Origin of the sequence: Meridianimarinicoccus aquatilis (genome assembly GCF_004358675.1) — a bacterium.
In the GTDB taxonomy this organism is placed as follows: Bacteria; Pseudomonadota; Alphaproteobacteria; order Rhodobacterales; family Rhodobacteraceae; genus Meridianimarinicoccus; species Meridianimarinicoccus aquatilis.
In genome coordinates, this window is the sequence record NZ_SMZO01000002.1 from 1 (window position 1) to 55,924 (window position 55,924).

Sequence of the window (55,924 nt, forward strand, 5' to 3'; positions counted from 1 at the left end):
GCGCCGCGCCGCGCGCTGGATGACGAGATGCTCGAGCAGATCGAAGAGTTGCTCATCGCCTCTGACATGGGTGTGGACACAGCCATGCGCGTGACCGCCGCAATGGCGCAGGGCCGGATGGGCACACGCGTGTCCGCGCAAGACCTGCGCGCCCTCATGGCGCAAGAGATTGCCGCCATCATGGAAAACGTTGCCAAGCCATTGCCGATCTACAACAAGCGCCCGCAGGTGGTGCTGGTTGTGGGCGTCAACGGGTCTGGCAAGACAACGACCATCGGTAAATTGGCCAGCCAGTTCAAAGCCGCTGGCAAGTCGGTTGTGATTGCGGCCGGTGACACTTTCCGCGCGGCTGCGGTGGAGCAACTTCAGGTCTGGGGCGACCGCGCCGGTGTTCCGGTTCTGACCGCGCCCGAAGGGTCTGACCCGGCCAGTCTTGCCTTTGACGCAATGACCCGCGCCGAAGCGGATGGCGCGGACCTCTTGATGATCGACACTGCCGGCCGCCTGCAAAACCGCGCCGATCTTATGGAAGAGCTGTCCAAGATCGTTCGCGTGATCCGCAAGAAAGACCCCGAAGCGCCGCACAACACGCTGCTGGTTCTGGATGCAACCACAGGTCAGAACGCCCTGAATCAGGTAGAAATTTTCCAGAAGCTGTCCGATGTCTCCGGCCTCGTGATGACCAAACTCGATGGCACCGCCAAGGGCGGCGTGCTGGTGGCGCTGGCTGATAAATTCGGGCTTCCCATCCATGCCATCGGCGTGGGCGAACAGATCGACGACCTGCAACCCTTCGACCCCGAAGACTTCGCCGCCGCCCTGACCGGAGTCGAAACCTGACCGGCCTTCGCACTTTGCGCCAGCCCCTGACCTCCGCTCTGACGCGGCAAACCCACCCTATCGCAGGCGCGCGCCATGAATGACCTCGGCAGTTGGCTGACCACCCTCGATGGCTCGGCCACCGGCGCGCGGCTCGCCCTGTGGCTCGCCCTGTTCGCCGCTTTCCTGCATGCCGTCTTCGGCGCAATCCAGAAGGGGCGGCACGACCCGTGGCTCTCGCGCGGGGCGATTGATGTCAGTTATGGGCTCATGGCCGCCCCCTTCGCGCTTGTCCTCACCCCGTGGCCCGAACCGCATATGTGGCCGGTCTTCGCTGGCATGGTGGCTATCCACGCAGGGTACAAACTGCTGCAAGCGCAAGCCTACAGCCGGGGCGCCTTCACGGTGGTCTACCCGGTGGTGCGCGGCACCGGCCCCGTCTTCACTGTCATCGGCGCGTATCTCATCTTTGGCGAGGTGTTCGGCCCCCTCCAGTGGCTCGGCCTTGCAGTGCTGGTCGCCGGGATATTCGGGCTGGCGGCCTACAACCTGATCCACGTCACACTGGACAGGGAAACACTGGTGCCCGCCCTGCTGCTCGCCTTCGCCACGGGCGCGTTCGTGGCCGCCTATACCACCTATGACGCGTGGGGCATCCGACAAACCGCGAACCCGTTCACCTTCCTTGCGTGGTTCTTCTTTCTGGATGCGCTGGTGATGCCGCCCATCGCCCTGCGCCGGTACATGCGTATGGAGCAGCCCCCCGCCCTCGGCCCGCTCGCCCTGCGCGGCGTCATCGGGTCCGTCGTGGCGGTGCTGTCCTTCGGCTCAATCATGCTGGCCACACGCGTGGACAGCGTCGGCGAAGCCGCCGTGCTGCGCGAAACCTCCACGGTGTTTGCGGCGCTGATCGGCTGGGTGTTCCTGAAAGAAACCGTAGGGCCCCGCCGCATCGCCCTCATGTCCCTGATCGCCATCGGAGCCGTGATCGTTGAACTGGGCCGGTAAGCGCACAGCACGCCCCAAAAGCGCCCAAATGGGTTTACCACAAATTCGTCGCCCCGCCCTGCCGCCCCGTGTGGGCCTCAACAGAAAGGGGGGGTGGACTGACTGAGACGACTCGCCAGTTCCGGACCTCTGAAGGCTGTATTTTGGTTCAATCCCGACTTCGGGCAGCCGTTCATTTTTCTGCGGTGCGGCCCGTCAAAGTCGCCTTTTGCTGCATGCGCAAAATTCGGGTCGGGTCGAACGCACAGATCGCGGGCTCTGCGGTCATTGCATTTGTACCAATGAATGCCACGTTCGGCGAACTATTCGGTGGATCCGGCATCCACGGTCTTTTGCAGTTTTCTATAGGCAGTTGGCGTCATGCTGTTTGCGCGCCGAAAGGCTCGGGTGAAGTTGGCAACGTCCGAGAAGCCCAACGCGGCGGCGATATCGGAGATTGATCGGTTGGTCTCGGTGAGGGCCGCGCGCGCATATTCCTGCCGAACAAAGTCGATCTCGTTGCTGATGCCGGTTCCTTCGAAAGCGAGGCGTCGCTTGAGCTTCTGTTGGCTCATTGATGCACGGTCTGCACATTCCGCTGCGCTCAGCCCGCCTTGCCCAATATGGGCGCGCACCATTTGCCGAAAGGAATGCACGAACTCGCCGACATCGGCGTCAAGCCTCTCCTTCGGCGCCACATCGGCAGACATCTTGTCAAACGACGAGGAGAGCCAAGCGGAGGGAAAGCGGATACTGAACCCCATCCGGTCGCCTTTCACCGGGTGCATCAAGTCGAATTCCGGTGGCAGAACCGAAGGGTCGCTGACAACAACAGTCACTCTCGATGGGTCGACCTCGTCCCGCAGTGCCCGCTGGAGGATGGCCCAGCCGAGAGCCACCATGAAGGCGTCGTTCTGAGCCGGTGGGATCGTCGGCTCGAAGGTTCGCGTTTCGCCGAAGACCGCATTCTGGCCGGTGATGTTGAGGTACTCGTTGGCCGAACTTGCAATCTCGTTGGCCCGCGCGATGAAGATCGACAGGTAATCTCCGACGGTGGTCGCCCGAGCTTCCGCGTCCGCCAACACCGGCCAACCGCCGAGGTCAAGCTTGCTTCCTACGCGCGCACCAAGGAACTTGTCATTGGCCACGTCAGCCGCATTCTCGACAAACTGAGTTGCAACCATGACGTGAATCGACAGGTCTGGGTCAAGAGTCGCTTCTTCCGTCAGGCCAACGCTGTCGAAGACCGGTCCCGGGTCGATACCACGCTCACGAAATTCGCTCACAAACGGGCGAAGAAGGCTCAGCTTGATGAGTGGCAACCTGTTTGTCATTGATTCGATATCAGTTGTTCCAATGCCATGCAGCGTAGCGTCTGTTCGCAGATGGAATAGGAAAAATTCTCAAAAACAGTCCTGATGGGTAAAAAAATATCATTCGGTGATCTGCGGGGACAAAAGCGGTTCTTTTTTTCCGCTATGCTGTTTGCCAGCCAAACGCCCCGCAAAGGGGTCTGATCCAATGGGAGATGGATATGAAGAGTTTTCTTGCCTCGGTCGCCGGCCTTGCGCTGGTCACTGGGATAGCGACGACAGCCTCAGCACAGGACGACGCACCACGTCAGGTGCTTTTCACCAACGTCAATATATTCGACGGGGTTTCGGAGACTCTGATCGAGAACGGATCTGTTCTGGTCGAAGGCAACCTGATCCAGACGGTGTCGACGGAGACGATCGAAGTGCCGAACGCGGAGGTCATCGACGGCGGAGGCCGGACGCTGACGCCGGGCTTCATCGAGACGCACGCGCATCTGATGCTGATGGGCCCCAGCCTTCCCGCCATGGAAGCCAACGTCACGTGGGAAGACTTCGGCATCCACGGTGCGCGGATGGCCGAAATGTACCTGATGCAGGGCTTCACGACCGTGCGCGATGCCGGAGGCGGCAATGGTGGTCTCCGCCGCGCTATTGATGCCGGCCAGATCGATGGGCCGCGCTATTACCCCTCTGGCGCATTTCTCAGCACGCGCGGTGGACATGCGGACTTCGCCAACTTCTCGGCTCCGCCGGGTACCGAGACAAACTTCAGTCGCCTGAACATGGCGCAAGAGGTCAGCGGGGTTGATGACGTCTACCGCTTTGGGCGCAACAACTTCCGCATGGGCGCGACGCAGCTCAAATTCATGCAGTCGGGTGGCGTCGTCTCGGCGTTCGATCCCTGGCAACTGATTGCCGGATCACCAGAAGAAATCGAGGCGGCAGTGCAGGTGGCCAACGAATATGGCTCCTACGTGATGGCCCATTCCTACCGCAAGGAGGCGATCCTGAATGCCTTGGACGCCGGTGTCATGTCCATTGAGCACGGGTTTTCATTCGATTGCGAGATCGCACAGATCATGAACGAGAAGGGCGCCTACATCACGACAAACCTGACCGCGTTCGACCCGGGCCTGTTGTCAATCCCGGCCGTCGCGAATGTTCCGGCAAGCCTCGCCAAGGCAAAGACAGCCTCTGCCACGTTCGAGAATTACATACCCAATATGAAGGAATGCCCGGTCAACCGCGGCTTTCAGACAGACTGTGTCGGCTCGGTCGAGGCCTGCAACATCCAGGTCGCCTATGAAAAGCACCTGAATAACGAGTTTTTCGGACCCCATCAGTCGATGGTAACGCTGACCTCGATCGGTGGGGAGATTGTTGCCCTCTCCGGGGATTTCACGAACCCGTACACCGAAGGAAAACTCGGGGTGATCGAGGAAGGCGCCTATGCGGATATCCTTCTGGTCGACGGCAATCCTCTGGAGGACTTCTCGGTCACCGGCACAGGCGACAAGTGGTTTGATGCGGAACCGCGGCCTGAAAGCCCAGAGACGATCCGGCTGATCATGAAGGACGGCGAAATCTACAAGAACACGCTGAACTAATTGCCTGCGGGGCGGTTCTCTCTCGGGCCGCCCTGCCTCTTTCTCAGGACGGGAACCACCGATGTTTAACCGCCTTCGCGAAATCACCCGATCAACTTCAGCGTTTCTGATGGTTGTCGGGCTTTCCATCCCTGTTGCTGCCGACGCTACCACGCCGGTCGAATGGCAGGACCTTCCGGACCCGGCGAGTCAGGAGTTTGAGGACCCGTATAGGGATCTTGGCCAGGAAACACTTGAAGGCGTGATTGAGGTCGCCCGGCTACGAGCAATGCAGGAACAGACCGGGTCACTCCAGGGGGATGACGCGGCACGGCTGGAGGCGAGCTTGACCAGCCTCGAAGAACAGGGGATCGACGCGGACGTGCTGATCTCACAACGCTGGATTGTTGCCGAGCGCCGCGAGGCGGCTGCCACGTTGGGCAACGCCGCGTTCGATGGCGCGGAAGTGACGATTTCGGGGTTTGCCATTCCCGCCCCGCCCGAGACCGATGGCACATCCGTCGCTTATCTGGTCGAGCAACGCGGTATGTGCAGCCACATGCCTCCGCCCATGCCGAACCAGATGATCCGTGTGCGGCTTACATCGGACTGGACACCCGACTACATGCACCAACCCGTCAGCCTGACCGGTCGGCTCCGTATCAATCCCACGCAAGAGGTCTTTCGGGTGGTCGATGGCGAAGTGCCGATGTCGGCGACCTGGCAACTGGATGCCGTCGCGGTACAAACCTACTCTGCGGCACCACTTGCGGCAGAGGCCAGCTCGGAATGGGTCGACCAACTCCGTGCCAAGCTGAAGGCGAACAAGGCCGAGACCGGCGAGTAGGAAACCCAATGTCGAGATCCAGATACGTGGCGGTTGTGCTGCTCGCTTTGTCGCCTTTACCAAATGCCGCAATGGCGCAACAGGGCCTCTCTGGCCCGTCATCCGTCGAAGCGGACCTGACGCAAGGCGACGGGCTGACCGATCCGCAGCCGCGCACCGGCTTTCCACGCAACGTGCTACCGGGGTATTTCGGCTGGAAGGACGGGCTGGCCGAGAAAGGCTTCCGGTTCAACCTCGACTATTTCTCTCTTGGCCAGTGGAGCGACAGCGATCTGGGGGAAGGAGAGGCGGGCGGTGGCGTGCTGCGGTTCTATGGAAGCTGGCAGGCCATTGAAAACGGGTCGCTGACATTCAAGATCGAGGACCGGCAGGCCTATGGTGCTGTCGCGCCTCAGGGCTTCGGTTTCGATGCCGGCGCGTTGTCGATCACCGGCACCGCCTTCAACGACAACGGCACGATGCTGACGAACCTGTTTTGGACCCAGCGTGATCCCGAAGGCCGATGGACATTGCAGGCGGGTCAACTTGACCTGACCGACTTCGTGGACGTCTATGGTCTTGTCAGCCCTTGGACCTCGTTCCAGAACCTCGCTTTCAACACCAATCCAACGATAAACGCGCCCAATCCCGGCCTCGGGATCGCGGGCGGTGTGAAGCTGGGAAAGAACTTCTATGTCGTGGGCGCGGTGGCCGATGCGAACGGGGATCCGACCGAACCGAGTTTCGATGTGTTCGAAACCGGCGAGACGTTCAAATCCATCGAGATCGGTTATACAAGCGGCTCTGACCGGATCTATTTCGACAACATCCACTTGACCGTCTGGCAGTCGGATGCAGCCAAGGATGGCAGCCGGGCCGAGGACAAGGGTGCGGCCTTCTCCGCCGCTTGGTTCATCGACAATGCATGGATGCCGTTCCTTCGCGCCGGTGTTGCGGAAGGCACGGCCGCGCTCTACGAACGGTCCCTCTCCACGGGCCTCGGCTGGTATCGGCGCAACACCGATCTTGCGGGTATCGGCTTCAACTGGGCCGAGGCGAAGGATATCAACGAAACCCAGTTCACCACCGAAGCCTTCTACCGCTTCAACATCTCTCGGGACTTTCAGATCACTCCCTCGATCCAGTATATCAGCGACCCGTTGCTCAACCCCGGCCAGAAAGACCTGACCATCCTCGGCCTGCGGGCACGGATCGTGTTTTAAGGTCATCCCTGTGAACCACTGAATGGCTCAGCTCATTCTGCTTCGCCCCGAATTCGTGATCACTGTCGGCGACCTGATCGAAGGCGGCGACGTGGACCGAGGCCAGCTTCTCCGTGAATGGGACGAATACGACCGCAAGGTGAAGACGCTGAAAGCACCTATATCCCACGGGGGCGGCAATTCTGATCTTTCGACGCTGCTGTCACAGAAAATCTGGCAGGAGCGTCTCGGGCCCAGCTTCTCCCACTTCCGCTGCAAGAACGTCCTGTTCTCGGTCCTCCACACGAAGGACCACCCCATCCCGGATAGACGAGATCGCAGCCGCACGTGCTCAGGCGGTCTATACCTACAAGGCCGAAGGACCCAAGGCTTCCGCTGCGACCGAATACAACCAGATCCCGGAACGCGCCTCAGGTACAATCAGCACCGAACAGGCAGAGTGTGTTCGGGCAGCCATCACAGACAATCAAGATGTCCGATGGACCTTCCTGTTCGGTCGTAAACCGGCTTGGACACGGGAAGCAGATGTGGCTTTTTCATCCATCGAAACCGCTTTGTCAGACCGGCCTTTCACTGTCTTCAACGGCCATGAGCATGTCTACAATTTTCGCCAACCACACGGGCAGGAGTACACCCGCCTCGCCACAAGAAGTGGCGAGCAATTTCCGGATCTCGGCATGTCCGAAGATCATGTAACCTTGGTGACCGTATCCTGTGAGGAGATCGACATCGCCACGCTCATGCGCCTCGGCATCCGAGACAGGATTGGGTCCGTTCCGTTGTGTGGAGACGACGTGTGCTTTGCCGCAGTTGAGTGCGCAACACAGGAGTAGATCATATCACCGGACACAGCGGCCCACCGTTGCGCCCCCGGTGCGTTCGAGACTGACCATGAATTGGTTCCGCCCCGGGCGCCGGGGGCATTTGTTCCGCCATTTTCCCTCCTACGGGACTCCTACAAGACTCCTACGTTTCTCCTACACCCATGCAGCACCTCTGGAAGCGCCCGCCGGGATGGGCTAAGCGGGGCGAAAGTTTCGGGAGCCGTGATGACTGACAAGAAAAGCAACGCAGTGATGAAACAGGTGTTGGAGCTGGGCCCCGTGCTTTTGTTCCTCGCCGGCTACATCTATTTGCGCGAGGAAACGCTCACCATTGGCGGGCGCGATTATGACGGCTTCATCGTCATCACGGGCCTTTTTGTCCCGCTGCTGATCGCCTCGAACGCGGCGCTGTGGAAGCTCACCGGCAAGGTGTCCCGCATCCAGATCATGACGCTGGTGATGGTGGTTGTGTTTGGCGGACTGACGGTCTGGCTCAATGATGAGCGCTTCTTCAAGATGAAAAGCACTATTGTTTTCGGTATCTTCGCGGCGCTTTTGGGGATCGGCCTTGCGCGCGGCCAGTCATGGCTGGAGTTTGTCTTGGACGGCGCGATCCCGTTGACTCACGCCGGGTGGATGGCGTTGACCAAGCGGCTGACCCTGTTTCTGGTGGGCATGTCCGTGGCCAACGAAATCATCTGGCGCAGCTTCTCGACCGATGTCTATGTCGCGTGGGACACGTTCGGCCAGATGGCCGCGATGTTCGCCTTCTTCATCTCGCAGTCGGGCTTGATGAACCGCCATTGGGAAGAAGAAGGCGACGATAAAACGGACGCCTGATTTCAGCCCGGTTTGCGGAACATTGCCGACGCCGCAGCGGTCCTAACATCCCCGCTGCGTTTCTCTGCCAGAACCGCTCGTCCCCGCTGCACCCCCGGCCGCGCCGCGCACACGTCGAGCCAGCGGGCCAAATGCGGTTTGTCATCAAGGGTTTGCTGCTGCCCTTCCCACAAGGATGCCCAGCCCCAAGTGGCCATATCAGCGATGCTGTAAAAGTCGCCCGCGATCCATTCGTTCTCGGCCAGTCGGCGGTCCAGCACACCGTAAAGCCGCGCGACCTCATTGCGGTAGCGGTCTTTGGCGTAGGGAAGGTCGTTAGGTGGTTCCATCGCGGGCGCGTATTTCAAAAAGTGATGCGCTTGGCCTGCCATTGGGCCGACGCCGCCCATCTGCCACATCAACCATTCCTCAACAGATATCCTGTCGCGTTCGGTGCTGCCGTAAAACTGGCCAGTCTTGCGCGCGAGGTACATCAAGATCGCGCCGCTTTCGAACACGCTGATCGGGGCGCCGTCCGGTCCTTCTGGATCGACGATCGCAGGCATACGGTTGTTGGGCGCAATTTTCAGAAAGGCGGCATCAAACTGATCGCCCTTGCCGATGTCGATTGGCTGAACGGTATAGGGCAGGCCCATTTCTTCCAGTGCGATGGATACTTTCCATCCGTTCGGGGTGGGCCAAAAGAACAGTTCGATGGGTGCAGTCATGCCGCGGGCTCCTGTAAGGGTGATGCGTAACAGTCACATGTGACGCCGGGGGCGCAAGGGGGAGCACGTGACTGTGACCAGGGGTTCTGCTGCTTGACTGAGAGCGGGCACTGGTCTAGCGCGGGCAGGCCCGACAGACCGGAGTCATCCAATGCCAGACGATCAAAAACCGCTTTCGCCCAAGATTACCCGCAATGTGCGGACCAGACTGGTGCATGACGGCATTCGCCGCAGCCAGTACGGCGAGGTGTCCGAAGCGATGTTCCTGACGCAGGGTTTTGTCTATGATACGGCCGAGCAAGCCGAAGCGCGCTTTGTTGAACTTGGCGATGACGAGTTCATCTATGCACGTTATGGCAACCCGACCGTGCGGATGTTTGAAGAACGTATCGCCAGCCTTGAAGGTGCCGAGGATGCTTTTGCGACGGCTTCCGGCATGGCTGCGGTCAACGGTGCGCTTTGCTCCATGTTGCGGGCAGGGGACCACGTCGTGTCGGCGCGGGCGCTGTTTGGATCGTGCTTGTACATCCTAGAAGAGGTGCTGACCCGCTATGGTGTTGAAGTCACTTTTGTTGACGGGACCGATCTTGATCAATGGCGCGCAGCAGTTCGGCCCGGCACCAAAGCCGTCTTTCTGGAAGCGATTTCAAATCCGACGCTTGAGATAATCGACATCAAAGCGGTGTCGGAAATCGCCCATGCGCAGGGCGCTATGGTGCTGGTCGACAACGTGTTTGCCACGCCGATTCTGCAACGCTCGCTTGAGTTGGGCGCAGATGCGCTGATCTATTCGGCGACCAAACATATCGACGGGCAGGGCCGGGTTCTTGGCGGGGTCATCCTTGGCACCAAAGAGTTTATCCGCAAAACGGTTGAACCGTACATGAAGCATACCGGCGGTTCCATGAGCCCATTCAATGCGTGGGTGTTGCTGAAAGGTCTGGAAACGATGGACCTGCGGGTGCGGGCCCAAGCCGCGACTGCCCTACATTTGGCAAGTTCACTGGCGGGGCATGAAAAGCTGTCGCGGGTGGTTTTCCCCGGCCTGTCTGACCATCCGCAACATGATCTTGCGGCGCGGCAGATGGAACGCGGCGGCACCGTCTTGGCGATCGAGTTGAAAGGCGGGCAAGACGCCGCGTTCAAATTCCTCAACGCGCTTGAGATTTTCACCATCTCGAACAATCTTGGGGATGCCAAAAGCATCGTAACCCATCCTGCCACCACGACTCATCAACGGCTTCCCGCCGATCAGAAGGTGTCGCTGGGCATTACTCCGGGTCTGATCCGGGTGTCTTGCGGGCTCGAAGATGCGGATGATTTGCTAAGCGACATTTTTGCGGCGTTGGAAGTGATCTGAAGCGGGTTCTGTCGCGTATCTTTGTCGTAACTGGACATTGAGTCTGCGCAGCCCAAGTTTGGGGTGTCGCAGTTGAGGAGATCCGCAAGATGAACATCCACTCGCCCGTTTTGGACCGTGACCCAACACCGCAGGACGCCGCAGAGGCGCTTTTGCTTCTTAAAAAGTGGGTTGGCCAAGCCAGCGAAGCGGAACTTGACGGGCTGGACCCAGCCCTGCGCAAGCTCACTGTCGGGCGGGCGGCCGATGCCGCTTACCCCGATCTGTCCCGGCAGTATCCCGAGGACTTTTTGGTTACGCCGCAGTACAAAGACGCCCTTCCAGACCTTCAAAACGGCCCGGCGAGCTTGATCAAAGGGGCGCGACAGCAAATCCAGCATGTGGGCATTTCCAATTTTCGTCTGCCGATCCGGTTTCAGACCCGTGACAATGGTGATTTGACGCTTGAGACAAGCGTGACCGGCACCGTGAGCCTTGAGGCCGAGAAGAAGGGCATTAACATGTCCCGGATTATGCGGACGTTTTATGGCCACGCAGAAAAGACTTTCAGCTTTGGCGTTATCGAAGCCGCGCTGGACGACTATAAAACCGATCTTGAAAGCTTTGACGCGCGCATTCAGATGCGGTTTTCGTTCCCGGTCAAGATTGACAGCCTCCGCTCCGGCCTGTCGGGGTATCAGTATTACGACATCGCTTTGGAAGTTGTTGAGCATGGGGGCGTGCGGCGCCGGATGGTGCATCTGGACTATGTCTATTCTTCCACGTGCCCATGTTCTTTGGAACTGTCCGAGCATGCACGCCGTACACGCGGGCAGCTGGCGACGCCGCATTCGCAGCGTTCGGTTGCGCGGGTGTCGGTCGAATTGGCTGCAGACGCGGCGACCTTGTGGTTCGAGGATCTGATCGACATGTGCCGGAGCGCGGTTCCCACGGAAACGCAGGTCATGGTCAAGCGCGAAGATGAACAGGCATTCGCTGAACTGAACGCCGCAAACCCAATCTTTGTTGAAGATGCGGCCCGTTTGTTCTGCGCAGAGCTGCTTAAGGACCCGCGCGTGGGTGATTTCCGTGTAATGGCCAGCCATCAGGAGAGCCTGCACAGCCACGACGCTGTGAGTATCTTGACCGAAGGGGACACATTCGCGGCTGACAGCTTAGATCCGCGTACGTTTAGCACCCTTTTCCACGTGGGTTGAGCTGATCCCCGTACTTGGTGCCCGGTCAACTCACCAATTACGGGGATTGTTTATAGTTCGTTAAGTATTGCATCCTAAACAGCATGCTCGTACCAGAGCTTGCGGAATGGAGGGTGCTTTTTTCCATGGCAATTTCGTTTCAAGGTCTTCGTGCAAAAGAAGGTGCTTGTGCTGGAAGCTACACTTCGATGTATTCGTTGTGCGCGAAACCGGATTGTCGCGGTGCACTGACCGATGTTCTTGCCGAAATAACCGAACGGGCAGACAGCATTCCGGGGATAGAGCATTACAGTTGCGTGCAGTCCCGTAACCATCCGGATGTGTTTCAGGTTTTCTATCGGAGGAAGCGTTTTTTCCCCTATTTGCTGAATTCTGACAGCACCCTTACCCGGAGTTTGATAAGACGGCTCAAAAAATACGCGATCCGGCCCACCCGCGACCGGTTTTTGCCTATTGGCCTCGTGCAACTGCCGCATGACCCCAACCGGCCCCCGCCGAAAATCGTTGTTTCAGTCACCATGATAGCCAAACCTGACTGCATCTCGTCCATGCCAAGCGTTCTTCGCTCGGGCCGGGACATTGTTCACGCGATTTCGGGAACTTACCGGATTGAGCATAGCCAGAGTGTTGCGCGCCCCGAATTTTTCCATACCAATCTTGAGTGGGAGTCGTTGGAAGCCTTCAACGCCTATATGCAAAGCCCCGTGTTCGAGCAGGTCGTCGGTCCGATCGTTCCCAAGCTCTCAAGTCGAACTTTGGATATTCTGGATGTTATCGGGTACTCAGATAAGTCAGGGTCGCCTTTGTGACCTAGGGCTTTTTGTGAATGATCCGGTGGATGAACGCCAGTTTCCGTTCGACCGATTCAGATAAGACAAAGGGATACAGGTCAGGCTGTCCCATGGATCTGTTGATCGCGTTCATGGCCACGGTCAACGGTACCCAATCGGCGATTGTTGCCTTAAACGTTCCACGCTTGTACGGGTCTGTGTCCATTTCCACGTCGTCCCCGCCTGTTCCTGCAAGGGTCATCCCAAAGGCATGGGCGGTCTCGGAAGAGTCCACGATGTGAATGTAGTGGGCCCAGGTTTCAGCGAAATCTTCCCAAGGATGGGCGCTTGCATAGCTGCTTATGAACCGGTCTGGCCAATCAAGCGGTGGCCCTTCGGCATAATGACGCTGAAGCGATTTTCCGTAATCTGCGCGGTCATCGCCGAATACGGCACGGCATTCGTCCAGCAAGCCACGGTCGCGCACCAGGACTTGCCAATAGTAATGTCCCACCTCGTGCCGCATATGGCCGATCAGGGTTCTGTAAGGTTCACCCATGGCGGTACGGCGCGCTTCGCGTTCCGCGTCATCGCCTTCGGCAATGTTGAGTGTGATCAAACCGTCAGCATGCCCGGTGAGAAACGTCTCGCCATCGACTTCTGTGCTGTCGGCAAGAAAATCAAACGCTAACCCATCAGGAACTTCGTCGCGGGTGGGGTGGGGCAGTTTCCATTTCAAGATGGAATAGAACAGATACCGTTTCGCTTGTTCTATGGACCGCCAGTTGGTGATATTTTCATCGCTGGACATATCCGGGATGGTCCGATTGTGCAGACATGCCGTGCAAAACTGTTCCTTTGGTCGCGCAAGCCAGTTGCATCCAGCGACGGGACGATTCTCACAGATCCGCGTTGCTTTGCTGCCGGTCAGCGCAACAAACTTTGATGCGACGCTGTCATAGGCAAGGCCTGTGTCACAGTTCAGGCAGACGGAATTGTCGAAATGGACTTCTTCACGGCATACGGGGCAGGCAAAACGTTTCATCGCCGGGGATTCCTTGAGTCGGGCTATGCCTTGAATGCCATACCACTGGGGGAACGCAAGCAAAGCCCGCGCTTGACAGTCCCGCGCGCGCTGCCCATGCCTTGGCCATGATTGATTTCCGACCTGTGGGATATGTCATCGGTTTGCTGGTTATGGTGCTGGGTGTGACGATGGTTGCGCCCATTGCGCTTGACCTGCGCTTGGGCAATGGCAATTGGGTTGCTTTCGTCGAAAGTGCCGCGATCTGCATCGGAATTGGCGGAGCCATGGCTTTGTCTTGCGCCAACGGCACCCATGAAAAGCTGACGCTGCAACAGATATTCCTACTGACAACGGGTGTTTGGGTTGTGTTGCCGATGTTCGGCGCTTTGCCCTTGTGGATTGGCGAAACGGAAGCCGGGTTCACCGATGCCTTTTTTGAGGCCATGTCCGGGCTGACAACAACTGGATCCACTGTACTCAGCGGACTTGATGACATGTCCGAAGGCGTTCTCTTGTGGCGCGGCATGCTGCAATGGTTTGGCGGCGTCGGTATCATTGTTGTTGCGATGGTGTTCTTGCCCGAACTGGGCGTCGGCGGCATGCAGATATTCAAATCCGAAGGCTTTGAGACGGATGGTAAGATCCTGCCAAGGGCGCGGGCAATCGCTGCGCAGATTTCCGTCATCTACCTGACGCTGACCGTGGTGTGCGGGCTGCTTTACGCGGCTCTTGGGATGTCGGGGTTTGATGCCGTCGTGCACGCAATGACAACTGTATCCACAGGCGGTTTTTCCAATTATGACGGCTCTTTTGGCCGGTTTGATGCGGAACTGCACTATGTATGCACGGCGTTCATGATCCTCGCCGCGCTGCCGTTTGTTCGCTATGTTCAGATCGTCGGTGGTCATACCGGGCCGCTTCTGCGTGACAGCCAGATCCGCGTTTTTCTGGTGATCATTTGTGTTGTGACGGCGATGCTTACTTTGTTTCTATGGCAGCAAGATGGCGTCACCGAACTGTCGTTCAGAGAGTCGCTTTATAACTCTGTTTCCGTGATGACAGGGACCGGCTACGCAAGTGCCGACTATGGCCTGTGGGGGGCGTTCCCGGTTGCGGTGATCTTCTTTACCGGCTTGATCGGCGGCTGCGCTGGGTCAACGGCCTGTTCGGTCAAGGTGTTCCGCTATCAGCTTTTGTTCGCCTCTCTTCGGGCCCAGATCCGCCGGATTCACTCGCCAAACGCGATCTTTGTGCCGCGTTACGACGGGCGTCCCGTGTCTGATGTGGTGTTGTCCTCGGTGATGATCTTTTTCGTCACGTTCATCTTGCTGCTGGGCCTGTTTTCCGTCGCGCTTGGCCTGACTGGCCTTGATGTGCTGACCTCGGTATCGGGCGCCGCAACGGCGATTGCCAATATCGGGCCGGGACTTGGACCCATCATTGGCCCATCGGGCAATTTTTCCAGTTTGAATGACACTGCCAAATGGCTCTTGTGCGCGGCGATGCTGTTGGGACGCCTTGAAATTCTGTCGGTCCTTGTCATTCTCACACCTCAATTCTGGCGCGATTGAACCCTCAAACCGGTGCTGCGGCGTCTGCAAGGGCAGCCGCTTGATTGACCATACCCGCGCGCTTGCCTATGCAAGCCACGACCACCACGCCCGGAGAGCCCGATGCCAGCACCGACCCGTCCCGACAGCTTTCAGGAAATCATTCTGCGGCTGCAGACTTATTGGGCGGCCAAGGGCTGCGCGATTCTGCAACCCTATGACATGGAAGTCGGTGCCGGAACGTTTCACCCCGGAACGACGCTGCGCAGCCTTGGCAATCGTGCGTGGGCGGCAGCCTATGTGCAGCCATCGCGCCGCCCAACCGATGGCCGCTATGGTGAGAACCCAAACCGCCTGCAGCACTACTATCAGTATCAGGTTCTGATCAAACCTAGCCCGCCAAATCTTCAAGAGCTGTATTTGGGCAGCCTTGAAGCAATCGGTGTCGATATGAACCTGCACGATATCCGCTTCGTCGAAGACGACTGGGAAAGCCCGACACTTGGCGCGTGGGGTCTTGGTTGGGAGGTCTGGTGTGACGGCATGGAAGTGTCGCAATTCACCTATTTCCAACAGGTCGGCGGCCATGATTGCAAACCTGTTTCAGGCGAGCTGACTTATGGGTTGGAACGGTTGGCGATGTATGTGCTGGGCGTGGATCACGTCATGGATATGCCGTTCAACAGCCCGTCTGCGCCGATCCCGCTCAGCTATGGCGACGTGTTTCGCCAGACGGAACAGGAGTATTCGCGGTTTAACTTCGATACGGCGGACACAGACAAGCTGCTTCAGCATTTCAAGGATGCCGAAGCGGAGTGCCTGTCGATCCTTTCAGTCCCCGCTCAGGATCCGAAGACCGGCAAGACCATCATCATGGCGCACCCGGCCTATGACCAGTGCATCAAGGCGTCGCATTTGTTTAACCTGCTGGATGCCCGCGGCGTCATTTCCGTTACGGAACGCCAAGCCTATATCGGGCGGGTACGAGCCTTGGCAAAAGCATGTGCCGACGCGTTTGTGCAGACCGAAGCGGGTGGGGCGGCAGCCTGATGGGCAAGATACTTGCGGCCTTTATCATAGTCACCGCGCTCGTTGCGGGCGTGTCGATGTACTATTTGCAGGTGTATGCGTTTTACGACGATGTCAGCACCCAGCAGGCCGACATTCGCGTGACACCGCTTGGCGGCGGCGCGCCGACTCCGATCGGCGCAACAGACATTTGGGCGATTGATGCCGACAGTAGCCCGATCCGGTTTAGGGCCTGTTTCCAATCGACGATGGCACTGGACGACCTTGATGCCGCTTTCGAACGCTACGCCTCTGCCGAGCCACTGACAGCGCCGAGGTGGTTTGATTGTTTCGACGCCGAAGAGATTGGTGAAGCATTGGAACGCGGTGATGCGGCGGCCTTCCTCGGCACAGAAAACATTAGCTATGGCATCGACCGGATCGTGGCCATTTTACCGGACGGGCGCGGCTTCGTCTGGCACCAGATCAACAGCTGCGGCGAGGTTGTGTTCGACGGCCAGCCAACTCCTGACGGCTGCCCAACACCACCCGAAAGCGACTGAATCCCATGCCCGACCTTCTGATTGAACTCTTTTCCGAAGAAATCCCTGCGCGGATGCAGGCGCGTGCGGCCGCTGACCTGCAAAAACTGGTCACCGATGGCGTGGTCGAGGCGGGCCTGACATATTCCGGTGCGCGGTCCTTTGCGACGCCGCGGCGGCTTGCGTTGACAGTGCACGGGCTGACGGCAGAAAGCCCGACGACCCGCGAAGAGCGCAAGGGCCCACGCGTGGATGCGCCGGACAAGGCGATCGCCGGGTTTTGCAAGTCCGTTGGCGTTGCGCGCGAAGATCTGGAAATGCGTGATGACAAGAAGGGTCAGGTCTTTTTTGCTGTTATGACCCGCGAAGGACGGCCAGCGGCGCAGATCGTAGCAGACGTACTGGAGTCGGCGATCCGTAATTTTCCATGGCCAAAGTCCATGCGGTGGGGCGCGGGAGATTTGCGTTGGGTGCGGCCGCTGCACGGAATTTTGTGCATCCTGACCGATGAAGCGGGCGCCGAAGTTGTGCCCCTGGACGTTGCGGGCATCACCTCGGGTGATCGCACACAGGGTCATCGGTTTATGGCGCCAGATGCATTTTCTGTCGTGTCTTTCGAGGATTACGAGGCAAAGCTCAAGCGTGCTCATGTTGTTCTTGATGCCGAAGAACGGGCCGAGCAAATTTGGCACGACGCGACCAATGCGGCTTTTGCCCAAGGGTTGGACGTGGTCGAAGATCGCGGCTTGCTGACCGAAGTGGCTGGGCTCGTGGAGTGGCCTGTCGTTTTGATGGGGCAGATCGACGAGGCTTTCCGGGACCTGCCAGCCGAGGTTTTGAAGACCTCCATGAAAGAGCATCAAAAGTTTTTCTCTGTTCGGAACGCGGCGGAAGATGGGCAGATTACCCATTTCGTAACGGTTGCCAATCGCGCGACCGCCGATGATGGCGCGACCATTCTGGCGGGCAATCAAAAGGTTCTCTCGGCGCGTTTGTCAGATGCCAAATTCTTTTGGGAAAACGATCAGCGCGTCGCGCGTGCAGGCATGGCGGCGTGGCTTGAGTCGTTGGAGAACGTCACGTTTCACGCCAAACTGGGCAGCCAGGCCGAGCGGATCACACGGATTGCGGCGCTTGCAAAAGAACTCGCGCCGTTGGTCGGGGCGGACGCGGCTGAGGCAGAGCAGGCCGCAAAATTTGCCAAGGCGGACCTTGCGTCTGAGATGGTCTATGAGTTCCCTGAATTGCAGGGGGTGATGGGTCGGTATTACGTCGGTATGACGTCGGTGCCCACGTCGGTGGCGGCTGCGGCAGAAGAGCATTACGCACCGCTTGGCCCGTCGGACGCGGTGCCCACTGCACCGGTTTCGGTTGCTGTGGCTTTGGCCGACAAGATCGACATGCTGACCGGGTTCTGGGCCATCGACGAGAAGCCGACAGGAAGCAAAGATCCCTTCGCCCTGCGCAGGGCGGCCCTTGGTGTGATCCGATTGGTGTTGGAAAATGGGTTGCGGATATCACTTAACTCGCGGCCCGGTCCGTTTCATTTCAGTGCCGAAGCGGTTGGAGTGCAACAACGCGGAGACCAAAGTGCAGGTTATGCCGATCCTAACGACTTGCTCAGTTTCCTCCACGACCGACTCAAGGTCTACCTCCGAGACCGGGGCATCCCGCATGACGTGATTGACGCGTGCCTTGCGATGCCGAATGCGGATGATCTGACGCTGCTGGTCAAACGGGCCGAGGCGTTGGCGGCGTTCCTGAAAACCGATGACGGCGAGAACCTGATCCAAGGGTTCAAACGCGCCAACAATATTCTGACCCAGGCCGAAACGGCTGACGGTGTCGAGTATTCCTTTGGTCCGGATGCCAAGCTGGCAGAAACGGATGAGGAGCGCGCGCTGTTTGCGGCGCTGGATCGTGAGGGGGCTGCGATCTCTTCGGCCATCGAGGCCGAAGATTTCGCGTCTGCCATGCGCGGCATGGCTTCCCTTCGCCAGCCCATTGATGCGTTCTTTGAGGCGGTGCAGGTCAATGCTGATAGTCAGATTGTCCGGCGCAACCGGCTTAACCTGTTGCATCTGATCCGGGCGACCTGTCTTCGCGTGGCGGATCTGACCCGGCTCGGCGGGTGAACGGCACCAAGGTTTGGCTTTCCAGCGGCGCGGTGCGGGGCTAACGTCGCGCTATGCAAAAACTGGTCACGTTCAAGAAGTTTACGTCTATCACGCCGACTGCACCGATCAGCCGCGGGCAGCATGGGTTTCGGGCCAAGTGCCTTCAGCGGTTGATCCGCATGGGGGTGCCGGTTCCTCGCACTGTTGCCCTGTCATTTGAAGCGGTGCAGGGCATTGCAGGCGGACGTATGCCGGATGTCGGGCGGTTACTTGCGGTGTTCGGTGATGAGCCCTTGGTCTCTGTCCGGTCCAGCGGTCAGGATACTGCTTGGGGCGGGCCCAGTGCCGTCTTGAATATTGGTATGAACGACTCGCGTTATGCCAAATTTTGCGAAACGCTTGGCGAGCCCGCGGCCAGCGCACTGTATCTCAGGTTTATACAGACCTATGCGGTGCGCGCGGCCCATCTTGATGCGGCTTTGTTTGATCCCGGTACGCTTGAGGGCAGGGCGGCTGTTCAGGCGGCGTTGCAAGCTTATGAAACAGAAACAGAAAGCTATTTCCCTCAGGATCCGGAAGAGCAGTTAAGCGGTGTGCTTCGGTCGATGGCCCGCGCATGGCAGAGCACGTCGGCGCGGTTGCTTCGGCAGGCGCGCGGTGCGCCGTCTGATGCTGGCCTTGGGCTTGTCGTTCAAGAGATGGCTTTGGGTGTCGGCGCTGACGAGAGCGGCGCAGGGGTCATTCAATTTATTGACGGGGTCACGGGGCGCCCGCAAATCACTGGTCGTTACATGAGCCAGAGCCAAGGTCTTGATGCTCTGACCAGCGAGGGACGCGCCTTGTTCCTGACGCGTGACGCGCGGGGCCGGTCGTTGGAGGAGTTGTGCCCGGACCTGTTCGAAGAACTGATCGGTCACGGCGAGGCCTGCCGAACGCGGTTGCGTGACGAAACCCAGTTGGAATTCACGATTGCCGAGGGAAAGCTGGCAATCATTGATGCGGTTGTGGTGCCCCGCAGCTCCCGCGCCGCCGTGCAGGTGGTCGTCGCCTTGGCGCGCGACGGCATCATCACGCGGAACGAGGCTTTGCTGCGGATTCCGCCACGCGCATTGAACGAAGTCTTGCACCCCTTGATCGACCCCGAGACCCCGCGCACGCCCATTGTGCGCGGTATCGCGGCCAGCCCAGGCGCTGCGGCGGGCAAACTTGTTTTTTCATCGACGGTTGCGCAGACGATGGCAGCGCAGGACGAGCCATGTATTTTGGCCAAGCGCGAAACCAGCCCCGAAGATGTGCGCGGGATGCACGCAGCGCGTGGAGTTTTGACAGAACGTGGCGGCATCACAAGTCACGCGGCTGTGATTGCCCGCGGCCTTGGTGTGCCCTGCGTTGTCGGCGCGTCGGAACTCAGCATCGACAAGAAGGCGCGGACGATGCGCACGGCCAGTGGTGACGTGTTTCGCGAAGGCGACCTGGTCACGATTGATGGCACGGCAGGGGAAATTCTCGCCGGAATTGTGCCGATGCTTGAGCCTGCGTTGGATGATGCGTTTGAGACCTTTCTGAGTTGGGCTGACGACGTCCGCGACATTGGCGTGCGGGTCAATGCCGACACGCCGCAGGACGCACAATTGGCCAGCCGTTTCGCGGCTGAGGGGATTGGGCTGTGCCGGACCGAGCATATGTTTTTTGCCGAGGATCGGCTGACCGCCATGCGGGAGCTGATCTTTACCGATCTGCCCGAAGATCGGGCAGAGGCCTTGGCGCAATTGCTTCCCATGCAGAGAGAAGATTTCACAAGTATTTTCAGGATCATGGCGGGTAAGCCGGTTTGTATCCGGCTCTTTGATCCGCCGTTGCACGAGTTTCTTCCCCATGATCGGCAGGGTACGCTTGAATTGGCCGAAGCGTTGAATCGTCCTATGACAGAGGTTCAGCGCCGAATTGATAGCCTGCGCGAGTACAACCCTATGCTGGGAATGCGCGGAGTGCGGCTTGGGCTGACCTTGCCTGAGATTTACAATATGCAGGCCCGCGCCATTTTCGAGGCGTCGATCGACGCCTCTGCCGTGTCCGGAGACGTGACCGTCCCAGAGATCATGATTCCGTTGGTGTCTGCCTGCCGTGAAGTGGAAATCGTTGCCGCGCGCATCGAGGCTGTGGCGCAAGCCGTACAGGCCGAACGCGGAGCAGAGGTCAGTTATCGTTTGGGCGTCATGGTCGAAACGCCTCGGGCTGCGCTGCGGGCGGCTGACATTGCCAGGCACTGCCATTTTCTGAGTTTCGGCACGAACGATTTGACCCAGATGACATATGGTTTGTCACGCGATGACGCGGGCCGGTTCATGGCCAGTTATGTGCGCCAAGGGGTGTTTCCAGAGGATCCGTTTCACACGCTTGACCGCGAAGGGGTGGGCGAGTTGCTGACGCTGGGAGCACAAAGAGCGCGAAAGGTTCGCCCAAATATCGTGCTGTCGATTTGCGGCGAGCATGGTGGCAATGGCGAATCTATTGCCTTTTGCCGCGAGGCCGGGTTTCACTATGTGTCATGTTCGCCCTATCGGGTGCCTTTGGCGCGGTTATCCGCAGCCCAAATTGCGCTGAAATCCGCCGATGAAAGCTAGCCAAAATACCTCATGAAACAAGGGTTCTAAGCCGCCCATGTTGTAGATGTGTCACAGGAATGGACCCCAGTTCAGGCCCTAACGGAAGCCGTAAATTTGCCAAACCTGATCAGAGGCGGGTAAGACGCGTCTGGATAAATAGATACTTTGGTGAAAACTGTGCCCATCCGTTCTGCCATACGAACCGTATACTTCTGTATAGCCGCGATTTCGCTTTCTTCCGGGGCGGCCATCGCGGGCGCGACTGTGAGTTCCTCCAATGACCCGAGCGCAGGCTTGGGCGGCAAACTGAGCAGCCTGTTCCGTCAGGAAAAGTCGGTGATGTCGGATATGGACCGCAAGCAGCTTCGCAGCTTTGTGGCCCCGGCTGTCGCCCCCGGTACGATTTCAGAGGTGACATACTCGCGTCAGTGGCTTGCTGGGCTGACTTTGCCGGCCGACGTCAAGAATGAAAGCCTGCAATGCCTTTCCGAAGCGTTGTACTTCGAAGCGCGCGGTGAAAGCGTCAAAGGGCAGTTTGCCGTGGCCGAGGTTATCTTGAACCGCGTCGCGTCTAGCCGGTACCCCGACACAGTTTGTGGTGTGATCCATCAGGGAACCGGCCGTAAGTACCAGTGCCAATTCACTTATACGTGCGATGGTCATCCCGAACACATCCGCGAAGCCGGGGCATTTGAGCAGGTTCGCAAAGTTGCGTATGTCAGCCTGGCAGGTGTCGCAGACCCATTGACCGATGGTGCAACGCATTATCACACCAAGCATGTAAACCCGAGCTGGGCGCGTAAGTTCCCAAAGACTGCGTCGATCGGGGTGCACCGCTTCTATCGTCAGCCCTCACAGGTGGCACAACGCTGAATTCTGGTTTACGCCTGCCCGGACTGTCCTGACACGTGACACCGGAGCTGACCTGCCGTGACCAATGCTGCCGCGCTGAGCGCACCATCCCCAGAGGTTGAGGGCGACACACGCGCCGCCCCCGACCGTATCTTTCTCAAAGACCATGTGGTCGACGTTGAAATCGGGGCCTTCCAAGCCGAGCGTGGAATAACTCAGCGCGTTCGCTTTACTCTCATCGCTGAATTGATGCCTGCCCCGCGTGCGGCGCTGTCTGCCCATGGCCCACGCGATGACGTGGACACAATTCTCAGCTATGATGTTCTTCTCGACGCAATTCATGATGAAATTGCCGGTGGACGGATCAATCTTCTGGAAACTCTGGCCGAAGGCATCGCCGCGCGCGTTCTGGTTCATGCCGGGGTAACGCAAATCCAAATTGTGATCGAGAAGCTTGATCGCGTGCCCGGATCGCTGGGTGTGGACATCACGCGCCATCGTCCGCGGACGATCGTTTCGGACCTTGCGCCTGCAACATTCGTGTCGGCGCCACGTCTTGCGGTAATTTCCCAGGCCACGCTTGCGGCCCCGGACCTGCCCGACCGGTTGGCGGCGCTGGCGGAGGGCGGACCTTTGATCCTTTGTGTCGACGCACCCGCGATGCCCGAGGCTGGGTTGCCGGTTCCGGTTCAGCGCCGGGTTGATTTGCTGTCTTATGAACAGGCCGCTTGGCGGCTTGCGGCCCGTGACGCATCCTGCGTGGTGGTGGACAGCCGAACTGAGTTGGACTGGGGGTTGCGCAATGGCCAGATCTCCGTCTGGGCGCCGTCCAAGATGGTGGTCGATGCGCGCGAAAATGCGCCCTCTGGCCCGGTGTCGATGGCAATGCTTGTCCCTTGGCTGGCGCGGCAAATGGCGATTGGTAAAATTCTGACACTGGGCACAGTCGCGCTTGAAGATACCGCCGGTCTGGATGTGCAGGCAGATGACTGAACCCGGATCGCTGCGTGCGTTGCGCCCGCAGGTGCGGACAGGGTCACGCCCGAAAGGCGCCGTTGCGCTGGCGGGTGGTTGGTGCTGGTTCGATACCGTCGATTGGTTGCAGCGCGACGCCGGCGCCACGCCGCTGCCTCTGGCAGCCCTGACAGAGGCCGAGTTGCACGCGTTGAGCGCACCACGCGCGGCGCTGCCCGGTATGCCGGGCGACCGTCCCGCGATCATGGGCATTGTCAACGTAACGCCTGACAGCTTTTCTGACGGCGGTCGGTTCTTTGATGCTGCTGATGCCTGCGCCCATGCCCGCGCGCTTCTTGGCGCAGGGGCTGACATTCTTGATCTTGGCGGTGAATCGACCCGGCCCGGGTCGGAGGAGGTGCCCGCTGTAGAGGAAATCAACAGAACGGCACCGGTGATTGCGGCCCTTTCTGGCGCAAAGCTCGGCCCAATATCCATTGATACGCGCAAAGCGAATGTGGCGCAGGCAGCGTTGGTCGCCGGGGCGCAGGTTGTGAATGATGTGGCCGCGCTGACCTTTGATCCCGCTCTTGCCGGGCTTGTTGCCGCGTCGGGTGTGCCTGTCTGTTTGATGCATGCGCAGGGCGACCCGAAGACGATGCAGGACGCGCCGACATATGAAAATGTAACATTGGACGTTTTTGACTGGCTTGCGGACCGCATTGTTGCGGCCGAAGCTGCCGGTATCCCCAAAGATCGCATCGTGATTGATCCTGGTATCGGCTTTGGAAAGACAGTCGCCCATAATATGCAGCTATTGCGTGATTTGCCTGTGTTTCACACGTTAGGATGTCAAATCCTGCTGGGTGTTTCACGCAAACGTTTCATCGGCGTGATCGGTGGCGGCGAAACGCCGCCGGAACGGATGCCCGGGTCGATTGCCGTTGCCCTGCATGCTGTGGCACAAGGTGTGCAGGTTCTGCGGGTGCATGACGTGGCCGAAACAAGACAGGCGCTTGGCCTGCAGATGGCTTTGATCGACCCCGTGGACCCAAGGTAGGACAGATATAGACACCCGGCATCTTCCGTCCGGGTCAGGCAAAGGCGATCGACCATGAGCAGCAGAACCCTTTTCGGCACTGATGGTGTGCGTGGCCGCGCGAACAGTTACCCCATGACTGCGGAAATGGCGCTGAAACTGGGTGCGGCGGCTGGCCGGTTCTTTCGCCGCGATGGCCGTAACGGGCACCGGGTGGTGATCGGCAAGGACACGCGGTTGTCCGGTTACATGATCGAAAACGCCCTGACGGCTGGCCTGACGAGCACCGGCATGAATGTGTTGCTGTTTGGGCCGGTTCCAACCCCGGCGGTGGGGTTTTTGACAGGCTCCATGCGCGCTGATCTGGGGATCATGATCTCGGCCAGCCACAATCCCAGCACCGACAATGGGATCAAGTTCTTTGGCCCCGACGGGTTCAAACTGTCCGATCAGGCCGAGACCGAAATCGAAGCGCTTGCCCTTGGTCAGGTGGAACCTGCGAAGCCCGAGAATATCGGACGCGCCCGGCGCGTGGATGAAGGGCGGATGCGGTATGTCGAGTACGTCAAGACGACCTTTCCACGATCCCTGCGTCTGTCGGGGCTGAAGATTGTCGTGGATTGCGCCCATGGGGCAGCCTATCGCGCAGCGCCTGAAATTCTGTGGGAACTGGGGGCAGACGTTATCCCGCTTGGGGTGGAGCCGAATGGCCGCAATATCAACGACGGTGTCGGCTCGACCGCGCCGCAAACAGCCGCCGAAGCCGTGCTTGCCCATGGTGCGGACCTTGGTATTTGCCTTGATGGTGATGCGGACCGGGTCATCTTGATTGATGAAAACGGCCGTGTGGCCGATGGCGATCAGTTGATGGGGCTTCTGGCCAGTCGCTGGGCTGCCGAGGATCGGTTGAATGGGCGCACCTTGGTGGCGACGGTCATGTCGAACCTTGGGCTGGAACGGTATCTGCAAGGGCAGGGCGTTTCGCTGGTGCGGTCCAAGGTCGGCGACCGATACGTGGTCGAGGACATGCGCAAAGGCGGTTGGAACCTGGGCGGCGAGCAGTCGGGGCATATCGTGATGACCGACTACGCCACGACCGGCGACGGCATCATGGCCGCGTTGCAATTTCTGGCGGCGATGGTGCAGTCGGGTCAGCGTGCATCTGAACTGACAAATGTGTTTGAGCCATGCCCGCAGCTTTTGCAAAACGTGCGCTATTCTGCGGGAAGTGACCCTTTGTCGGACATCGCCGTAAAAGACGCGATTGCAGAGGCGGAAACAGCGCTGATCGGACAGGGGCGTCTTTTGATCCGTAAATCAGGCACCGAACCCCTGATCCGTGTGATGGCAGAGGCCGAGGACGAGGCGCTGATGGGCCGCGTGGTGCGCGATGTCGTGGCGGCGGTGCAATCCGCCGCGCCATAGACGCCCGTTCCGAAATACGCGTTCGAGCAATAAAAAAGGCGCCCCGCGATGGGGCGCCTTTTCCGCGTCTTGGTAGGGCGATCAGTTCTTGGCCTTGTCGACCATCTTGCCTGCGGAAATCCACGGCATCATGCCGCGCAGGGTTTCGCCAACCTGCTCGATCTGGTGTTCGTCGTTCAGGCGACGTGTCGCTTTGAACATCGGCTGACCAACGGCATTTTCCAGCATGAAGTCACGCACGAACTTGCCGGTCTGGATGTCGGTCAGTACCTCTTTCATGCGGGCCTTTGTTTCTTCGTAGGGAAGAATGCGCGGGCCGCTGACATATTCGCCATACTCGGCTGTGTTCGAGATCGAGTAGTTCATGTTGGCGATGCCGCCTTCATAGATCAGGTCCACGATCAGCTTCACTTCGTGCAGACATTCGAAATAGGCCATTTCAGGTTCGTAGCCCGCTTCGACCAGCGTTTCAAAGCCCATCCGGATCAGCTCGACCAGACCGCCACACAGAACTGCCTGCTCACCAAAAAGGTCGGTTTCGCATTCTTGACGGAAGTTGGTTTCGATGATGCCTGAGCGGCCGCCACCGATGCCGGAGCAATAGGACAAGCCGATTTCCAACGCTTTGCCGGTTGCATCGTTCTCGACAGCCACAAGGCAAGGCACGCCGCCGCCTTTGGTGTATTCGCCGCGCACTGTGTGACCGGGGCCTTTGGGCGCCATCATGATGACGTCAACGCCGGGCTTGGGTTCAATCAGGCCGAAATGCACATTCAGACCGTGAGCAAAGGCAATTGCAGAGCCTTCTTTCAGGTTGTCGTGCACATATTTCTTGTATGTTTCCGCCTGAAGTTCGTCGGGCATTGTGAACATGATCAGGTCACACCAAGCCGCCGCTTCGGCAATGCCCATGACCTGAAGACCTTCGCCTTCGGCTTTCTTGGCCGAGGGGGACCCTTCGCGCAGGGCAACGACAAGGTTCTTTGCGCCGCTGTCACGCAGGTTCAGTGCATGGGCGTGGCCTTGGGATCCATAGCCAAGGATCGCGACCTTCTTGTCTTTGATCAGATTGATGTCGCAGTCGCGGTCATAGTAAACGCGCATATCAGTTCCTTCCGGTGGTCTTGTTGTTATGGGCGGACAATACAGCGCGGACAGCGCGAAGGCGTGAAGGATAAACCTGTTTATTCGCCAATGAATGAGATAATCATTCACCGAATGGCGAATGTGGTAACTATCATGCAAATCGACGATCTAGACCGGCGGCTCTTGCGCCAGTATCAAGCCGACCCAAGCCTTTCGGCGGCGGCTTTGGCGGAACGGGCTGGAATCACGAGGGCCAGCGCATGGCGCAGGCTGGAGCGGATGCAGGCGTCTGGCATCATTGCTGGTTTGCGCGGCGTGATTGATTGGCGCGCGCTTGGCTACGGTGTTGAGGTGTCGTTGCGACTGACCTTGGACAAATCACAGAATAATGCCTTTGACACGGTGATTGCACAGGCCCGCCAGATCCCCGAAGTGATCGAAATCCAAACCTTTCTCGGGCGCGTCGATCTGCGGTTGTCTGTGATCGCACGGGACATGGCCCATTACCAGGAACTGTACCGCACCCGAATTCTGAGCTTGCCGCACATCGCAGAAATTGAGGCGTTGATGCAGGTCGCGACGCTGAAAGAAGATGAACGGCTTCCGCTATGATTGATCTGGATGAAACCGATCGCGCGCTTTTGCGGGCGCTTGTTCAGGATGCCGGGCAAAGTGCAGGCGCCTTGGCGCGCCGTCTGAACTTGAGCCAGCCAACAGCGTGGCGGCGGATACGGCGGTTGGAAACGGCGGGCGTGTTATCTGGCAAGCGGCTTGAATTGGATGCTGCGCGTCTGGGGTTTGGCGTGACTGTCTTTCTTGGTATTAAGCTTGCCGCTCGTGGAAGGGTCAGTCTTGAGGACTTTGAAAGAGCGATCACCGCGATCCCCGAGGTGCAGGCGGTGCATCATGTGCTTGGGCGCTACGACTATCGTCTTCGCATTGTTGCGCGCGATTTGCCAGATTTCGAACGCGTGCTGCGCCGCCGGATTATGGTTCTTCCAGCGGTGGGCGAGGTCGAGGCAAATGTTCTTTTAAGCGAAGAGAGGCTGCCGGGGCCAATCGGTTGAGCGGCGCGGTAAAACCCTTGTACAAGGGTTTCTCTGGCAGTGATGTCACGACTGCGCGCCCAATCCCAGTTTCATCAAACTCCGCCGCAAAGGGGCAAGACCATGCAGGGCCGCAATTCCGCCGCGCCTGAGATCGCGCAGCGGTTTGGGGGCGAGCATTGAGGTCCTGTTAAGAAGGTCAATGCCTGTCACGCGCAGGGCCACATCGGGCCGCCGGGCGCGGCTATAGCGTTTCAACAAATCTGCGTTTCCAGGGTCTGCTTGCCCGGCGATCAGATTCGTCAAAGTCCCGATATCTGTCAAAGACATGTTCAGCCCTTGCGCCCCAATCGGCGGAACCACGTGAGCTGCCTCGGCGACAAGTGCCGTTCGTTCTGCATCGAACCGGTCAGCGATCTGACTGATGATCGGCCAGATTGTTCGGGATCCCGCGAGAACCAGAGGCCCGTAAAGCCCGCCAGACCGTTCGGTTGCTGCGGCACTGAAGCTGCTTTCATCCAAGTGCATCAATCGCGCCGCCTCGGGGCCGCGCTCCATCCAGACCACTGCGGAGCAGGGCTTGCCGTCACGGTCAGACAGTGGGACCAGAGTGAATGGGCCGCCTGAGCGATGGATTTCGGTCGAAATGTTGTCATGGGGCGCATCATGGGTCACGGCAAAGGCTAGCGCCTTTTGCGCGTAACGCGTGGTGCGAGCGCCAATGCCCGCACAGCTTCGGACGCGTGAATTCCGCCCGTCTGCGCCAACCACCAGCTTTGATGTCAGGTTTGACCCATCAGACAGGCGCAGGTGCACGGCATTATCGCGGCTGAAGACATCTGAGACCCCAACCCCGGTGTGGTGCGTAACCCGGTCAAGGCTGGCCAGTTCAGCGACAAATTCCCGGCGCAGCAGCCAATTGGGAAGGTTCCAGCCAAAGGGCAAGCTGCCGATATCAGACGCGCGAAAGTCCCGCAGGAGCCGTGGTGCCGAAGTGGCGCCGCCCGCATCGACGATACGCATCGTGGCCAATTCCGTCGCGTGGGGGGCGAGCCGTTGCCAAAGACCAATCTCGTCAAGCAGGGTGCGCGACGGTTGCAACAAAGCTGTCGTGCGAAGATCTGCGTCCGGCTCCGACCCGGAGGTCACAGGAGTTGCTGGATCCACGCACAAAGTGCGGAAACCACTATGAGCAAAAGCAACCGTAGCTGCCATGCCCGATAATCCACCACCTGCAACGACGATATCGAAGTCATGCGTATGTGCTTGGCTCATCTTGTCTCCAGTGTTGTTTCGGTTTGGGCATGGCTGCTGCGACCTGTGCGAAGGCCGACCTGGGGTGTCAGTCGCCGCGCGAAATCATGATCAGTGCCGCAAATGACGCAAATACCAACAGCAGACCCACTGTAATCAGGGCAGAGAAGCCAAACAGGGCAAAACTACCGCCCCAAACAGCCAAGATCGCCACGGCGATGCCCAAGGTTAGAAGCTCCGACTTGTTCCATCCAAACAAAACACTCGTCTCGGCTTCGTCAGTGGTTTTTGGGTCTGTCATATTCTGGGTCCTCGATGGGTAAGTGGAGTTGGAAGCGGGGTTATGTGCGGTTCGTGCGGACCGCCGGGTCAAGAATTGCTTCTAGAAACGCGGCGAGGTCGTCGGTGTGATGGTGAATATGGTCATGCGGGTCTGGGTCGGGGGCCACATGGACCGTTGCCATTCCCATGTCGTGCGGCACCATCAGGTTGCGCACATCATCTTCGAACATGACTGCACTGTCTGGATGGATGCCGTCACGCTTCAAAATGGCGTGGAACGCGTTTGCATGCGGCTTGGGGTGATACTCGGCGTGCTCGACCCCGTAAACGGCATGAAAAATCCCTGACAACCCACGGGCCGCCAGAACCTGCTCCGCATAGGGGGCAGAGCCGTTGGTGTACACAATCCGCCGCCCCGGCAGCGCGTCAATGGCGCGGCGAAGCTCAGGAGCGGGGTCGAGGATGTCGAAGCAAATATCGTGAACATCGACAAGATACGGGTCCGGATCCATCCCATGCTCCTGCATGAGGCCGGCAAGGGTGGTTCCGTAGCGCTGCCAATAGTCGTGGCGCAACGCATCAGCGCTCTGGCGATCGAGGCCGAGTTCACGCATGATATATGCGCTCATTCGTGTGTTGATCTGTTCGAACAACTGCGATTGTGGCGGGTACAGGGTATTGTCGAGATCGAACACCCATACGCGACGGTTAATCAAGTCCTGTGGCATGCGCGCTCCGCCTTGTGCAGAGGTGCTTGCTTGCGCGTTCTGCTGGGTATACCGTGGTATGCTAGGGAGAGCGCCATGTCAGTTGTACGGCCGAGTCACAAAGATGCGTACGAGTTGATCCTCGAAGCGATAGACGTTGGCGTCTACCGCCCGGGTGATCGGTTGGTCGAGTCTGATCTCGCTGAACGGTTCGGAGTTTCGCGTACGCCCATCCGCGAAGCATTGCAGCGCCTTGAAACGCAAAGCCTTTTGACGCGCGACGGGCGTAGTCTTATTGTCGCCTCGCTTGATCACAATCAGCTTGCTGAATTGTACGTGGTTAGGGCGGAACTGGAGGGGCTGGCTGCCCGGCTTGCGGCGCAGCACGCCACGATCGAGGAAATTCAGGTTCTGCGCGACATGGTTCGCACCGATGCTGACCTCATCAATAACCCTTCGGCCCTGTCGCGGGCGAACAGGCGGTTCCACAAGCAGATCCATCTCGCATCTCATAACAGGTATTTGGTGCAGCAACTCGATCTTGTCCACCGTTCGATGGCACTTTTAGCATCCACATCGCTTGCGGTAGACGGTCGCGGTGAAACGGCTTTGGCCGAACACAGCGCGATTGTTGAAGCTATTGAAGCGCGCGATAGCGATGGGGCGCATGATGCGTTGAAGGCGCATATCTCGCAGGCGTTCGTGACCCGTTTGCGTCATGACTCGCATGATGTGGGCGATGTCGACGCCGCCGAGTAAGTGGCGTCAGCCGGAGGCGAGTGAGGTTTCGGTGTGGCTGCCCGGCACACCGTGTTCTGTTTTGTCCCAGAAGAACGGTTTGTACATCATTTCAATCAACGCTTTGACGGCGGCCAATGTCGTCATCATGTAGTACAAATTGAGCGTCAAAACCCAAGGAAGCATCCAACGTCGGCCCGCGCGGCGCAAAGCCATCGCGGCCAGAGTTAGGTTGACGGCTTCAGCAAGAACCAAAAGCCCAGTGATCGCCGCAAGCCCGTAAAACCCCAGCGCGCCTGTCAAAGGGTGTGGCAAGCCAAAAGCCACCAGCCACCACGTCCACAGGATTGGCGCGGTGATCGCTTGAACAAGCGATGCAAGAAACATGACCTGAAAGCCCAAGAAACCCAAGGGGCCCAGGTCCGACCAAAGTCGTCGCGGGTGGCGCATGTGCGTGACATAGGTCATCGCATAGCCCTTCAACCAACGGGACCTTTGCCGAACCCAAGGCCAGATCCTGCAATTGGCTTCTTCAAGTGTGGTGCTGTCGATGAGTTCGGTCCGATACCCGAAACGTGCTAGTCGAATGCCAAGATCTGCGTCCTCGGTGACGTTAAACGCATCCCAGCGGCCCAGCTGTTCCAGAACATGCTTGCGAAAAAAAATTGTCGTCCCGCCCAAGGGGATCGGCATATTCAACCGAGCGACACCGGGTAAAATCATTCCGAACCAGATCGCGTAATCAATTGTGAAACATCGCGATAGCCAGTTCTGTCGCGCATTGTAGAACGACAGTCGGCCTTGCAGGCAGGCCACTTCTTCGGGCGCAACCGCAAAGCGTGATACCACGTGAGCGATCTGATCGGGCTCTGGCGCGTCCTCGGCATCATAGACACCGACAATGCTGCCGCGGCAGTGATCCAGCGCATAGTTCATTGCACGTGGCTTTGTGCGCACGCTTCCATCGGGAACAACAATAACCCGAACCGAGGGCGGCAGGATCGTCGCGGCCAGACACGTGCGGGTGACCTTGTCTTCGGCATCGACGACAAGGCAAATATCGAGCAGTGCATGGGGGTATTTCAAACGGGCGAGGCGGCGCAACAAATGCCCCGCGATCCGTTCTTCGCGAAAAAGCGGAACAAGCAAGGATACGACGGGGCGCTGCAAATGTGCGGGGGGATGAAGCTGGACAACCCGCTCTGGCTCAGGCGGACGTTCGCGCGACTGGATCAGGGCGGTATAGCACGCCATCGCCTTCAATCCGGTCAGCGCCAACAGCGCTGTCAAAGCCACGATCATCAACAGCGCAAATGTTGCGGAGGGTGAAACTATAGTTGCAGCCGCTAGAGTGCCAACCGTGCCCAACATAATTGCCCGAAACAGACCGCCCGGCCAAGACCGGCAACTGTCTGTTTCAGGCAAGTGCGTTTCACTGCGTGATCGAACATCTTGTGGGAACGTCAGCGCAATGGATTCTTGCAGGTCTGCTTCGGTAATCAGCGCCATCATGACCGTGCCGAACCGGGCCTCGTACTCTGCCCGATGCTTCACGAACAGGTCTGGATACACAACAGCGATGACAGTTGCAGCACCGATGCGCCGCCAAGGCATACACCGGGCCTTCAGGCAATGCGCCAACCCCATTTCCTGTGCCAGCATCCCATCCGGTGGATCCGTTCCCAGATCAAGTCGCCGCGCGGCCCATTGCCGTTCGAGCGCAGCCAAGATGGCATTGTCGGTCAGTCCAGCATCGGAGCGCAGCATATCCCCAAGCCGGACATTCATTGTGCGCTGCCGCTGCAGGCAGCTGCTGATCTGGCCTCGGGTCACCAAACCTTGTTCTGCAAGAATATCGCCCAGCAATGGCCGCACCTGATCGCTTGTGGCCGATGGGGCGGGCACAGCGGATGTGGCGGCAATCGACAGATGCGGGCGGTTCATGCAAAACTGGTCCCAGACAGTGACCAGATCAGCTTTTGCAGAAGATAGTTAATGTGAGTTTACCACGGTAGCCCCGCGGCGCAGATCGAGGCTTAGCTCAGCGCCGCGCGGAACCGTTCGAACAGGTAAAAACTGTCCTGTGGTCCTGGGCTGGCTTCGGGGTGGTGCTGCACAGAGAACACTGGTTTGTTGTCCAAGCGAATGCCGCAGTTTGAGCCATCGAACAACGATACGTGAGTTTCCGATACGCCTGCTGGCAAGGTCTGACTGTCCACCGTGAAGCCGTGGTTCATCGACGTGATTTCGACCTTCCCGGTTTCCAGATCTTTAACCGGATGGTTCGCCCCATGATGCCCGTGGTTCATCTTGACGGTCCGCGCACCAAGCGCGAGTGCCAGCATCTGGTGACCCAGGCAAATCCCGAACACTGGAAGATCGCGCGCAAGAATTCCTTGAATCATCGGCACGGCATACGCACCTGTTGCCGCCGGATCGCCGGGCCCGTTTGACAGGAACACGCCGTGAGGATCATGCGCAAGCACGTCCTCTGCTGTGGCAGATGCGGGCAGAACAGTCACATCGCATCCGGCACTGGCGAGGCAGCGCAGGATATTGCGCTTTGCACCATAATCGACGGCAACAACCCGCGGCGCATCGGTGCCAGTGCGGGTTCCATACCCATCAGGCCAAGCCCAGCGGGTTTCGTTCCAGCGATAGGACTGGGCGCAGGTCACGTCTTTTGCCAGATCCCGGCCCACCAACCCTTCGAAACCGCGCGCGGCAGCGACGAGGGCGGCCAGATCAAAGTTGCCATCAGGGGCGTGTTGCATGGCCACATGCGGTGCGCCCTGCTGACGAATCGCCCGAGTGAGACGGCGTGTATCAAGCCCGCCCATACCAATACGTCCGCGCTTGGCCAGCCAGTTGCCAACCGTATCGGTCATCCGCCAGTTCGACGGCTCCGTGGGATCCCACTTCACGATCATGCCAGCCGCAACCGGGTCGGCAGTTTCGTCGTCATCTGGGTTCACACCGGTGTTGCCGATATGCGGGAATGTGAAGGTCACGATCTGGCCCGCATAGGACGGGTCGGTCATGATTTCCTGATATCCGGTCATCGCGGTATTGAAGCAAAGCTCGGCGGTTGTGATGCCGGTCGCGCCAAAGCCGCGGCCGTAGAACAGCGTGCCATCTGCGAGGGCAAGGCAGGCGGTTGGGGCGGCGTGAGCGGGCATGGCGGGTCTTCCTCGGCTGAACGGGATCAAATCGAGTGATCCCTAAGGCGACCCTGTGCGCGGGTCAAGCACGTGCGGCCCTGTTCTGGCACAAACGCTTGCCATATCGCTACCTGAGCCTTAAATGATGCGTCCAAATCTTAAAGGGTTCCTTGCTCATGCTGCTCAGAGACAAGATTGCGAGTTCACTGAAGGTCGCCATGAAGGAAAGGGATGCTACCCGCTTGTGCACCCTTCGTCTGATAACGGCGGCGATCAACGACCTTGAAATCGCGAAGCGTGGCTGTGAAGAGGGCGCGCAAACGCCTGTTTCTGACGAAGAAGTTCGCACAATTCTTGCAAAAATGATCCGCCAACGTGCGGACAGCACCCGCGCCTATGAAGAGGCAGGGCGGCTGGAGTTGGCAGAACAGGAACAGGCCGAAGTCGAAATTATCGAAGGTTTCATGCCGCGCCAATTGTCGGACGATGAGAAGGCGCAGGCGATTCAGACGGCCATCACTGATTCTGGTGCAGAATCGATCCGTGACATGGGCAAGGTCATGGGGTTGCTCAAACAACGTCACGCAGGCCGCATGGATTTCTCAACGGTTAGCCCTGCAGTGCGCGACCGATTGGTCAGCTAGGCCTGTCTTCTGGGCCGCTGTGGGAGCCACCGGTGGTCCCGGTCGCGATAATCCGTCCCAACAAATCACGCAGGCTTTGGTGCAGCGCGACGCGCTCGTCCTCAGACAGGAACGCGCCTAACTCAACCTCGCGGCCCGAGCCTTTCAGGGTGACATAGCTGGGCACAGGCCCGCCTTTTGCATGCAATTGAACGCTGACCCAATAGGGATTGGCTTCCCAAGTCAGGGGCGGCTTGTTCCGCGCCGTGCGCGTCAGTTTGGCATGATCTGACCACAACGTAAGCTCTTCAAGGATTTCGCCGTCGCGATAGTTCTTTTGCATCAGGCCATACATCAGCCAAAGTGCGCCGAGCACAAATGGCGCAAGCCCCCACAAGATCGGTGTCCCCAATACTGCCAGCAGCGGCAGCAGCAACAGGGTGAACGTTGCAAGAATGAAGGCCGCGAACCCGCGCTTGGGCAAAGACCGATGCGGCCACAGATGAAGCTCTGCCAGGGGCGGCTCGCCCTGCGCATGCAAAGAGGCCCCGGTAATGTCCGGGGCCTGCTTTGTTTCATTGACCCATTCGATTGGCATCTCAGGTCAGGTCCGATTTCGCGCTAATGCGCGTGGCCCTTGTCCCAGTCCGACTGCTTGGGAAGCGTTTCAAACGTATGCTCCGGCGGCGGTGTGGGCAGGGTCCATTCCAGCGTGTCTGCGTACTCGTTCCAGTAGTTGTTCTCGGTGATGCGCTTTCCGCGTGTCAGCGTGTAAAACACAATCCCGATGAACAGCAGGAACGATGCAAAGGACAAGAACGCACCCATCGAGCTGACGAAGTTCCACTGAGCGTAAGCTTCGGGATAGTCGATGTACCGTCGTGGCATACCCTGACGGCCCAAGAAGTGCTGTGGGAAGAAGGTCAGGTTTGCGCCGACAAACATCATCCAGAAGTGCACTTTGCCCCAGAACTCTGGATATTCCCGACCCGACATTTTGCCGATGTAGAAGTAGATACCGGCAAAGATTGCGAACACGGCCCCGAGGCTCATGACATAGTGGAAGTGCGCAACGACATAATAAGTGTCATGATAGGCGCGGTCGATGGCTGCCTGGCTCAACACGATGCCGGTCACACCGCCTACGGTGAACAGGAACAGGAACCCGAAGGCCCAAAGCATGGGAACCTTGAATTCGATAGATCCACTCCACATCGTGGCGATCCAGCTGAACACTTTAACGCCGGTTGGCACCGCGATGACCATGGTTGCCAGCATGAAATAGCTCTGCTGTGTCAGCGACATACCAACGGTGTACATGTGGTGCGCCCAAACGACGAAGCCAAGAACACCGATCGCGATCATTGCCCAGACCATCGGCAGGTAGCCGAAGATTGGCTTGCGCGAGAATGTCGCGATCACGTGGCTGATGATGCCAAAGCCGGGAAGGATGATGATGTACACTTCCGGGTGTCCGAAGAACCACAAGATGTGCTGATACAGGATCGGATCGCCGCCGCCTTCAGGTTGGAAGAAGGTTGTGCCGAAGTTCCGGTCTGTCAGCAGCATTGTGATGGCGCCGGCCAGAACGGGCAGGGCCAAAAGGATCAGCCATGCAGTGACAAAGATCGACCAAGAGAACAGCGGAACCTTGAACAAGGTCATGCCGGGCGCGCGCATGTTCAGGAATGTCGTGATCATGTTGATCGCACCGAGGATCGACGACGCGCCAGATACGTGCACCGCGAAAATCGCAAGGTCCATCGACATGCCCGCTTCCGAGGTCGACAGCGGCGGATACAACACCCACCCCACGCCAGACCCCATCTGGCTATTGCCGCCGGGGGCCAACATCGATGCGACGCCGAGAGCCACGCCGGTGATGAACAGCCAGAAAGACAGGTTGTTCAGGCGCGGAAACGCCATATCCGGTGCGCCGATCTGGAGCGGCATGAAATAGTTGCCAAAACCGCCGAACAGGGCTGGAATCACAACAAAGAACATCATGAGGACACCGTGATAGGTAATCATGACGTTCCAGAGGTGGCCGTTCGGTGTGCAGGGGGCGGCCATGAAGCCTTCCTGGCACATGTACTGAACACCTGGATGCATAAGCTCCAGACGCATGTACACGGTGAACGCGACTGAAATGAAACCGACAATGCCGGCTGCAAACAGGTAAAGAATCCCAATGTCCTTGTGGTTGGTGGACATGAACCAGCGGGTAAACCAGCCGCGCTGGTCCCCGTCTTCATGGCTGTGAATGGCTGCGTCGGCCATGCGTGCCTCCCATCGTTAAGCCCGGACGGTCTGCGCCCGGCATCACAAGTGGTTCTAAGCGCAAGCTGCGCAGGTGGCAATCGTTCGCAGCAATTTGATCTGGGTCATTTTGCAGCGTTTTCGGGCATCTGCACATCTGTCGCAGGAGCGGGGGCTTGTATGAGTCGTCTTTAGGCCAGGATTTATTGGGTTTGTTGAATATGTTGGGCGTTCGTGGCCGCCTTGTCCTGCAATAATGTCGAGTCGCGCGGTGCTTTGTCGCGCTGGTGATGCGAATGTACGAGCGTGTTTTGGGGTTCTGGCGGCCAACAGTTCCATTTGCACTGGTCAGATATAAAGTTGCGACTTTCTTTGTTCTATCTGCCGCTGCCGAAAGTCAGGCCCCACTTATGACATCCGTGCCCGCGTAAGTCATCGGGTGGAAATTGAACGGGACTGTGCATCGTTTGGTAGGACTGCTTTACGATCAAGCCGCGCGTCTTGAGCCGTATATTTTATGTCCTAGTGCTGGCCGTAGGCCTACGACGGGCGCGTATCGAGCGGAATACGGTCATCAATCCCAATGACGGACCATTGCGAAACGCGGCTAGAGAATCTGGCAATGTCAAAACCTTGTATGGAAGCCGGAAGAGGTAAAGGCGTCTTTCCAAAGGTCACGACAGATTTGATCGCCGAGCTTAGCGAGAAGACGACCTTGATGATCGGCGCGACACAAATAGAGAGACACCGCTTTGCGCTCATACGAATCTTGTAAACGGGTCTAAGCTGTCTCAAGTCGCGCCAAAGGCTGCTTGAACACCAAGCTGTACACGGTTTGAGACGGCCCGTGGCGACCGCTGTGCCAAGGTCTTTTGTCGGTCGCGGCGTTGGCTGCGGTCGCAATCTTCTGGGTGTGAAACTCGATTCTTCTAAACCTTCGGGGGCGAAAGTGAACCCAAGCAGCCTTCTTCAAGTCTGTAAGGCCGTCACAAAGCTGCTGACTAAAGGCACGATGGTCGATGAATGGGTCGGCGCCAGAGCGAGCGCATGAAACTAACGGTGAAAGATGTTTGTTGGCTTTCCTGACGTCGTCGATGCGACGAGAAAATTCAGGCAAAAACATAATCCCCGAAGGACTTTAACGCTTTAATTTTCTTGGGGAAAGTGAGTTAAAAACTGTCAGGACTGGTGCGGTCGAGAAGACTCGAACTTCCACGGGTGTTACCCCACAGCGACCTCAACGCTGCGCGTCTACCATTCCGCCACGACCGCATTTGCCTGACAGTGCGCGGGGTTTAGCCGACCGCGCCGGGGTTGTGAAGCGCTTTTTTCAACGTTTTTCATCTGTCGGAATCTTGTCGGAGTCTTGTATGACTCGCGTATGACATTTCGGCGCCGCTAGCCGCGCACCTGACAGGAGCCATCATGGTAGAATGGACACTTTCCGACACGCTTGTGCCCTATCCAGAGGCGCTGCGTCACATGGAAGACCGCGCCGCTGCCATCCGAGCAGGCACCGCATCGGAACAGATTTGGCTTCTGGAACATCCTCCTCTTTATACGGCGGGCACCAGTGCAGACATCCGCGATCTGACCGACCCGGACCGCTTTCCTGTTTATGACGCGGGACGCGGGGGGCAATACACGTATCACGGCCCCGGTCAGCGCATCGCCTATGTCATGCTGGATCTGACCAACCATGGCCGTGATGTGCGCCAATTCGTGACCGAGGTCGAAGATTGGGTCATTGCCACGCTGGACGAGTTCAACGTCAAGGGCGAGCGGCGCGCCGGGCGTGTGGGAGTTTGGGTTGAGCGCCACGACAAACCCCCCATGGCCGACGGCAGCCCGCGCGAAGACAAAGTCGCCGCGATTGGGCTGCGGATTCGCAAATGGGTCAGCTTTCATGGTGTGTCGATCAATGTGGACCCTGATCTCACGCATTTTGATGGCATTGTGCCTTGCGGGATTCGCGATCATGGGGTGACCAGCCTTGTGGATCTGGGCTTGCCAGTGACAATGGAAGACGTGGACGTGGCGTTGCGTCGAACCTGCCCCTTTCTGGGCAATTAGAAAAAGCGTTCGTGCGGAGAAAGACAGTTTTTAGGGCTGTTCATCATCGCCATCGCAAAAACCGTACTGCGACTTTTGGGTCGGCTCGCCAGATATTTTGTTTGGCACAATGAGCACTCGCATCTGCACGAAACTTAGCGTCGTTGCGGAACTTTCGCGCCGCTGACCTCAGGCCGCTGCGTCCCTGACAATCTCGATCAGTCTAGCGGCTTAACCAACGTGGAAAGGGAAGGGCCGCAAGCCGCAACGCGCTGCTCGTGCCGGTCAAACTTGTTTGAACAGGCAGCGAAGCTTCAACAATTCTTTCAGACCTTCGGGGCAAAACGCAGTTCTACAACCGTGCTTTTGCTCATGCCCCTTATCATAGCCGCATCTCTGCAAGATGAGCCAAATTTATGGCGGAGAGACAGGGATTCGAACCCTGGGACCCCGTGAAGGGTCAACGGTTTTCGAGACCGCCCCGTTCGACCACTCCGGCACCTCTCCGCGAAGGGTCTCGCGGCGGTGTAGTCAAAGCCCTTGGGGGGCGCAACCCATTTTATTGTGCTTGGTAAGACCATTGCCAAGCACACGGCATCGCCCCATGTTTCAGAAAGATGACAGGAGGTCCCATGCGCGCCATTACCCTTTGCTTGATGTTGTTCTTGCCGACTCTTGTACAAGGCCAAGCCCGGCCTGGCAGCGATGCGGTTCTTGATGCAATGCAAATCGAAGACCTGTTCGAGGTCATGCAAGAAGAGGCGATCGTCTCGGGCATGGGGTTGGTTGAGACGATGATGCCAGGCCGCGATTTGTCTGGGTGGCGATTGACGCTGACGCGCCTGAACGCGCCCTCTCGCATGTTGCCGGATTTCCGCACCAACTTTGCCGAGGCGTTGCCGGAGGATCAGGAAGATGCGGTGCTTGATTACCTTACGTCCCCGCGTGGCCAGCGTATCGTCGATCTGGAGCTTTCAGCTCGGGTTGCTCTGAACGAGCCAGACATTCAGGACATCGTGTTGGAGCGTTTTGAGCAGATGCAGCGCGATAACGACCCGCGCGCCGAGGTGTTGACCAAGTTTATCGATGTGAACGATCTGGTCGAGGCCAATGTTCTTGGCGCCCTGAATGCGAACGCCGCCTTTTTGCAGGGGCTGCGATCTGGCGAGGACGTTCCCGGCTTTTTGGGTGGGGGCGATATTTTGGCCGAGGTCTGGGCCCAAGAGCCGGAAATTCGCAGCTCGACGCAGGATTGGCTGAACGCGTTCGTTTCGTTGGCCTATCGCCCGCTGAGCGATGAGGAATTGCAACGGCACATCGCATTTTCGGAAAGTATGGCGGGCCAGGCGATGAACGACGCGTTGTTTGCCGCCTTTGATGTGACCTTCACCCAATTGTCGTTGGATACCGGAACAGCATTGGCGCGTTTGATGGGATCAGAGGACCTGTAACGCTGGTTGTGGGGCGTATGCGGGCTTGACTTTCGTCGCGTCCCCAAGCATACGGCGCTTTCCGGAAAAGCCGGGTTACAGCAATCACGCCGATAAGGCGCGCTGTCCGAGGTGCGTGAAAACGCGATAACGTCACTGCGGTGAGACCACACGACGCGAAGACAAGGACGAAACAGATGTTTGCGGTTATCAAAACCGGCGGCAAGCAATACAAAGTTCAGAGCGGCGATGTTCTGCGCGTTGAAAAGCTTGTGGCTGAAGCTGGTGAAACAGTCCAGTTCAACGAAATTCTCATGCTCGGCGGTGACGACACTGTTCTGGGCAGCCCGATGGTTGAAGGCGCGGCCGTTCAGGCCGAGGTTATCGACCAAGTCAAAGGCGACAAGGTTATTCACTTTGTAAAGCGCCGTCGTAAACACTCGTCCCAGCGTACCCGTGGCCACCGCCAGAAACTGACGCTGATCCGTGTGACAGAAGTTCTGGCCACTGGCGGCGACGCAACTGGCGTCAAAGCGGCAACCAACAAGGCAGCGCCTGTCGCTGCTGCGGCCGAGTAAGAAGGAGCGATAGCATGGCACATAAAAAAGCAGGCGGCTCATCCCGTAACGGTCGCGACTCCGCAGGACGGCGTCTTGGCATCAAGAAATTTGGCGGCGAAGTCGTAATTCCGGGCAATATCATTGCACGTCAGCGCGGCACCAAGTGGTGGCCGGGTGACAATGTCGGTATGGGCAAGGATCACACCATCTTCGCGACAGTCGAAGGCAATGTGAAGTTCCACACCGGCCTGAAGGGCCGCACCTTCATCTCCGTACACCCGGTGGCTGAAGCGGCGGAATAAGCCGAACTTGAACCAGATTTGCGTTCGGGGGGTCGGCGGAAGCGCCGGGCCCCCGAATTGCTTTTATAGGCGAGAGTCCGGCTATGGCAGGCAATTCTTAACGCTTCTATATCAACGGTGGTTGTACGGCTACCGGGGTCGGTCCATCTCTATATCTAGCGAGTGCTCCAATCTTCGGCACGCGCGTTGCGCTTTTGGGAGGAAGGGCATGATCGAGGACACTATCGTAAAGCAGGTCGATATTTCATCTGAACGATTGAAGTTGCGCCCGCTGCGCAAGTCGGATGAGGGTCTGTTGACATTGTATGCGGGTGATACACGCGTGGCCAAGACCACTCGGTCAATTCCGCACCCATTGCCGCCCGGCGCGTCCGAGGCGTTCATTGCCCGGTCAACATCTGACGGCCGCCGTGAGGATGTGTGGGCGATGGATGCAAGTCATGTCGGTCTAAGCGAGCTCCTTGGTGTGATTGGCCTGACACGCTTGTCCGAGGACCGGTCCGAGATCAATTACTGGGTCGCGCCGGCGTTCTGGAATACAGGATTTGCGACAGAGGCTGTGACGGCTATTCTTGCTGCCAATCCGCAGGGTGTGAAGACAATTTTTGCTGAGGTATTTCAGTCAAATGCGGTGTCGGCGCGTGTGCTGACAAACGCGGGTTTCGACTATATTGGCGATGCCGAGGCGTTTTCGGTTGCGCAGAACCGCAGCGTTCCAACCTGGACTTACCTTAAAAAGCTCGCCTGAGCTTGCGGCTATTGGGCGACAGTGAACCCGCGCGGGGGCTTGAGCCGCGCGCAGTTTCGAAGTATCGCCGCCCCTTAGTGCAAGGAACTCAGAATGAAATTTCTCGATCTCGCCAAGGTCTATATCCGCTCAGGCAGCGGCGGGAACGGCTCTGTCAGCTTCCGCCGTGAAAAATATATTGAATATGGCGGTCCAGACGGCGGCGATGGCGGGCGCGGCGGCGATGTCGTGGCCGAAGCCGTTGACGGCCTGAACACGCTGATCGACTTCCGGTATCAGCAGCATTTCTTTGCCAAGAACGGGCAGGGCGGCGCGGGTCAGCAACGCACGGGCAAATCCGGCGACACCATCATTCTTCGCGTTCCTGTTGGCACCGAAATCCTTGACGAGGATGAAGAGACGGTCATCGCTGATCTGTCCAAGCTGGGTGACCGCGTTGTGCTGGCGCAGGGCGGTAATGGCGGCTGGGGCAACCTGAAATTCAAAACCGCCACCAACCAGGCACCGAGCAAAGCAAACTCTGGTCAGCCGGGTGTGGAACGCACAATTTGGCTTCGGCTCAAGCTGATCGCGGATGCGGGTCTGCTTGGTCTGCCAAATGCGGGCAAGTCCACCTTTCTTGCTGCGACATCCAACGCACGGCCAAAGATTGCAGACTATCCATTCACCACGCTGCACCCGAATCTTGGTGTTGTCGGGGTTGATAACGCGGAATTCGTGATTGCGGACATTCCGGGCCTGATCGCTGGCGCGCATGAAGGTAAGGGTCTTGGCACGCGGTTCTTAGGCCATGTGGAGCGTTGTTCGGTGTTGCTTCATCTGGTTGATGGCACGTCTGAAACCGTGGCCGAGGATTATCGCGCCATCATTGACGAGCTTGAGGCCTATGGCGGCCATCTTGCCGACAAGCCGCGTGTGACGGCGCTCAACAAGGTCGATGCGCTGGAACCCGAAGCTTTGGCCGAGGCGAAAGCGGCCCTTGAAGAGGCGGCGCAAGGCCGGGTCTTCCTGATGTCGGGCGTATCGGGTGAGGGGACGACTCAAGTGCTGCGCGCCGTGCGTGCCGAAGTCACCGAAGACCGTATTCGGCAGCGGAAACCCGATTCCGACGCCGAGGACGATGCACCATGGCGTCCCTGACAGATACTGTGACGCATACGGGTGCGCCTGTTCTGGCGACAACACCCGGTGCGCGAGTTGTGGTCAAGATCGGCTCAGCGTTGCTGGTGGACCGTGCCGAGGGGCTGCGAAATACGTGGCTTCAGGGGCTTGCGTCCGACGTTGTGTCCTTGCGTCGGCGCGGTGTTGATGTGGTGCTGGTGTCGTCGGGGTCGATCGCTTTGGGTCGGCGGGTTCTTGGGCTGCCCGCGGGACCGTTGCCACTTGAACAATCGCAAGCCGCCGCTGCCGTGGGTCAGATCCGGCTTGCGCGTGCCTATGAAGATGCGCTGCATCCCCATGACGTTACGACAGCGCAGGTTCTTGTCACGCTTGAGGACAGTACCGACCGCCGACGTTATTTGAATACGCGCGCCACATTGGGGCAGCTCTTGGGCTTCGGCGTGGTGCCGATCGTGAATGAGAACGATACGGTTGCGACTGATGAGATCCGCTTTGGCGACAATGACCGTCTTGCAGCGCAGGTTGCCGCGACGATTGGCGCCGATCAGTTGGTTTTGCTGTCGGATGTTGACGGTCTCTATACTGCCAATCCGGGGCTGGACCCCACAGCGCGCCGGTTTGATGTGGTTGAGACGATCACACCCGAAATCGAAGCGATGGCAGGCGAGGGCATTTCCGGTCTGTCGCGCGGGGGCATGATCACCAAATTGATGGCGGCAAAGATGGCAACAGGGGCCGGATGCGCCATGGTCATCGCAAAGGGCGACGCCGAAAACCCCCTGAGCCGACTTGAGCGCGGCGGGCCGTGCACATGGTTTCTGGCAGACACTGATCCACAAGCCGCGCGCAAACGCTGGATCGCGGCGATGAAGCCACGCGGTGAGGTGAGTGTCGATGCCGGTGCCGCGCGGGCGCTGGGGCAGGGCCGGTCGCTTTTGCCCGCAGGCGTCGTTTCTGTGGCGGGTACATTCGGGCGCGGTGAGCCGGTGACCATCACTGCGCCGGATGGTACAGTGTTGGGCAAGGGGTTGGCGCGTTATGCCAGTGACGAGGCGGCGGCGATCCTCGGGCTTCGCTCTGATCAGATAGAGGATGTATTGGGCCATCCGGGACGGGCGGCGCTGATACACAGGGATGACATGGTACTATGAAGGACGGGTTCATGAAGGACGGGCAAACAATCGCAGAGTTGATGGCGGATCTTGGCGCGCGCGCACGCGCAGCGTCGCGGGTGCTTGCGACTGCCCCGGCCGAGGTGAAAACAGCCGCATTGAATGCTGCGGCAGACCGCATTCTAGCCAAATCCGCTGACATCCTTGCGGCAAACAAGGAAGATATGGCGTTTGGCCGGGACAAGGGATTGTCCGACGCCATGTTGGACCGGCTGGAGCTGACCCAAGATCGGATTGAGGGGATCGTAAGCGGGCTGCGCGCTGTGGCCGCTCAGAACGACCCGGTTGGCGAAGTGATAACCGAGTGGGACCAGCCCACCGGCCTGCATATCCGCCGTGTGCGCACGCCGCTTGGCGTGATCGGGGTGATCTATGAAAGCCGTCCAAATGTGACTGTGGACGCCGGCGCCTTGTGTGTCAAAGCTGGCAACGCGGTGATCCTGCGCGGCGGCTCGGAAAGCCTGAATTCTTCGGCGGCGTTGGCTGAGTGTCTCACCCATGGGCTGACCCTGCATGGGTTGCCCGCCGATGCCGTGCAGATGGTTCCAACGCGTGACCGCGCCGCCGTGTCTGAGTTGTTGGGCATGACGGACTACGTGGATGTGATTGTGCCGCGCGGCGGCAAGGGGCTTGTTGGCCTTGTGCAACGCGAGGCGCGTGTGCCGGTCTTTGCTCATCTCGAAGGGATTTGTCACATCTATGTTGATGCAGATGCCGATCCGGCCATCGTATCGAAGATTGTCGTCAACGCCAAAACGCGGCGCACCGGTATTTGCGGCGCGGTAGAATGCCTGCTGGTTGATCAGGCGTATCTTGATCGGCACGGTGCCCCGTTTTTAGCGGATCTTGTGGCCGCAGGGGTTGAGGTGCGCGCGGATGGCGCGTTGCTGTCTGTGGCGGGGACTGTGCCTGCAAGCTCCGACGATTTCGGGCGAGAATTTCTTGACAGCATCATTGCCGCAAAGGTCGTAGACGGCGTGGCCGGTGCGATCGATCACATTGGTCACTTTGGATCGAACCACACGGATTGTATTTTGACGGCCAATGATGCGACGGCGCTGACCTTTTTCGAAAAGGTGGACAGCGCGATTGTGATGCGAAACGTTTCCACGCAGTTCGCGGATGGCGGCGAATTTGGGATGGGCGCTGAAATTGGGATTGCGACCGGCAAGTTGCATGCGCGTGGGCCGGTCGGTGCCCAGCAGTTGACCAGTTTCAAGTATCTGGTTGATGGCGCGGGTATTACTCGCGCCTGACCTACAAGGACTGGGTCACCGCAGGGATGTGGTGACCTTTACTGCTGCTGCATCTTGCGACACGCACAGTTGTAGACCCATGTGCGCCGCATGCTGATGGGCTAAAGGAAACTGCACGCGATCCGGGCTGACTGAAGAAGGGCCTTGCGGCGTTTCGAGCAGCGTCCACAAATCGCCAAGGTCACGATAGCGTTTGCCACTTCCGGTGATGATCCAGCCGGGCCCGTTGCGAGTGACTGTGATTTGGCCGCCATGTGACAGGCTGGCTTCGATACAGAGGACGAGCAACAAAGCCAACTTTGCGCTGTCGCGGCCAATTTCGCCTTCGGTGTCGCAGGTGGCTGTCAGTCGGCCCGCACCGTACACGCCGTGTAAAATGGCCGCCAATTCGGGTGATCCCATGGATTGGTCTTCGCGGCTTGACCCAAAGGCGACGCGGTAGAACCGAAGCCGTGCCTGTGCATTTTCAAGGCTATCCATGACCAAGGCCAATTCAGGTGTTTTGGCCAATCCGGTCATGGTAAGCAGTTCAAGGCCATTTCCGATAGCACCAACGGGGCTGACAAGGTCATGGCAAAGCCGCGACGCGACCAGCCCGCTCAGGTCTTTTGGTCGTTCGTTCATTTGATTTTTCCAAGCTGCCGGGCAAGTTTGTTGCAGATATAGAAAAGAGGAGAGTTGGATGATCTCATTGTTGGAACCAGGCGTCCTTGTGCGCCATCCTGATCGCCCGGATTGGGGTTTGGGGCAGGTTCAGTCGAATATTCATGGTCGTGTCACGGTCAATTTTCAACACGAAGGGAAGGTCGTGATTGATGCAACCAGGGTGGATCTTGTTGTCGATTTTTCAGCTTAGGTTGGTTTCAAATGTACCTTTGGATAGGTAGCACAATCTAAGCGTGTGTCAAACCGCACGTTCCTTTGACGGGCGATACAGCAATCCGTCTTGCATCAACCTTCTCACGTTCCTATCACCTGACCATGTTGATCGACAGGCGGCGCCCATGACTTCCCAGCCAGAGCTGATCGTGCGCCTTGCGCGAGATGACCGTGACCTGCTGGCCGCGCAACGCTTGCGGTATGAAGTGTTTGTGGAAGAGCTTGGCGGGGACGGCGCGTTGGTCGATCACGACGGGCGCTTTGAACGGGATGCATATGATCCGTTCTATGACCACATGCTTGCCATTGATCCCGCGCGCGACGACGGAAAGAGCTTGAACCATGTGATCGGGGTTTACCGGCTGATGCGGGGGAAAAACGCGATCAAGGCCGGCGGTTTTTATACAGAAGGCGAGTATGATCTTTCGCAATTGCTTCAGTCCGGGCGTCGGCTTTTGGAACTGGGCCGGTCGTGTCTGAAATCGGACTATCGTGGCGGCAAAGCCATGTGGCATTTGTGGAACGGATTGGCTGCATACACGTTGGAGCATGACATTGAAGTTCTGTTCGGTGTGGCCAGTTTTCATGGCACTGACCCGGCCCCATTGGCGGCCCCGCTTTCGTTGCTCCATCACCGGTATCTCGCGCCCGAAGACATCAGAGTGCGGGCCGTGGCAGAGCACTTCCTGCCGCTTGATCTTATGTCCGCAGCCACGATTGACGCGGCCGCCGGGATGCGCGCCATGCCGTCGCTTATCAAGGCGTATTTGCGGTTAGGCGGATTTATCGGCGAGGGGGCATTTGTTGATCATGACTTCAATACGATTGATGTGTGCCTGCTGTTAGACACAGCACGGATGAACGAACGGCAGCGCCAAATCTATACACGCGGTCTGACGGGATGAGTGTCACGTGGCAGGGGCCGCCGCCGCCTGCAGCGCCGCCCATTACCATTTTGGGATGGGTTCTTGTGGGGCTGCGCGGGGCCGTGCTTGGCCTTGTGGTGTTTGGTGGCCTTGGCCTCTTGCTTGCGGTTCGGCTGTTCGAACGTCCGCTATGCGGGTTGCATCGCCCGGTGACGCCCTATCTTACGCAAGCCGTCTGCCGTGCGGCTTTTGTTATTTTGGGGCTCCGCTTCGAAAGCACCGGCGCGCCTATGGATCATCCCGGTGCTGTGGTTGCCAATCACGCATCCTGGCTGGATATCTTTGCGCTGAATGCGCGGAAACGCATCTATTACGTCGCCAAATCCGAAGTTGCGGGTTGGGCGGGAATCGGTTGGTTGGCGCGCGCGACGGGCACTGTCTTTATCAGCCGGGACCGATCTCAGGCCGCAGCGCAGAAGCATATTTTCGAGGACAGGCTGACGGCGGGGCATAAATTGCTGTTCTTCCCCGAGGGCACCAGCACGGACGGGCTCAGGGTTCTTGGATTCAAGCCGACACTGTTCGAAGCCTTCTTTGCACCCGGTCTGAAAGACAAGATATGGGTACAGCCTGTCTGCGTAACCTACGCGGTGGCAGAGGGGCAGGATACCCGGTTTTACGGCTGGTGGGGCGACATGGATTTCGGCCCCCATTTTCTGAAAGTCCTTGCCGCGCCGCGTCAGGGCGCGGTGCGAGTCAGCTATCTTTCGCCGCTTAGAGTCGCGGATTTCAAGGGGCGCAAAGCGCTGTCAGTTGCCTGTGAAGACGCCGTAAGGCGTGGCCATGCCGACGCGCTCAGTCAATTGCAGCGTCAAGCGACTTGATGGTGGCCACAGGATCGTCTGCGCGCCAGATTTCGTCGCCCAAGGCAAAGAAATCAGTCATTGGCGCATATGTGCGGATGAGCGCATCTGTCAGCGCGCCTTCGGCCACAACGGGCAGTTCGATCACCTCTGACCACCACGCAAACAAATCCTGTTCGGGCCGGTCGCCCGTGCCAAGGATCGTGTCACCTACGGGGCCAAAGGCGATATAATCTGCGCCGGCTTCGCCTGCGGCCAGTCCATCATGGCGTGAGCCACCACAGAACGCGCCGACAATTGCATCTTGCCCAAGGTCTTTGCGGGTCTTGCGCACCGACTTCGCCCCATCGGTCAGGTGCACACCGTCCAGCCCAAGCCGGTCCACGAGCGCGAGGTGGGTGTCGATCACGAGGGGTATGTCGCGGGCATGAGCGATCGGGCGCAGACGGTCCGCGACACGCGCAATGTCATCTTCGACCGTGCTGGCCATCCGCAAACGCAGGCAAGCGATTTCCACGGCGTCCAGCACTGCAGCCAGAAGGTCGGGAAACGTCTGTGCCGTTGGGTCGGATGGTGTCAGCAGATAAAGCTGCGGGCGCATCTTTTCGTCGGTATCGGGTGTCTGTGTCATGGCGCGGGCCTTCCGGATGAAGCGTGCAGCCTGTTACCGCGCACGCGTGCCGTTCACAAGCGGGGCGTTGAGCTTTGGAACGGATGCGCCGATAGCATGCCGTTCTGTGCGCCCCCCTGCTGCCATTGCACCGACCGCGCGGCTGTCTTAAACCGCCGCCATGACAGATGCGCCATATCCCCATTCTCAGCCCGCTTTTGTGCTGGTCCGGCCCCAGATGGGGCAGAATATCGGCGCGGCTGCGCGCGCGATGCTGAACTTTGGCCTTGACCGAATGCGGCTTGTGAACCCGCGTGATGGCTGGCCAAACCCGGATGCGGTTGCGATGGCAAGCGGTGCGGGGCGCGTGCTGGATGCAGCGATGGTCCATGACACAACGGCTGACGCGGTGGCCGATTGCCACTATGTCTATGCCACAACGGCACGATCACGCGGTTTGACCAAGCCAATATTCAGCCCCGAAGGCGCGATGAAGGATGCTGCCCGGCGCATTGCGGCGGGGGAACGTGTTGCGGTGCTGTTTGGCCCTGAACGTGCAGGGCTGGAAAACGACGACATTTCAATCGCTAATGCGATTATCTCGGTCCCGGTGAACCCGGACTTTCCGTCGCTGAACCTTGGCCAATGTGTCCTGTTGACCGGCTATGAATGGCGCCGCCAGATTACCGAAGTGCCCGCGATGGTGACTGAGTTGGCGGGCAGCGACTGGCCCGAAGCACATGAGGTCGAAAAGCTGGCCGAGCACTATGAGCAGCGCCTTGAGGATGCCGGGTTTTTCTTCCCCGATGTGAAGGCCGCGCATATGAAACGGAACCTGCGCAACATGTGGTCCCGCATGCCATTGACCCGCGCCGATGTGCAAATCCTGCACGGTATGATGCGCCAGATGGTACGCTGGAAAAACCGAAGCGACTGACCTTGCTGCGCCGCCCTTCAACACCTAGCTTCCGCGCTAATCGGAGGAACCCATGAGCCAAAAGAACCGCAAGCTTTTCGAAGAGGTGGATGCCCCAACAGCCGCCCCGGCGACCACCAAGGGCGGCCTGATAGACCGTCGCGGAAGCGGGGCGCGCCGCGGTGTGCGTCTTTGGTTGATGGTGTTGTTTGTGATGGTTGTCACGATGATCGCTGTGGGCGGGCTGACCCGTTTGACGGACAGCGGTCTGTCGATCACCGAGTGGCGGCCCGTGACGGGTGCGGTCCCGCCGCTTAGCGCGAAAGCATGGCAGTCTGAGTTCGACAAGTACCGGGAAATCCCGGAGTATGAATTGCAGAACAAGGGGATGACCCTTGGCGAGTTCAAGGTGATCTATTGGTGGGAATGGGGTCACCGGCAACTGGGGCGGGCCATTGGTTTGGTTTGGGCGCTTGGGTTTGCCGGTTTCGCACTTGCGCGTAAAATTCCGCCGGGCTGGTCGGGTCGATTGTTTCTTATCGGGGGTCTGGGCGGTCTGCAGGGGGCTATTGGCTGGTGGATGGTGTCCTCGGGGCTTGGCAGTGGCATGGTTGATGTTGCGTCCTACCGCTTGGCGATCCACTTGGGGTTGGCATTTGTCATTCTTGGTTTCATCGCTTGGTATGTGTTTTTGCTGGGCAGGTCAGAGCCTGAATTGATGACGGCCCGCCGTGGCAAGGACCTGAAGCTCTTCAACATGTCCACAGGCCTGATGCATCTGGCCTTTGTGCAAATCCTTTTGGGGGCTTTGGTTGCGGGGATCGACGCAGGGCGCAGCTTTACCGACTGGCCTTTGATGGGTGGGCAGGTTTTTCCGGCCTCAGCGTTCGTGATCGAACCGTTTTGGCGGAACTTCTTTGAAAATCCGGGTCTTGTGCAGTTCATTCACCGCATGACTGCCTATGTCGTGCTGGCGTTCGGCGTTGTGGTCTGGCTGCGGGGGCGGCGGTCTGCCAATCGTGGATCAGTGCTTGCATTCAACATGATGGCGGCGGCGTTGGCGGTACAAATCGTGTTGGGCATCGCCACAGTGTACCATGCAGCGCCATGGCATTTAGCGATCGGGCATCAGTTTCTTGCCGTCGTACTGTGGGTGACCATCGTGCGCGCACGGTTCCTGAGCATGTATCCAGCAAGCCAAAGCGTGCGCGGCTGACCCCCTTGCGAAACCGTCAATCGCCGCCCATGTTTTTTGTCATGCAAGGATGGGAACGATGATGGGATACGTGCGGACGGCACTCCTGATGGCGGCGATGACCGCGCTTTTTATGGGCGTTGGCGCGCTTTTGGGCGGAACGGGCGGCGCTTTGATCGCGCTGGTTGTCGCGGCGGGGATGAACGCCGTGACGTGGTGGCGGTCTGACCGGATGGTTCTGAAGATGCACGGCGCGCAGTTCTTGGCGGCCGGGGATCGGTGGGGGCTGCACGACCTGACGGCTGGCCTGGCCCGCAATGCGGGCATGCCTGTCCCGGCCGTCTACCTGATCCAGACCGAGCAACCCAATGCCTTCGCCACAGGGCGCAACCCGCAAAATGCCGCCGTAGCCGTGACCACTGGCCTGCTGTCGCGGCTGTCGCGCGAAGAACTGGCCGGGGTTATCGCGCACGAGCTGGCCCATATCCGCAACCATGACACGGCGATCATGACGGTGACGGCGACCTTTGCCGGAGCGATTTCGATGCTGGCCAACTTTGCGCTGTTTTTTGGCGGCTCGCGCGAACGGATGGGGATCGTCGGCACGCTGGCCATGATGATCCTGGCACCGTTGGCGGCGTCGCTGGTGCAAATGGCGATATCGCGAAGCCGGGAATACGAGGCCGACCGGATCGGCGCCGAAATCTGCGGTAACCCGCTGTGGCTGGCGTCGGCGCTGGAAGGGATTCAGCGCGCCGCATCGCGGATCGACTATGCGGCGGCGGAGCGGAATAAGGCCACGGCGCATATGTTCATCATCAACCCGCTGCACGGGCAGAAGATGGACAACCTATTCGCCACGCATCCGGCCACAGAAAACCGGGTAGCCGCGTTGCGGGCGATGGCGGGGCAGGGGCAAGTTGCGCCGCGTCCCGTGTCAGAGCGTGCAAGCAGCGTGCCAAAGGTTGGTCGTAGAAAGAACAGGGGCCCTTGGGCGTGAGTCAATTGTGAACCTCGGCGGATCAAGATGCATTTGTTTCGGTCTGGCTAGTAGTGAACGACTCAGCTTGGCCCAGCATCCTAAATCCTCCTATCCTGTTAACGCGCAATTTCGATAAAATAATGGGATTTTTGTGTCGTTGGCCGCATTTGGTGAAAGGCTTTAAGGTATGAGTAAAATTCTCGTTCCATCAACTGGAGCCGACGATTGGCGGCGCTTTCTGGCGGATCCCGGAATACAGTGGAAACGGGGCTATTCGGCAATGGCGGCTGCGCTGTCCTGGGAAGCGGCCAACGGCGTTCCACGCGAGATCGCAGATCTTCTGGATAATCCGGTAGAACTTTTGATCGCTATTCCAGAGCACAAGGTGCGATTGCCTGGCGGCGGGCGTGAAAGCCAATGCGATGTGTTCGCTTTGATCCGAAGTGCCGATGAAACCACGGCCATTGCCGTCGAAGCCAAAGTAAATGAACCTTTTGGCCCGACGGTCGGCGAGTGGTTGGTGGGCGCGAGCGAAGGAAAGATCAAACGGCTGAAGTTTATATGTGACCTTCTGGGGCTGAAAAAGGAGCCGTGTGACGAGTTGCGCTATCAACTTCTGCATCGAACCGCTGCTGCTATTATTGAAGCAAACCGCTTTAAGACAGACCGGGCCGCAATGATTGTTCACTCATTCTCTCAATCACATAAATGGTTCGACGACTTCGCGCTCTTTACCTCACATTTCGGATGTGAAGCCGTTCCCGGTGTGGCCTCAAGCTGTGTTTTGCCTTCCGGAACACCGCTGATCCTTGGTTGGGCGGTGGGATCCAGTGAATTCTTGTGACAGGCGCTTACTGATCAGATCTTGCATCAATTTAAACGATGCTGGCTCTCAATTTTATCGGTAACCAAGCGTGGAAGACTCTTCGCCAAGTCATACGGGTTGGCGCTAAAACCCCTCACCACTCCCACCAGCCTGCCATGGCTTGATCAGGTTCCCGAACCGGGTGAAGCGGCCCTCAAAGCTCAGGTCGACCGAACCGATTGGCCCGTGGCGTTGCTTGCCGATGACGACCTCGGCTTTGCCGTGCACGCGCTCCATCGCTTCTTGCCACTTGGCCATTTCTTCCAGCTTTTCGTCGCCGGGCTTTTCGCGCTCTTTGTAGTATTCCTCGCGGTAGACGAACATCACCACGTCCGCATCCTGTTCGATTGACCCGGACTCGCGCAGGTCCGACAATTGCGGGCGTTTGTCTTCGCGATTTTCAACCTGACGCGACAACTGCGACAGGGCGACGACCGGAATGTCGAGCTCCTTGGCGATGGCTTTCAGGCCTTGGGTAATCTCGGACACTTCGTTTACGCGGCTGTCTTTGGCCGTCGCCGGGCGCACAAGCTGCAGGTAATCGACGAAAAGCGCGTCCAGCCCATGGGTGCGTTTCAGCCGACGGGCGCGCGCGGCAAGCTGGCTGATGGGCAGGGCGGGCGTGTCATCGATGAAGAGCGGGCAGGCTTCCAGCGTCTTTGCAGCTTCGACAAAGCGGCGGAACTCGGCCTCGGTCATGTCGCCGCGCCGGATCTGTTCACTGGGCACTTCGGCGGCTTCGGACAGAACCCGCGCCGCCAACTGCTCTGACGACATTTCGAGAGAAAAGAACCCGACCACACCGCCATTGACCGTGCCTTCGGTCCCATCCGGGCGCCGACCCTTTTGATAGGTCTTGGCGATGTTGAACGCGATGTTCGTCGCCAGCGACGTCTTCCCCATCGACGGACGGCCCGCCAGAATAAGAAGGTCGGATTTGTGCAATCCGCCCAGTTTTTTGTCGAGATCATCAAGCCCGGTGGACACGCCCGCCAGCCCGCCATCCCGCTGGTAGGCGGCGTTGGCCACGTTCACAGCATCCGTGACAGCAGACAGGAAAGACTGGAACCCCTGATTGGTTTGTCCGTTTTCCCCTAGCAGATACAGTTGCTGCTCGGCAGCGACGATCTGATCGCGCGGATCGCTGTCGGCGGTGACGGCGTTTGCCTTGGCCTCAATGTCGCGGCCCAGTTCGATCAGTTGGCGGCGCAGGGCGAGATCGCGGATGATCTGTGCATAGTCCTTGGCGGCGAAGGTCGAAATCGCGGCCCCGGCGAGGCGCACCAGATAGGCAGGCCCGCCCAGTTCCTTGAGGCCCTCGTCGTCGGCAAGATAGTTGGCAAGCGTGACAGGGGTGACAAGCGCGTTCTTAGAGATGCGCGTGACCGCCGTTTCATAAATGCGCCGATGGACCGGATCGAAAAAGTGGGGCGGCTGGATGATTTGCGCAATCCGGTCATAGATCTGGTCATTGGTCAGAAGCGCGCCCAGAAGCTGCTGCTCGGCTTCGATGGAATGGGGCAGGGTGCCTGCCATCGATTCCGCTTCTGGCTGTGCCGGTGCGACGCCTGCGATCTGGTTCATGCCTGCTCCCTCGGTCGTTTGTTATTGTCTGTGCTCAGTCTGCCTAAACCTCTGCGGCCGCGCAGGCAAAGTGTATAAAGCTGTGGATGACCTGTGGATATGCTTTATGTTGCGGCAGAGTCTCCCCCGCCGTCAACATCTGGGCAAAGTCCGAAAGAAAAAATCAGGCGCGGGCGGCCTGCCATGCGCGCGGATCGTTGAGGAAAGATTCAACTTCGGCCAAGGTTTCATCATCGAAACTTCCCGCAGCGCGGGCTTCGGCCAGAACATCGTGCCAAGTGCAAAGGTGGTGCAATTGCACGCCGTGATCGCCGAGTGTTTTTTCGGTTTCCGGGAAAATCCCGTAGTAAAAGATCACGGCAGTGTGGTGACAGGTTGCCCCGGTCTCTCGGATCGCATCCACAAAGCTGATCTTGGACCCACCATCGGTTGTCAGGTCCTCAACCAACAGAACGCGCTCGCCTTCGGTCATGGCGCCTTCGATCCGGGCATTGCGGCCATAGCCTTTGGGTTTCTTGCGCACATAGGTCATGGGAAGGGCCATGCGTTCTGCAACGAGCGCGGCGAACGGGATGCCCGCCGTCTCGCCGCCAGCGATGTTGTCAAACGCCTCAAACCCTGCATCGCGCATCACGGTGATGGTCAGAAAATCCATCAAGGTGGAGCGGATGCGCGGGAAGCTGATGAGCTTGCGGCAGTCGATATAGGTTGGTCCCGGAAGGCCCGACGCATAGATATACGGCTCGCGCGAGTTGAAATGCACCGCGCCGATTTCCAGCAGCATCCGCGCGGAAAGGCGGGCGATTTCGGCTTTGTCTGGGAAACTGGTGGGGATCATGATGTCGGCCCTTCTACGCGCCAATGGAGTGGAAAGCCGGGGTCAAACACCGTGACGGGGCCCTCGGCTGTGTCAATTGTGGCGGGGTAAGTGACCGGGTCGCCCTTGGTCAGCGTCACGGTCGCCTCGTTGGCCGGTAGTTTGTAAAATGACGGCCCGTTCAGTGACGTGAAACCTTCCAGCTTGTCCAGCGCGCCCGCCTTTTCGAACACTTCGGCAAGGCAGGACAGCGTGTTGGTGGCCGTGAAGCACCCTGCGCAGCCACACGGTTGCAACTTGGCCGCGTCAAGGTGCGGCGCGCTGTCTGTACCAAGGAAGAAACGCGGATCGCCTGACGTTGCAGCGGCAATGAGTGCATCGCGGTGGCTGGCGCGTTTTGCGACCGGCAAGCAATAGTAGTGCGGTTTGATCCCACCAACGAGAATGTGGTTGCGATCAATTATCAAGTGGTGGGTCGTGATCGTCGCGCCCATAGTGCCTTCGGGCTGGGACTTCACATAGTCGACGCCCTGCGCGGTGGTCACGTGTTCCAGCACGGTGCGCAGCTTTGGCAAGCGTTCGCGCAGCGGGGCCAGAACGGTGTCTATGAATACGGCCTCGCGGTCGAAAATGTCCACGTCCGGGTCTGTTACTTCGCCATGCAGACAAAGGGGAAGGCCGATCAGCGCCATGGTTTCAAGCACCCGCATGACCTTGTCGAGATCGCGCACCCCAGAGGCGGAGTTGGTCGTTGCGCCTGCTGGATAAAGCTTCACCGCCGTGATCAAACCGATTTCAGCCGCGGCGCGGACATCTTTGGCGTCGGTGGTTTCTGTCAGATACAGTGTCATCAGCGGCTTGAACGGATTGTTCAGCGGCTTGGCGGCCATGATCCGGTCGCGGTAGTCGGCGGCATCGGCCGCTGTGACGACGGGCGGCACGAGGTTTGGCATGATGATGGCGCGGCCAAAATGG

Annotated in this window: 53 protein-coding genes, 2 tRNA genes and 1 pseudogene (1 of these 56 cut by a window edge); 38 read left to right on the top strand and 18 right to left on the bottom strand. The window is 58.7% G+C overall.

The features are described from left to right. Together ftsY and E2L05_RS00905 are read left to right on the top strand one after the other, a co-directional pair. Positions 1 to 840: signal recognition particle-docking protein FtsY (ftsY, locus tag E2L05_RS00900; RefSeq protein ID WP_133341013.1), on the top strand; the 840-nt coding region annotated here is incomplete at its 5' end. Positions 841 to 915: 75 nt separating this feature from the next. Beyond that, positions 916 to 1,827, top strand: a complete 912-nt coding sequence (locus E2L05_RS00905) for an EamA family transporter (RefSeq protein WP_133341014.1) — start codon at positions 916 to 918, stop codon at positions 1,825 to 1,827. A 302-nt stretch (positions 1,828 to 2,129) separates the two neighbouring features. Here the strand turns inward: E2L05_RS00905 and E2L05_RS00910 are convergent, their stop codons facing one another. Then, a complete protein-coding gene (locus tag E2L05_RS00910) occupies positions 2,130 to 3,140 on the bottom strand; it encodes an AraC family transcriptional regulator (RefSeq protein WP_133341015.1) in 1,011 nt (336 codons plus the stop codon). A gap of 200 nt (positions 3,141 to 3,340) precedes the next feature. Here E2L05_RS00910 and E2L05_RS00915 point away from each other — a divergent pair, with 200 nt between their 5' ends. The 5 genes from E2L05_RS00915 (at position 3,341) to E2L05_RS00935 (ending at position 8,421) form a co-directional block, all read left to right on the top strand. Continuing rightward, positions 3,341 to 4,729, top strand: a complete 1,389-nt coding sequence (locus tag E2L05_RS00915; RefSeq protein WP_133341016.1) for an amidohydrolase family protein — start codon at positions 3,341 to 3,343, stop codon at positions 4,727 to 4,729. Positions 4,730 to 4,790: 61 nt separating this feature from the next. Then, a complete protein-coding gene (locus E2L05_RS00920) occupies positions 4,791 to 5,555 on the top strand; it encodes a DUF3299 domain-containing protein (RefSeq protein WP_243721824.1) in 765 nt (254 codons plus the stop codon). Positions 5,556 to 5,563: 8 nt separating this feature from the next. Next, the gene (locus E2L05_RS00925; RefSeq protein ID WP_133341017.1) at positions 5,564 to 6,757 is read left to right on the top strand and encodes a carbohydrate porin; all 1,194 of its coding nucleotides are present in this window, start codon (positions 5,564 to 5,566) and stop codon (positions 6,755 to 6,757) included. A gap of 527 nt (positions 6,758 to 7,284) precedes the next feature. Further along, positions 7,285 to 7,590, top strand: coding sequence for a hypothetical protein (locus E2L05_RS00930; protein WP_133341018.1), 306 nt, complete (start codon positions 7,285 to 7,287; stop codon positions 7,588 to 7,590). 216 nt (positions 7,591 to 7,806) lie between these two features. Continuing rightward, positions 7,807 to 8,421 carry an inner membrane-spanning protein YciB gene (locus E2L05_RS00935; RefSeq protein WP_133341019.1) on the top strand — a complete coding sequence of 205 codons (615 nt, stop codon included), beginning with the start codon at positions 7,807 to 7,809 and terminating at the stop codon, positions 8,419 to 8,421. Between the two features lie 2 nt (positions 8,422 to 8,423). Here E2L05_RS00935 and E2L05_RS00940 read toward each other — a convergent pair whose 3' ends face one another. Next, on the bottom strand, positions 8,424 to 9,128 hold the full coding sequence (locus E2L05_RS00940; RefSeq protein ID WP_133341020.1) for a glutathione S-transferase N-terminal domain-containing protein: 705 nt from the start codon (positions 9,126 to 9,128) through the stop codon (positions 8,424 to 8,426). Between the two features lie 151 nt (positions 9,129 to 9,279). Between E2L05_RS00940 and metZ the strand changes: the two genes are divergently transcribed. The 3 genes from metZ (at position 9,280) to E2L05_RS00955 (ending at position 12,493) form a co-directional block, all read left to right on the top strand. Then, positions 9,280 to 10,488, top strand: coding sequence for an O-succinylhomoserine sulfhydrylase (gene metZ, locus E2L05_RS00945; RefSeq protein ID WP_133341021.1), 1,209 nt, complete (start codon positions 9,280 to 9,282; stop codon positions 10,486 to 10,488). Between the two features lie 89 nt (positions 10,489 to 10,577). Then, on the top strand, positions 10,578 to 11,684 hold the full coding sequence (folE2, locus tag E2L05_RS00950) for a GTP cyclohydrolase FolE2 (RefSeq protein ID WP_133341022.1): 1,107 nt from the start codon (positions 10,578 to 10,580) through the stop codon (positions 11,682 to 11,684). Positions 11,685 to 11,809: 125 nt separating this feature from the next. After that, a complete protein-coding gene (locus E2L05_RS00955; RefSeq protein WP_133341023.1) occupies positions 11,810 to 12,493 on the top strand; it encodes a putative quinol monooxygenase in 684 nt (227 codons plus the stop codon). A 1-nt stretch (position 12,494) separates the two neighbouring features. On the opposite strand, the gene E2L05_RS00960 is transcribed toward E2L05_RS00955, so the two are convergent. Further along, the gene (locus E2L05_RS00960) at positions 12,495 to 13,499 is read right to left on the bottom strand and encodes a zinc-binding metallopeptidase family protein (protein ID WP_133341024.1); all 1,005 of its coding nucleotides are present in this window, start codon (positions 13,497 to 13,499) and stop codon (positions 12,495 to 12,497) included. A 107-nt stretch (positions 13,500 to 13,606) separates the two neighbouring features. On the opposite strand from E2L05_RS00960, the gene E2L05_RS00965 reads away from it, so the two are divergent. The 9 genes from E2L05_RS00965 (at position 13,607) to glmM (ending at position 25,574) form a co-directional block, all read left to right on the top strand. After that, positions 13,607 to 15,052, top strand: a complete 1,446-nt coding sequence (locus E2L05_RS00965; RefSeq protein WP_133341025.1) for a TrkH family potassium uptake protein — start codon at positions 13,607 to 13,609, stop codon at positions 15,050 to 15,052. 102 nt (positions 15,053 to 15,154) lie between these two features. Further along, a complete protein-coding gene (locus E2L05_RS00970; RefSeq protein WP_133341026.1) occupies positions 15,155 to 16,081 on the top strand; it encodes a glycine--tRNA ligase subunit alpha in 927 nt (308 codons plus the stop codon). After that, a complete protein-coding gene (locus E2L05_RS00975; RefSeq protein ID WP_133341027.1) occupies positions 16,081 to 16,602 on the top strand; it encodes a DUF6446 family protein in 522 nt (173 codons plus the stop codon). The genes E2L05_RS00970 and E2L05_RS00975 overlap by 1 nt, the downstream gene beginning before the upstream one ends. A gap of 5 nt (positions 16,603 to 16,607) precedes the next feature. After that, positions 16,608 to 18,716 carry a glycine--tRNA ligase subunit beta gene (glyS, locus tag E2L05_RS00980; RefSeq protein ID WP_133341028.1) on the top strand — a complete coding sequence of 703 codons (2,109 nt, stop codon included), beginning with the start codon at positions 16,608 to 16,610 and terminating at the stop codon, positions 18,714 to 18,716. A gap of 53 nt (positions 18,717 to 18,769) precedes the next feature. Continuing rightward, positions 18,770 to 21,322: a putative PEP-binding protein gene (locus E2L05_RS00985; protein WP_133341029.1), complete on the top strand. Its 2,553-nt coding sequence runs from the start codon at positions 18,770 to 18,772 to the stop codon at positions 21,320 to 21,322. A gap of 246 nt (positions 21,323 to 21,568) precedes the next feature. Continuing rightward, positions 21,569 to 22,177, top strand: coding sequence for a cell wall hydrolase (locus E2L05_RS00990; protein WP_243721825.1), 609 nt, complete (start codon positions 21,569 to 21,571; stop codon positions 22,175 to 22,177). A gap of 57 nt (positions 22,178 to 22,234) precedes the next feature. Further along, complete coding sequence (locus E2L05_RS00995) at positions 22,235 to 23,149, top strand: dihydroneopterin aldolase (RefSeq protein ID WP_133341030.1); 915 nt, start codon at positions 22,235 to 22,237, stop codon at positions 23,147 to 23,149. Further along, positions 23,142 to 24,170, top strand: coding sequence for a dihydropteroate synthase (gene folP, locus E2L05_RS01000; RefSeq protein WP_133341031.1), 1,029 nt, complete (start codon positions 23,142 to 23,144; stop codon positions 24,168 to 24,170). Before E2L05_RS00995 ends, folP begins: the two co-directional genes overlap by 8 nt. 54 nt (positions 24,171 to 24,224) lie before the next feature. Continuing rightward, entirely contained in the window at positions 24,225 to 25,574 is a 1,350-nt protein-coding gene (glmM, locus tag E2L05_RS01005; RefSeq protein ID WP_133341032.1) for a phosphoglucosamine mutase, read from the top strand. Positions 25,575 to 25,655: 81 nt separating this feature from the next. On the opposite strand, the gene ilvC is transcribed toward glmM, so the two are convergent. Then, positions 25,656 to 26,678, bottom strand: a complete 1,023-nt coding sequence (gene ilvC, locus E2L05_RS01010) for a ketol-acid reductoisomerase (protein ID WP_133341033.1) — start codon at positions 26,676 to 26,678, stop codon at positions 25,656 to 25,658. A 135-nt stretch (positions 26,679 to 26,813) separates the two neighbouring features. On the opposite strand from ilvC, the gene E2L05_RS01015 reads away from it, so the two are divergent. Further along, positions 26,814 to 27,272, top strand: coding sequence for an Lrp/AsnC family transcriptional regulator (locus E2L05_RS01015; protein ID WP_133341034.1), 459 nt, complete (start codon positions 26,814 to 26,816; stop codon positions 27,270 to 27,272). Further along, complete coding sequence (locus E2L05_RS01020; RefSeq protein ID WP_133341035.1) at positions 27,269 to 27,727, top strand: Lrp/AsnC family transcriptional regulator; 459 nt, start codon at positions 27,269 to 27,271, stop codon at positions 27,725 to 27,727. The genes E2L05_RS01015 and E2L05_RS01020 overlap by 4 nt, the downstream gene beginning before the upstream one ends. Before the next feature lie 45 nt (positions 27,728 to 27,772). On the opposite strand, the gene E2L05_RS01025 is transcribed toward E2L05_RS01020, so the two are convergent. The 3 genes from E2L05_RS01025 to E2L05_RS01035 all read right to left on the bottom strand — a co-directional run bounded on the left by E2L05_RS01025 (position 27,773) and on the right by E2L05_RS01035 (position 29,970). Beyond that, entirely contained in the window at positions 27,773 to 28,981 is a 1,209-nt protein-coding gene (locus tag E2L05_RS01025; RefSeq protein WP_133341036.1) for a UbiH/UbiF family hydroxylase, read from the bottom strand. Between the two features lie 67 nt (positions 28,982 to 29,048). After that, complete coding sequence (locus E2L05_RS01030; protein WP_133341037.1) at positions 29,049 to 29,261, bottom strand: hypothetical protein; 213 nt, start codon at positions 29,259 to 29,261, stop codon at positions 29,049 to 29,051. 40 nt (positions 29,262 to 29,301) lie between these two features. Further along, positions 29,302 to 29,970 (bottom strand): pyrimidine 5'-nucleotidase, encoded by a 669-nt coding sequence (locus tag E2L05_RS01035; protein WP_133341038.1) that lies wholly within the window; start codon positions 29,968 to 29,970, stop codon positions 29,302 to 29,304. Between the two features lie 75 nt (positions 29,971 to 30,045). Between E2L05_RS01035 and E2L05_RS01040 the strand changes: the two genes are divergently transcribed. Next, positions 30,046 to 30,708, top strand: a complete 663-nt coding sequence (locus E2L05_RS01040) for a GntR family transcriptional regulator (RefSeq protein WP_133341039.1) — start codon at positions 30,046 to 30,048, stop codon at positions 30,706 to 30,708. Positions 30,709 to 30,714: 6 nt separating this feature from the next. Here E2L05_RS01040 and E2L05_RS01045 read toward each other — a convergent pair whose 3' ends face one another. Further along, positions 30,715 to 32,631 (bottom strand): glycosyltransferase, encoded by a 1,917-nt coding sequence (locus E2L05_RS01045; RefSeq protein WP_133341040.1) that lies wholly within the window; start codon positions 32,629 to 32,631, stop codon positions 30,715 to 30,717. A gap of 92 nt (positions 32,632 to 32,723) precedes the next feature. Further along, a complete protein-coding gene (carA, locus tag E2L05_RS01050; protein WP_133341041.1) occupies positions 32,724 to 33,866 on the bottom strand; it encodes a glutamine-hydrolyzing carbamoyl-phosphate synthase small subunit in 1,143 nt (380 codons plus the stop codon). Between the two features lie 158 nt (positions 33,867 to 34,024). Between carA and E2L05_RS01055 the strand changes: the two genes are divergently transcribed. Continuing rightward, positions 34,025 to 34,492, top strand: a complete 468-nt coding sequence (locus tag E2L05_RS01055) for a GatB/YqeY domain-containing protein (protein WP_133341042.1) — start codon at positions 34,025 to 34,027, stop codon at positions 34,490 to 34,492. Here the strand turns inward: E2L05_RS01055 and E2L05_RS01060 are convergent. The 3 genes from E2L05_RS01060 to E2L05_RS01070 form a co-directional block, all read right to left on the bottom strand. After that, positions 34,485 to 35,069 carry a DUF2244 domain-containing protein gene (locus E2L05_RS01060; RefSeq protein WP_133341043.1) on the bottom strand — a complete coding sequence of 195 codons (585 nt, stop codon included), beginning with the start codon at positions 35,067 to 35,069 and terminating at the stop codon, positions 34,485 to 34,487. The genes E2L05_RS01055 and E2L05_RS01060 overlap by 8 nt on opposite strands. 23 nt (positions 35,070 to 35,092) lie before the next feature. Further along, entirely contained in the window at positions 35,093 to 36,751 is a 1,659-nt protein-coding gene (gene ctaD, locus E2L05_RS01065) for a cytochrome c oxidase subunit I (RefSeq protein WP_133341044.1), read from the bottom strand. Positions 36,752 to 37,916: 1,165 nt separating this feature from the next. Then, positions 37,917 to 38,002 (bottom strand) — tRNA-Leu (locus tag E2L05_RS01070). 153 nt (positions 38,003 to 38,155) lie between these two features. Here E2L05_RS01070 and lipB point away from each other — a divergent pair. Then, a complete protein-coding gene (gene lipB / locus E2L05_RS01075) occupies positions 38,156 to 38,803 on the top strand; it encodes a lipoyl(octanoyl) transferase LipB (RefSeq protein ID WP_133341045.1) in 648 nt (215 codons plus the stop codon). Between the two features lie 396 nt (positions 38,804 to 39,199). Here the strand turns inward: lipB and E2L05_RS01080 are convergent. Further along, a tRNA-Ser gene (locus tag E2L05_RS01080) sits at positions 39,200 to 39,289 on the bottom strand. Positions 39,290 to 39,414: 125 nt separating this feature from the next. On the opposite strand from E2L05_RS01080, the gene E2L05_RS01085 reads away from it, so the two are divergent. The 7 genes and pseudogenes from E2L05_RS01085 (at position 39,415) to E2L05_RS01115 (ending at position 45,372) form a co-directional block, all read left to right on the top strand. Further along, positions 39,415 to 40,233: a hypothetical protein gene (locus tag E2L05_RS01085; protein ID WP_133341046.1), complete on the top strand. Its 819-nt coding sequence runs from the start codon at positions 39,415 to 39,417 to the stop codon at positions 40,231 to 40,233. A gap of 176 nt (positions 40,234 to 40,409) precedes the next feature. Continuing rightward, positions 40,410 to 40,784: pseudogene (rplU, locus tag E2L05_RS01090) on the top strand (50S ribosomal protein L21); the annotation flags it as partial. Positions 40,785 to 40,804: 20 nt separating this feature from the next. Then, positions 40,805 to 41,074: a 50S ribosomal protein L27 gene (rpmA, locus tag E2L05_RS01095; RefSeq protein ID WP_133341048.1), complete on the top strand. Its 270-nt coding sequence runs from the start codon at positions 40,805 to 40,807 to the stop codon at positions 41,072 to 41,074. A 208-nt stretch (positions 41,075 to 41,282) separates the two neighbouring features. Continuing rightward, on the top strand, positions 41,283 to 41,822 hold the full coding sequence (locus E2L05_RS01100) for a GNAT family N-acetyltransferase (RefSeq protein WP_133341049.1): 540 nt from the start codon (positions 41,283 to 41,285) through the stop codon (positions 41,820 to 41,822). 93 nt (positions 41,823 to 41,915) lie between these two features. After that, positions 41,916 to 42,962, top strand: a complete 1,047-nt coding sequence (obgE, locus tag E2L05_RS01105; RefSeq protein ID WP_133341050.1) for a GTPase ObgE — start codon at positions 41,916 to 41,918, stop codon at positions 42,960 to 42,962. Positions 42,963 to 42,994: 32 nt separating this feature from the next. Further along, positions 42,995 to 44,095, top strand: a complete 1,101-nt coding sequence (gene proB / locus E2L05_RS01110; RefSeq protein ID WP_243721830.1) for a glutamate 5-kinase — start codon at positions 42,995 to 42,997, stop codon at positions 44,093 to 44,095. 11 nt (positions 44,096 to 44,106) lie between these two features. Continuing rightward, positions 44,107 to 45,372: a glutamate-5-semialdehyde dehydrogenase gene (locus E2L05_RS01115; protein ID WP_133341052.1), complete on the top strand. Its 1,266-nt coding sequence runs from the start codon at positions 44,107 to 44,109 to the stop codon at positions 45,370 to 45,372. 15 nt (positions 45,373 to 45,387) lie between these two features. Here E2L05_RS01115 and E2L05_RS01120 read toward each other — a convergent pair whose 3' ends face one another. After that, positions 45,388 to 45,996, bottom strand: coding sequence for a histidine phosphotransferase family protein (locus E2L05_RS01120; RefSeq protein WP_133341053.1), 609 nt, complete (start codon positions 45,994 to 45,996; stop codon positions 45,388 to 45,390). A 58-nt stretch (positions 45,997 to 46,054) separates the two neighbouring features. On the opposite strand from E2L05_RS01120, the gene E2L05_RS01125 reads away from it, so the two are divergent. From E2L05_RS01125 to E2L05_RS01135, 3 genes are all read left to right on the top strand, one after another. Further along, positions 46,055 to 46,228, top strand: a complete 174-nt coding sequence (locus tag E2L05_RS01125; protein WP_133341054.1) for a DUF3553 domain-containing protein — start codon at positions 46,055 to 46,057, stop codon at positions 46,226 to 46,228. 148 nt (positions 46,229 to 46,376) lie between these two features. Next, positions 46,377 to 47,156, top strand: coding sequence for a GNAT family N-acetyltransferase (locus E2L05_RS01130; protein ID WP_133341055.1), 780 nt, complete (start codon positions 46,377 to 46,379; stop codon positions 47,154 to 47,156). Next, entirely contained in the window at positions 47,153 to 48,001 is an 849-nt protein-coding gene (locus E2L05_RS01135; RefSeq protein WP_133341056.1) for a lysophospholipid acyltransferase family protein, read from the top strand. The genes E2L05_RS01130 and E2L05_RS01135 overlap by 4 nt, the downstream gene beginning before the upstream one ends. Here E2L05_RS01135 and E2L05_RS01140 read toward each other — a convergent pair. Then, complete coding sequence (locus E2L05_RS01140) at positions 47,973 to 48,611, bottom strand: thiamine phosphate synthase (protein WP_133341057.1); 639 nt, start codon at positions 48,609 to 48,611, stop codon at positions 47,973 to 47,975. The two genes, E2L05_RS01135 and E2L05_RS01140, sit on opposite strands and share 29 nt — an antisense overlap. Before the next feature lie 160 nt (positions 48,612 to 48,771). Here E2L05_RS01140 and E2L05_RS01145 point away from each other — a divergent pair, with 160 nt between their 5' ends. The 4 genes from E2L05_RS01145 to E2L05_RS01160 all read left to right on the top strand — a co-directional run bounded on the left by E2L05_RS01145 (position 48,772) and on the right by E2L05_RS01160 (position 52,527). Then, positions 48,772 to 49,527 carry an RNA methyltransferase gene (locus E2L05_RS01145; protein ID WP_133341058.1) on the top strand — a complete coding sequence of 252 codons (756 nt, stop codon included), beginning with the start codon at positions 48,772 to 48,774 and terminating at the stop codon, positions 49,525 to 49,527. Between the two features lie 52 nt (positions 49,528 to 49,579). After that, positions 49,580 to 50,722, top strand: coding sequence for a heme A synthase (ctaA, locus tag E2L05_RS01150; RefSeq protein WP_133341059.1), 1,143 nt, complete (start codon positions 49,580 to 49,582; stop codon positions 50,720 to 50,722). A 61-nt stretch (positions 50,723 to 50,783) separates the two neighbouring features. After that, positions 50,784 to 51,701, top strand: a complete 918-nt coding sequence (gene htpX, locus E2L05_RS01155) for a zinc metalloprotease HtpX (RefSeq protein WP_133341170.1) — start codon at positions 50,784 to 50,786, stop codon at positions 51,699 to 51,701. A 169-nt stretch (positions 51,702 to 51,870) separates the two neighbouring features. Continuing rightward, a complete protein-coding gene (locus E2L05_RS01160) occupies positions 51,871 to 52,527 on the top strand; it encodes a DUF6946 family protein (protein ID WP_133341060.1) in 657 nt (218 codons plus the stop codon). A gap of 105 nt (positions 52,528 to 52,632) precedes the next feature. Here E2L05_RS01160 and E2L05_RS01165 read toward each other — a convergent pair whose 3' ends face one another. The 3 genes from E2L05_RS01165 to pyrC all read right to left on the bottom strand — a co-directional run. Further along, positions 52,633 to 54,132: a replicative DNA helicase gene (locus E2L05_RS01165; protein WP_133341061.1), complete on the bottom strand. Its 1,500-nt coding sequence runs from the start codon at positions 54,130 to 54,132 to the stop codon at positions 52,633 to 52,635. Positions 54,133 to 54,295: 163 nt separating this feature from the next. Beyond that, on the bottom strand, positions 54,296 to 54,970 hold the full coding sequence (locus E2L05_RS01170; RefSeq protein ID WP_133341062.1) for an orotate phosphoribosyltransferase: 675 nt from the start codon (positions 54,968 to 54,970) through the stop codon (positions 54,296 to 54,298). After that, a protein-coding gene (gene pyrC, locus E2L05_RS01175; RefSeq protein ID WP_133341171.1) for a dihydroorotase crosses the window boundary here: on the bottom strand, positions 54,967 to 55,924 show its 3' portion. The gene runs 95 nt beyond the window's last position; the window shows 958 of its 1,053 coding nt (coding positions 96–1,053); the start codon falls outside the window, past its right edge; its stop codon occupies positions 54,967 to 54,969. Before pyrC ends, E2L05_RS01170 begins: the two co-directional genes overlap by 4 nt.

Excerpts from the sequence above, each read along its gene's own strand:
- E2L05_RS00905 (WP_133341014.1), top strand. The coding sequence starts at position 916 with ATGAATGACCTCGGCAGTTGGCTGACCACCCTCGATGGCTCGGCCACC.
- E2L05_RS00910 (WP_133341015.1), bottom strand. The coding sequence starts at position 3,140 with ATGACAAACAGGTTGCCACTCATCAAGCTGAGCCTTCTTCGCCCGTTT.
- E2L05_RS00915 (WP_133341016.1), top strand. The coding sequence starts at position 3,341 with ATGAAGAGTTTTCTTGCCTCGGTCGCCGGCCTTGCGCTGGTCACTGGG.
- E2L05_RS00920 (WP_243721824.1), top strand. The coding sequence starts at position 4,791 with ATGTTTAACCGCCTTCGCGAAATCACCCGATCAACTTCAGCGTTTCTG.
- E2L05_RS00925 (WP_133341017.1), top strand. The coding sequence starts at position 5,564 with ATGTCGAGATCCAGATACGTGGCGGTTGTGCTGCTCGCTTTGTCGCCT.
- E2L05_RS00935 (WP_133341019.1), top strand. The coding sequence starts at position 7,807 with ATGACTGACAAGAAAAGCAACGCAGTGATGAAACAGGTGTTGGAGCTG.
- E2L05_RS00940 (WP_133341020.1), bottom strand. The coding sequence starts at position 9,128 with ATGACTGCACCCATCGAACTGTTCTTTTGGCCCACCCCGAACGGATGG.
- metZ (WP_133341021.1), top strand. The coding sequence starts at position 9,280 with ATGCCAGACGATCAAAAACCGCTTTCGCCCAAGATTACCCGCAATGTG.
- folE2 (WP_133341022.1), top strand. The coding sequence starts at position 10,578 with ATGAACATCCACTCGCCCGTTTTGGACCGTGACCCAACACCGCAGGAC.
- E2L05_RS00955 (WP_133341023.1), top strand. The coding sequence starts at position 11,810 with ATGGCAATTTCGTTTCAAGGTCTTCGTGCAAAAGAAGGTGCTTGTGCT.
- E2L05_RS00960 (WP_133341024.1), bottom strand. The coding sequence starts at position 13,499 with ATGAAACGTTTTGCCTGCCCCGTATGCCGTGAAGAAGTCCATTTCGAC.
- E2L05_RS00965 (WP_133341025.1), top strand. The coding sequence starts at position 13,607 with ATGATTGATTTCCGACCTGTGGGATATGTCATCGGTTTGCTGGTTATG.
- E2L05_RS00970 (WP_133341026.1), top strand. The coding sequence starts at position 15,155 with ATGCCAGCACCGACCCGTCCCGACAGCTTTCAGGAAATCATTCTGCGG.
- E2L05_RS00975 (WP_133341027.1), top strand. The coding sequence starts at position 16,081 with ATGGGCAAGATACTTGCGGCCTTTATCATAGTCACCGCGCTCGTTGCG.
- glyS (WP_133341028.1), top strand. The coding sequence starts at position 16,608 with ATGCCCGACCTTCTGATTGAACTCTTTTCCGAAGAAATCCCTGCGCGG.
- E2L05_RS00985 (WP_133341029.1), top strand. The coding sequence starts at position 18,770 with ATGCAAAAACTGGTCACGTTCAAGAAGTTTACGTCTATCACGCCGACT.
- folP (WP_133341031.1), top strand. The coding sequence starts at position 23,142 with ATGACTGAACCCGGATCGCTGCGTGCGTTGCGCCCGCAGGTGCGGACA.
- glmM (WP_133341032.1), top strand. The coding sequence starts at position 24,225 with ATGAGCAGCAGAACCCTTTTCGGCACTGATGGTGTGCGTGGCCGCGCG.
- ilvC (WP_133341033.1), bottom strand. The coding sequence starts at position 26,678 with ATGCGCGTTTACTATGACCGCGACTGCGACATCAATCTGATCAAAGAC.
- E2L05_RS01015 (WP_133341034.1), top strand. The coding sequence starts at position 26,814 with ATGCAAATCGACGATCTAGACCGGCGGCTCTTGCGCCAGTATCAAGCC.
- E2L05_RS01020 (WP_133341035.1), top strand. The coding sequence starts at position 27,269 with ATGATTGATCTGGATGAAACCGATCGCGCGCTTTTGCGGGCGCTTGTT.
- E2L05_RS01025 (WP_133341036.1), bottom strand. The coding sequence starts at position 28,981 with ATGAGCCAAGCACATACGCATGACTTCGATATCGTCGTTGCAGGTGGT.
- E2L05_RS01030 (WP_133341037.1), bottom strand. The coding sequence starts at position 29,261 with ATGACAGACCCAAAAACCACTGACGAAGCCGAGACGAGTGTTTTGTTT.
- E2L05_RS01035 (WP_133341038.1), bottom strand. The coding sequence starts at position 29,970 with ATGCCACAGGACTTGATTAACCGTCGCGTATGGGTGTTCGATCTCGAC.
- E2L05_RS01040 (WP_133341039.1), top strand. The coding sequence starts at position 30,046 with ATGTCAGTTGTACGGCCGAGTCACAAAGATGCGTACGAGTTGATCCTC.
- E2L05_RS01045 (WP_133341040.1), bottom strand. The coding sequence starts at position 32,631 with ATGAACCGCCCGCATCTGTCGATTGCCGCCACATCCGCTGTGCCCGCC.
- carA (WP_133341041.1), bottom strand. The coding sequence starts at position 33,866 with ATGCCCGCTCACGCCGCCCCAACCGCCTGCCTTGCCCTCGCAGATGGC.
- E2L05_RS01055 (WP_133341042.1), top strand. The coding sequence starts at position 34,025 with ATGCTGCTCAGAGACAAGATTGCGAGTTCACTGAAGGTCGCCATGAAG.
- E2L05_RS01060 (WP_133341043.1), bottom strand. The coding sequence starts at position 35,069 with ATGCCAATCGAATGGGTCAATGAAACAAAGCAGGCCCCGGACATTACC.
- ctaD (WP_133341044.1), bottom strand. The coding sequence starts at position 36,751 with ATGGCCGACGCAGCCATTCACAGCCATGAAGACGGGGACCAGCGCGGC.
- lipB (WP_133341045.1), top strand. The coding sequence starts at position 38,156 with ATGGTAGAATGGACACTTTCCGACACGCTTGTGCCCTATCCAGAGGCG.
- E2L05_RS01085 (WP_133341046.1), top strand. The coding sequence starts at position 39,415 with ATGCGCGCCATTACCCTTTGCTTGATGTTGTTCTTGCCGACTCTTGTA.
- rpmA (WP_133341048.1), top strand. The coding sequence starts at position 40,805 with ATGGCACATAAAAAAGCAGGCGGCTCATCCCGTAACGGTCGCGACTCC.
- E2L05_RS01100 (WP_133341049.1), top strand. The coding sequence starts at position 41,283 with ATGATCGAGGACACTATCGTAAAGCAGGTCGATATTTCATCTGAACGA.
- obgE (WP_133341050.1), top strand. The coding sequence starts at position 41,916 with ATGAAATTTCTCGATCTCGCCAAGGTCTATATCCGCTCAGGCAGCGGC.
- E2L05_RS01115 (WP_133341052.1), top strand. The coding sequence starts at position 44,107 with ATGAAGGACGGGCAAACAATCGCAGAGTTGATGGCGGATCTTGGCGCG.
- E2L05_RS01120 (WP_133341053.1), bottom strand. The coding sequence starts at position 45,996 with ATGAACGAACGACCAAAAGACCTGAGCGGGCTGGTCGCGTCGCGGCTT.
- E2L05_RS01125 (WP_133341054.1), top strand. The coding sequence starts at position 46,055 with ATGATCTCATTGTTGGAACCAGGCGTCCTTGTGCGCCATCCTGATCGC.
- E2L05_RS01130 (WP_133341055.1), top strand. The coding sequence starts at position 46,377 with ATGACTTCCCAGCCAGAGCTGATCGTGCGCCTTGCGCGAGATGACCGT.
- E2L05_RS01135 (WP_133341056.1), top strand. The coding sequence starts at position 47,153 with ATGAGTGTCACGTGGCAGGGGCCGCCGCCGCCTGCAGCGCCGCCCATT.
- E2L05_RS01140 (WP_133341057.1), bottom strand. The coding sequence starts at position 48,611 with ATGACACAGACACCCGATACCGACGAAAAGATGCGCCCGCAGCTTTAT.
- E2L05_RS01145 (WP_133341058.1), top strand. The coding sequence starts at position 48,772 with ATGACAGATGCGCCATATCCCCATTCTCAGCCCGCTTTTGTGCTGGTC.
- ctaA (WP_133341059.1), top strand. The coding sequence starts at position 49,580 with ATGAGCCAAAAGAACCGCAAGCTTTTCGAAGAGGTGGATGCCCCAACA.
- htpX (WP_133341170.1), top strand. The coding sequence starts at position 50,784 with ATGGGATACGTGCGGACGGCACTCCTGATGGCGGCGATGACCGCGCTT.
- E2L05_RS01160 (WP_133341060.1), top strand. The coding sequence starts at position 51,871 with ATGAGTAAAATTCTCGTTCCATCAACTGGAGCCGACGATTGGCGGCGC.
- E2L05_RS01165 (WP_133341061.1), bottom strand. The coding sequence starts at position 54,132 with ATGAACCAGATCGCAGGCGTCGCACCGGCACAGCCAGAAGCGGAATCG.
- E2L05_RS01170 (WP_133341062.1), bottom strand. The coding sequence starts at position 54,970 with ATGATCCCCACCAGTTTCCCAGACAAAGCCGAAATCGCCCGCCTTTCC.